Raw genomic sequence first — 45,920 nt, 5'->3', positions numbered from 1 at the left:
GTAAGCGCTTCGACTTCAAATGCCCAATCGAAGTTATGGGCGAGGTGATGCAGAAGGCCATGGCTATGCGGCATGATGCTCCAGCTTCAATTCAATGACCGTGTTGCACTCAGCTCCTGCAACCGCCCATGCTTTAATTTCACTGCCGCCAGACTCAACTTGTCCCTTTAATTCTTGGTCGTATGATTTTAAATAAATAAGGCGCTCAATATTTGTGCAAAGTATTTCCGACCTTGCTTCCAAGTCACTACCTATTTTTTCGGGGGGCGATTCTTTGAATGCAGGAGTCGACCAAAGATTAAACGAGTTAATTAGTTCGCAGGATGAAAGCACAAATAACACAACCTTTCTGGAAGCCTCAATAAGAAGTGCTCTCTGAGCGCTATCAATATCCCCTCTGCATGCTTGCTGCAATGCATTCGCTCTATGATGAATCTCAAGAAAGTTTTCTAAGTCTTCCGAATCCGTACCGAGACAAAAACTCAAGTCTCTCGCTAGTTTATCCTTCACAAATTGCCTTTTGCTAGGAATAACCAAGAGCTTTAACTGTCCATGCAGGTCCGACTCTAGGCTTTGATGGTTTGCATTGCAGTCATAATAATCAAATAGCAATTCCATTTGATTGAGTGTTATTGGACTGAGCGTTGCCAGCAACTCTGCCAGTCTTTCGTAACATCTAGAGAATGTAGGGCGTGCACTTGGTTCAGCGGAGAGCATGTCACCTAAAAGTTTTATTAGAGCTTCAGCTGCTGGCGACTGGGGTTCAGAGAAGTTTCTGATATCGCTGCCAGCCCACTTTTTCAACTTGGAACCCTTCCATGTTTTTCCAGGGTCAATCGTCGAAGATTGCACTGCTGGGTGATAGCCTTGATACAGTTCTGCAATAACTATCCCCACCGCAAAAACATCAGGGGCGAACGCTTTCGTCTTGTCCACTACATACTGCTCAGGCGCTTTGTATGAATTAGTGCCGCCTAAGTGATCATCGAACCATGCATTAGCCACACCGAAATCAGCAATTTTTACCGAATACCTCACAGAAGGATCGATATGTGACGGAGGGAAGTCACGAAGTTTTTTGCTCAAATCTGAATAAAGAATGTTTTCAGGCTTTATATCTTGGTGGTATTCCATTCCGCGACTATTCGCAACGATCATCCCTTTTACTATTTGGAGGCCAATATTTATGACGGCGACGAGATCAGGCTTTAACTCTATTAAGTCACGAAGATCCCCGTCACAGCATGGCATACATACCAAAGGTACCCCATTATAAAACTTTATAAAGTGCGGCGTGATTATGGAGTAATGACCGGAAAAATCCACCCAGTTGTGCGCTTCGCGAATAAAGCCATTAACTCGTTCAGCGGTGTTGTTTTCGAATTCTTTGATGGTTTTATATGCCACTCGGTTCGGAAAGCTATTTTCTTGATCTACAATATAAATCAACCCACCTCGCCCTTCACGGCGATCAACTATTTTCCCTCTAAACAAGCACGCCTCTAGAAATTCTTGCAAGTGTTTGTCCATATCCATACGACGCATCCTTATTAAATTTAGTAGTTGGCTGGGTTGCTTGGAAATCAATTTTCCGCAATAGAGAGCACAGCGATGGCGGAGTGAACATCAGTCAGCAGCACCTTTGAAGTAGAAATAGGCCACAATATTTTAACAGTACCACTGCGGGCCTCCGACCCTGGCTTCGCCTGGCGAGCGCCGAATACCATTTCCAACCCGTAACTTGAATTGCCTCTGTTTTCGTCAACTCCAACGACTGACCGCTTTTGGCCGAGGCTGTGTAAAAACGTTTTTGAGCGCGACAGGTACTCAAAACCGGACTGTAAATCGCGCTTCTACGCGAAATCCACATCTGCTGACGTGCCGATAAATTTTAGATTTAACGTAGACGTGCACACTTCAATTTTGGCGAAACGTTTTTACACACTCGGGGCCGAAAGCAGCCGGTCACAGGGTCACACCCGGATAAATCGATGCTACTTAGGTCCCCCGTCATAATGAGGCGCCGGTTACGCGGCCTTACGGCCGCGGCTACCGCCAGTTGTGTCGTAGAGAGCCTAAATCTCGATCGTCTTGATATCTGGATCGTAAAAGGCACCGATAAGCTCGCGCGCCCCAGCAAGTGGAGATTGCTTGGAAATGTCGACAATGGCGCCGATTGCACCGCTTATCAAAGTGCTATCGCCAGTTTGAATGCCCTTGTCGAGTACTTCGAAGAAATTATGAATCGTTGTCGCTCGCTCTTCGAAGGTTTTAGCCAGGTACTGCTCCAGAATAACTCTTTGGGCACCGATCTGTTCTAGTTTTACATCTTTGAATGCGGATATAGCTGCTCTTTTGGTGCCTTCAACTTCGGCAACCTTTTTGTATTCCAGCCAAGCTGACATCAGCTCATCAAGGGAAGACTGGGCCGCTTGCAACGGAATGGTGGGCGCTTTCTGAATGATAGTTTGGATGTGCTTTTTCATGTTTTAGCTCAAGGACAAAATTCCGGAAATCGTGCTTTTGATATTTTTTGCCGCCGAACCGTCTGGCGTGATGATTGGTATATCAAGTACTTGTTTAAGCCCTGTACCAAGCACCACCATCTTCTCGAATGCGCTGGGATCGCTGTCGTCTTTTACTTTGATCAGCTCGAAGCGCGCTACGATCTCGTTAATGGTTTTGGCCATCTCGGCCGCATTCGTTCTTATCGCCTTAAGTGCAGTTTTCAACACCTCCATCTCAGCAATGGCGGTTTCGACTTTGGCTTGGTAATCATGAGCTTTAGTCAATGCTTCTTCAGCCTTGCTTGCCATCATGAACCCGCCGATAGCGAGCGCTGGGCCAAGCACAATTCCGCCTAAGGCGATCATGCCTCCGGCCATTCCAAAGCCGCCGGCGCTCAATGCGCCTCCGCCAAGCCAAGCCAAGGTGGCATTAGTGGCCGCTGCGCCAGAAAGCCCGGAAATAGCCGCGCCTGTGGAGGCGCTGGCTAATGCCCCTACTGAACCATAGGCCCCAATAGCCGCCAACGCTCCGCCGCCCGCTCCCGATGCAAGGCCTCTCTCAATTTCCAGAGAGTTCAGCACCAGCTTTTCATAAGACTTCAATTCCTCGACGGTAAAGTTTTCATTGAACCCTTTCAGGGTACTCTTAGTGTCTTTTCGCTTCTTGAACGCTTCAACGAGGTATTTAATTTGATGGCTAAATGTATGAATTTTTAACTTGCCGAGTGCCGCCAGCGCGGCTTGGGTCTCTTCGCGTGCACCGTCAAGTACTTTAGATGCCTTTTTAAATTCAAGCTCTGCATCTTCGCCGATGCCTTTGGCTTTATCAAAGTTGTTGGATGCCTCAACGCCTTTGAATACACCCGTTGCCGCCAAAGCAGCAGCAGCACCCCATAAAATAAACGGAAGTGGCATTTTAAGATCCCTCTTTATGTGTAGGATAATTGTCGATTCTGTGTGCTTGCTGTGCATCTGCACATGCTTGAAAGTTGGCCGCTATGTATTCGTTTTTGCTTACGTGCGCGGACAGATTTTGTTCATAAAAGTCGTCCACTCGACAGATCAATGGGCGGCTACTATAGATTTTGCAAATATGACTGTGGCTGTCAAAATTTATACAAGTACCATCACCGCGGTCCAAATGTGCATAAACCATAGATTTATCTAGGTTTTTGCAGCACAGCCCACATTTTGTACAAGTAAATACAATTGAAGTGCTTGATGCGTGTTGCACGACAAGCGTTTGTACTGGTTGCGGTCCTTCGCCCATGGCTCATCCTCCTCCGACAACTGTAGCTGTGATAACGCATTGACGGCCATCATGCCTGTCATACGGTATCTGCCATTTGCTGAAAAGCTTTAATGAATCTTGCACGCAAGCGAGATGGAGGGGCAGCATTCATTAGTAGGACTGAAAGACCGCTTCTGGCCGGCAGCTTCCCGCGATGATAGGCGGCAGATGGACAGACGCTGACGCTCGCCGGTAAGCGCTATTACTCGACTATCGGCATTGAGACGTTTGGCAAATACTATGGGAATCCGCGTAATTTCATGGTGTCGGTGAAGGCGAGTATTTAGTCGTGGGTCCGGGCGCTAACCGCCAGAAGACTCGCAAGGCAATTGGAATCTGGAGTCCAGGGGGTGGTCTCGATGACCAAGTCAGTGCGTCGCGTCCGACTTATCCAGTGGCGAGTGATAAGAGGTTTGTCGTTCAGCAGCCAACTCAACCCTATTCAGATCTTCCAGTACGGATGGCAGAGTTAATCGGCCAATACACCCAGCTCACGCGATGTTGGCAGTTTGCCAAGCCTGCTGGCATGCTCTCGACGATTTGTCGGTAGACAGCGTTGAGGCAGGGAGAGCGACTGTGGGTTTAGAGAGCAAGGCAAAGGCAGCTCAACTGAGTGTTCTGAGCAAATATGGTGTATTGGCAGACTTTACCGACGTGGAAGAGGTGGTGCTTGACCGTGCCCTGAAGGGCCGCTTGTCTGCGATCGCGTCGAAGGACCTGACCTTCGCTCACTGGTGTGACCAGCTACTGGGGCCGGGCGAGCGGCTTCCGGTTGCGCGTTTTGATAATCCAGTTCCGGGGCAAATCCGACTGGGCAAGCTCGCGGTGGGGCAGGACCTCGCCGCCAGCCTCAAGTCTCGCGACCGGCAGTTTCAAGCTAGGCTCAAGGCGTCCGAGCAGGAAGTCATACGGTTGCAAGGCGAATTGCAGGAACTGAGGCAAACCAAACCTCCTTTGGCATTGATGGAGCCGGTTGGCGAGGACGCGCGGAGGTTGAAATACTGGTATCACGAAACAACCGGTTATCTGCATAACATCCTGTGGGAGATCAAGGAAGTTGACGGTCACATCTTCGACCATCAAGGCCAACTCAACCGGGATTACCGTCAGCAACTGGTCGAGATCATTCTGCGGGCACTGAACGGCTTGGCCGCACTAGGCTTTTTTATCAAGGCCGAGTTGTGTGACGCGTCATCCAAAGAGCCTGTTTTGCCATCGGTGATGTTGCATCACAACCGGGCAGATCCTGATGAAGCACATCTACTGGAGGGCTTTGCCTTTGTCGTCGAGGACGTACAGCCTGACGTGCTGGTGGCAGCCAGCGAGTGTCTTTTTCTGGGACGGGCTCTACCCGAAATCGACAAACGGCACCGCTTCAATTGTCACGTCAAAGTCTCCTGGCGCCACGTGCTTGAGTTGGACGAAGACGAACTGTTTCACCTGTCTTGCTTCCTGCATAAGTTGTTTGAGGCATTGGCCAGATCGAATGACGGTCGGCCGAGGGGGGCATTGCGAGAGGCGGCGATTCTTTGCCTGGTGCTTTCCAGCACCGCACCCTGCATGCCCACGCGATTACAGCAAGTGCAAGCGCTGAGCTTGCAGGATACGTTTTACCCGGGGTACAGGCCGTTCACGACCGCCCCCTTGAAGCCTGACACAGATGCATCCGCTGGAAAAATTCTCGAGCACCTGTTCCATACCTTGCATGCACTTGTCATGCGCTGACGTAAGCTTTGATTTGCAATGGAATATGCCGGATCTGTGACCGGTAGCTACGGGATGAATAGCGGCAACGGCGCACTGAGACTGATACACCCTTACCCTCCAGCAACATGGAGGACACCACCATGAACACGCACTCTTGGGTGCCTCTTTGTGCTCAGAACTTGGGAGTGACCTTTGGAAAGACTTGAAGCGGCTTTGAAGCAACTGGTAAGGGCTCATTCAAAACTGACTGAACATGCGCCAATTACTGCACTTGCCCAACACTTGCGAGAAACCCAAAAAGCGCTTGATCTCGGTGAGGATGATGAGCTTCCTGTCCTGCCTCAAAAGCCTGGGATTTATTACTTCGAAGCGAAATTTAAGTTCTCCACAGCAGCGGAACTTGGCGAATTTGGTGAGCGATGGGGAACAATACGGGCCAAAGCGCATGACGGAAAAATCCCTCGTTATTACCCGAGTCGGGTGAAGCATCACTTAGCGGCATTGGCAGCAGGCAAACCGATTCCATTTTATTTAGGGAAGCGAGAGTCGATAGCTGATCGAATCAAAAATCACGTCGAATCGCTCTTGGCGTCCGGAACGTATGCACTTAAGCTTCGGGCAAGACCGCACTTAATTCGTGATGTGGAAATTACATATAGTTATCAGAGTTTCGAGGCGCCGCCGACATCTTACTTCGGGGTTGGGTTAATCGAGTCTGAACTACGAAAAATACTGAATCCGATTCTGGGGAAACAGTGAGCATGGAGAAAGTACAACTGTTGTTGAATCAGGCCGGCAGCCTCGTGAGGGAGACGAACGCCAAACTCGCAGCAAGCGGTGAGCTGTTCAACCTCTTCTCCATCACCCGAATCGAGCGGGCCGAGGTCAACACTCACTCGGCCATGATCGCAGAACTCTTGAGCCCCGAGGGCCGTCACGGTCAAGGTGTGTACTTCCTTGAACTGTTCCTGTCGACAATGGGTTTCGAACACGAATGCAGCCTCAGCGACGCCAGGGTGCAAAAGGAGCAGATTTTCGCGGGGTACGGTCGTGTGGATGTTGTGATTCACCTGATGGATCACCTCATCCTGATCGAAAACAAGATCGACGCCCTCGACGGCAACCAACAACTCAAGCGTTATGACGATATTGGAAAGGCCTCAGGCAAGCAGTGGCAGTTGTGGTACCTGACAAAGAAAGGTACGGAGGCGCACGCAAGCAGTCATTGCGGCGTGAGCTACCGTCGACTGTCGTACCAGGAACACATCCTCGACTGGCTTGAGCGGTGCGTCAGCACCTCAAGCGCGACGCCGGCACTTCAGCATGCATTGATCCAGTACAAGAATCTGGTCCAGAAAATCACCGGGCGAGCCATGACCCATACCACACGAAATGCACTGATCGAACTTCTCATTGCCGACGACAATTTGCAGGCTGCCGAGGCCATCGCCCAGGCACTGCCCCATGCGAAGGGGACAGTATTGTTCGGCTTCTTTGATGCTGTGCGACACGCATTGTCAGAGCGTTGTACGCCCGTGTCATCGCCGATTGACTTTACCGGGCATGACAGTAGCGAGGCGAATTGCCGCAAGTGGTTCTTGCCCAAGGCATTGAGGTTGAAGCACGTGGGGCAGTTTTTCGACATTGGTGTCGAGGGAATGCTGCTACGAATCGAGGTTGCCACTGATGCGCTGCATTATGGCGTGGTGCCGGTCAGTAGCGGGAAACTGGCGAGCGATCGAGGGTTGTTGGCGCAAACGCCTCAATTGCCTTTGTACCTGATGTGGCGGAATTGGAATGCGTTCAAATGGTACTCATGCCTTTACCAGGACAACGTGGCCAGCAAAATTGACTGTTTGTCTGACCCCATGGCATTGGTAACGGAGGTGCTGCGCACTGTCGAGCTGATCAAATCTGAGCTGTCTGGCCAGCCTGAGTTGCAGTGTGCAAGTGTCAGTGCGACGCAACCACAAGCAATGCCAGTCAGTTGACTAGCCAATTTGTCGGTTGAAAGCTGGCAATGTACCGTGCCGTTTTATGTGGGCCGTCAGTAGATAGACCTCAATGAGAGATACCATCACCGGGTCAGAGACCGTAATGACTGCAATCCGTGCTTCACCGTCTTGAACTTGAGGCACTAGATTTTTGTCGTTCGCAAACCCTGTGAACCGATGGTTGGGAAAGGTTCGCCAACCGTCTTCTCGGATGCTGGGCGTCTTAACATGGTCCCAGACCCTATGGTGCAGGTTGTTCCGGGTTGCCTTGCCGATATAGAAGATTTGCCCTTCAGGGGTACCAAAAAAATACACGCCGCTCTTGCACCCAACACCATCGCCCGTGACCAGCATTCCCGAGTTGGTTGGGTCCGACCAGTCGCCGATGGCGGGACTGGCGTCACCAAAGGCGAGTTCTATTGTGACCCTGTCCAATATAGCAGGCATGGCCTGGGCAAGATCATTTACCAGGGTGAATGCTTCTTTAAAGTCCACTTTTCCCCACCGTTCGCTATCCGTTTAGGCCAGCATTGGCATAATTCTTTTGGGGGCAGACTTCTCCCCCCAGAAACGTCCGCTACTGGCTGGTTACCGCCTTTTGCTAGGCCCAGACTACCTTATCTTTGGCTCACTTCGCGTATCGGTCTAAGACTCTCGGACCGTGCTACGCGGAATTCGTCCAAGGGGGCTTGAGGCCTGCGCCCTGATAACTGACGCCATATGTGGGTAGATGATCAAGTATTTACCGCGCTGCTGGTTATTTTCGCGAAGCGGTATAGGCCTGGTTGAACGCTTTACGCTGATTGCGACCAGAGGTCGCTATTCGATCTATCTCGATAGAGGATCGTGGGTACTCCTCTTCGCACCGGTTTGAACGAATCGTGGCGGTACCAAGCCTAGCCCGCGCTTTTTTAGGTTTTCAGCAAGGTATCAAAAATAAATTCGTCCTCCAGCTACTGTAAGTGTTTGAAAAATAAAGCATGTCAATACCATTGACATTTGAAAATAAATGTGAGTTGACTGATCTTTCGGTCGTTCCTATGATGATTGAAATTCCCGTGTTTCAGGCCATCCATGAGCACACCCTCTATTTACCTGACTTGTCTCGATTGAAACCTATGGCCCCGCAGGGAAAATACGAACCCACCCATTACGCGCTGCGCATTCAGCGATTAAGCCGATTGCGACGGTGCAGGTATTGAGTGTCCACATCTGATGCGAGCACGTGGAATAAGTAGGTAGAAGCGCCAACCTAACGCGAGGCCTTTTAGTTTTCGGCGGAAGCTTTGACCTCTGTAGGCGCGTCTCTGATTTCAACCTGATGGCGGCGGAGACAAGTCCGGATTCGTGAGAAGTAAGTCATGAAATCATGTTCAAGCTGTTCGTCGCTGATAGCCATACGTTGCTTGGGAATTTAATAATTAGGAGTGAAAATTTAATGTTTGAAACTTACCCGTCGCCGCAACAGAACATGCATTTGTTAAGCGTAGGGGATGATACCCTCGTCTGGAAAATCGTGATGCATTCAGACGCGACAAGGTGGTTCTATCTGACTCAAATCTTCTTTGAGCCGGAGAGCGGTGAACCACTTCACAGTCGGATGATAATGATATCGGATTTGCATGAATTTCTTGCTTTCGCAAATGCTCCATGGCGGAACTCTAGTATTGGCAGTGTTTACCTGATAAGCCCTATGGGAGGCGATACGCCGACCAATGATTGGGATTTTGACCTGTTGACAGGTGTTACTGAATTTTCACGAGATGAAGATGGCGAGGCGCGTTATGTCTTCGATACCCGGTGGGGTAAAGGATACTCGGTTGAACCGGACGGTATCTGGGATCAAAAACAAGATGGCAGAATCGTTTACACTTCGCTAAGGAAGATGTCTCCGAAGGATTACTCGCTGGAGGCTATAAAGTTAGCGTGCGAGAAATTCAAGGGTGACTTAAAAAGCGCGCTACTGTGGCTTCTTGCGCCTCAGCCTGCTCTTGGTGGTAAATCGCCCTGTGAGATTACGGAACAGCGAATCTTAAAGGAGCTTGGAGGGCAAAGGTTATAAATCTAGGGAGGAATACGCAGTGTTTGACTGTCCGCAGTTGGTAATGGCAAATACACAGGATCTAATAGCCCGAGTGAAAGTCCATCTTGGACTGGAATGCCTTAACTCCATGGCCGACCTGCGCTCGGTTCTATCAAGCCCCAGGCTCGCGGACTTTTTCGTCCGAAAGCTGAACTCGACTCAGCTTGCCGTTGTTGGGGATAGTTTCTTGTCAAAGCATACGTTACTCGGGGATTGGCGGTATAAGACATACGGCATGAGTTTACGGGAATGGGAAGAAGTCCAAAGAACGGTTGAAGTAGTCGAGAGTTTTCCGTTCGGCGATTTATCGATTAGTCGTCTCCAGATCTGGCCTTTCGACCCCCGAGAATTGTCGCTGGAGGCAATGAAGTTGGCGGTTGCAGTCTCATACCATGATATGGAGCTTATATATGAGCCAAGAATCTTCGGTGCGATCAACGAGTTACTTGCGGAATATAACATTGAAGCGGATCCAGAGGCGTAACGTAAAGTTGTAGATGCCGATGGTACAAGTTGATGCATAATTTATCTAGGTAAAAACATAATTATGAGTCCGAGTTTGGAAATTCTACTGCATAACAAATATCCTGAGCTTTTGGGCGAGCAGGAGGATGGTGAATACCGGCCAAGAGTCTGGGGATTTGAACATCACGATGGGTGGAATGTTATCGTCGACACGCTCTGTCAGAGCATTCAACACCGGATTAAACATGCGCCTGGGCTTGTCTTAAAGGTCACACAGGTTAAAGAAAAGTTCGGAGAGCTACGTTTTTACTATTCTGGCGGGGATGACTACATCGAAGGTGCGGTGCTTTTCGCTGAGCTTCTCTCTTCTCGTATCTGCGAGCAGTGCGGTCAGCTTGGCCAAAAGATGAAAATTAAAGGATGGGTGATCACGCGGTGTCCAATACATACACCGGAGTGACTGTAGCCACTGAGAATTGTGATTGGTAAGGTTCTATCTGAAGCGGTTTACCGCTTCAGAAAGCAGCGTTAGCGAAGCTTGCTTAGGCGAGGTTCCTGTGTGATACCAATGTGTAAAGGTTCTGTAGTGGGGGGCGATGGTTCTTCTTTCGTTATTTCTGTTAAAAGTATTTCAAGATCTGCTTTAAATTTATCCTGGTTAAATAGTGCCATTGCATTACTTAATATTTCGGGCGTTCGACTTTTGCTGACGTCGGGCACGGAAATTAAGGTGGTAGCGAGACCGGTATCCCCAGTAATATCGTGAACTTTGAAATTTGTATCACGAAAGCAAGTTTTCAGTAGTTTCAGCATCTGACGAGTAATGAAATTTACCAAGTCTGCCCACAAATATCTGTTGCTATGCCCGCTATTTGCTGCCGCAGGATAGAGGTTAAGTGTGATTTTTAGGCCTCCAAGATAGTTTGCCCCACGTTTTGCCAGATAAAGTCCAGGATATGCTTTGAAAATCTTTTTTGCTGAGGGGCTTAGCGATTCAACGTTTGCTAAAATTCCGAAGCTAACTTGTTTCGCTCTTCTAAACGCAGCTACTGTAGGCGGTTTCGGTAGCAGGCCCAGGCCGAGTGTAGGGTTGTCTCTCGAAGGAATATAGCCAAGAGCTTTTCTCAATGCCCCAAAGGTCATTTTTGTTCCCATTACCGTGCTACCACTAATCCATCTCCCATCATCAAAGTTAAGGCGGTAGCTCAGTCCGGCAATCCTTCCATCGGTTTTCAAACTTGCTTTGATCTCAACGCCACGCTTTGCCATCGCGTGTGCAAACTCACTGAGATTGCTTAGCTCTGTAGATAAAACGCTTTTTCCGATCGCTCGTATAATTGACGCTTGGTTCCTGTTGTTCTCGTTTTCGCCTGGAAACCTCACCGACGTGAGTCCGTATTTCTGCTCTACGATTCGGACTGCCTCCATACCACGTTCGAAATCATTTCTGTCACTTAATAAACCATAGTAACTGGGGTTGCCGTCACTGCCATATTTTTGTTGCACCCGACAGAGCGCGATGTGGGCATGACAGCAGTCGGTATCGCTGTGTCTGGCAGCAACCCAGGTCATTGAAGCATCGACGCCTATTTCGATTAGGAAATCCTTAACGATTTTTTTGAAAATGGTGTCATCTACTTCGTCCTGTGTTGGCAGGCTCAAAATGTGGTGCTCGACGAGTTTTTCTCCGGGGCCGTGATATAGCGATATTTTTGCGTCGAATTCGGCTTCAATCGCTCTTGTATCAACAGATCGTATGTTTTGACTATTGTTGGGGCCGAAAGGTGTTTTGCTAAGAATGTTGCCGCCGATAAATTCTATCTTTGGTCTCTTTTTAGTATCTTTTATGTGCGCTCCAAACATGTATCGGATTATCGGGGTGCTAGTTGGTGATGTGAAACATTTCTTATGTATCATATGCGTGCCTATTATTTTTATTGTAGGGCAGGGGTTAGTGGTTAACGCTGGTTTGTTAGTCTGCTTTCGAATTGCTGTGTGGTCCTTAGTAGCCTTTTAAGAGTGCTCTTTATCTCAATTGGCACCTCTAGATTTTGAAGGTGTATCTCAATATCCTCCACGTCGCTAATGATTGCTGCTGCGTACGATTTGTATGCTTCTGCTTCTATGTCGACGGATCGTTGTATTTCTATGTTTTGTTTTTTTTGTGCTGATGCCATTTCTTTCATGTAGCGTGAAAGGCTTTTATAACGCAGTGCACAGGCTTGGCGTTTTATGTCGTCGTAAGCGATTTTAGTGAAGTAACTAGTTATCGAGTATGTTTCTTTATCTAGTTCGTGCTTTTTTGGTCTGCCATCTTTTCTGATTTTTTGGTCTGGCATTAGGTTTTCCTTTTTTGTTTTTATAATGCGCAGAAACCGAAGGTTTTGAGCACTTGGAGTTTCATACCCTGGAAAAGCTTTTCTAGGGGGATGAAACATAGCTTGCTTATATTTGATCTTATTATTCTATCAGCTTTTTTATTATTATTTGTTGCGAGGTGTTTTTTTATCTTGATGATGATGGTTATTAATGTCTGATATTTTAGTTGTTTTGGTCTTCTTGTATGTACGCATTGGGTGGGCTTGTTGTAGTTGTTAAGGTTTTTTGTGATGCGTATTGTTTTTCTATGCACATATTGTTTGTTTTTGGTGTAGTATGTGTATATAACAATAAGAGTGGAGTTTTTATGAGCAAGTTGCCGCTGTTTGAGAAGGGGTCATTGTCATTTAGGGTTGGGAAGAAATCTGTGTCTATTATTCTTTCAAGATATAATAGTCCACACCAAGTCCTAAAGTGTATTGCCCTTAAAGATATTGGATTTCCTGATGAAGAGATTCTTTCGATGCTTGCTCGCTACCGCAATGGGCAAGCTAAGTGGAGAAAATTTCTGGACAACATTTTGCCCGTGACTCTTCGACGGCGTTCCGATGAGCAGAGGATGCTCAGTTATCCCGAGATCAAGAGCATATTAGGGGATGTAGTTTGGTCGCTGGAGCGGCATAAGATTGAAGATGGCAGTGGGGCGCGAGGCGGGAAGGATTTAAGTGTTGCGATCTGGCTGGCCTGGCAGTCCATCAGACCTATAATTAGTTCAAAGACCTATTGGCATGTTTCCGAAACGGCTGCTGTAAAGTCTTCTGACAAAAAATAATATGTCTGAATGGAGACTACCTTACACCACTCGGATTATGGTGTAGGTATTCGGTATGTAGACGCCATTGCTATAATTTGAAAAGCTCAGCAAATAGCCATCCCTTCTCGGCGCAAGAACTGCAAGCCTTGTTAAATCTTGTATTATAACCTGTGCCTTGGCATGGCTGGCACTCGAACCAAGTGTTTGGGCGAACCTCATTTCTTACAGTGGAGTTGCACACGACGCATGTACTTCCGGGAGCGATCTCTAAATAAAATTCATCACAGTTAAGGCATTTTGCCCATGGATGAGGCTTTTTAGCGATAGATACGTACTGCTCATCACAGGGGGGTTGTGGTGATTGGGTTATTGAGGTCAGAAAATCCTCAGCAATTTTTTGGTTCTCAGCGTGAGAAATTATTTTTCGTGCTATCTTTTGCAGCTGATATACATCTGAACGTATAGAGTCTTTTCGTGAATCTATATATTTTTTAATTAAGGAATTTTTTGTGAGATTGTCATCACCTTCCGTTTCTCTCTCGAGAAGCTCCGTTAGCTGTTCTCGCGTTATTCTCGGTTTTTTAAGAAAGTTTGGACGAATGCTTCTACCAGGTTCGCCGTGCAAGCCAAGCACTCGGGCCCCTTCGTGATCTACCGTGAGGTCGATTTTCCCGCTGCGCTCTATCAAAATTACTGTTAAATGATCTTTTGCTTTCATGAGTAGTTTGTCATTGAGATAGTATCTATCGGTTTGTTGAATACTAACAAAAATTGGGTTGGAGAGATCTATGATCATGCACTCAACCCAAATTGTCATTTTACTGTTATCAGTATATCGCTATTCGTCATCTCCTAGAGCTTTAAGCTGAGCTGAATCGGCTTTTTCAAAAGTTCGATACCGTTTCGAAGCTACAATGCAATTACCTTCAGAATAGAAAAGTCTTGAATATGTCATTCTTCCGCCAAACCCATCTGTAGCAGTTCGTCCGTATACATTTTTTTCCCCGCCTATAGCCCAGATTGCCACAAGCTTTTCTTTTGCTAGGTGAGATAAGAATGCGTCACGATCGATAAGGGCGGCGCTGCGGCCGTTCAGACTCACTGATGGGTCCATAAAACGTACAGTATCGTTTTCATCAATGTATTTGATGGTTTTGCCGTCACTTAGGCGCATGCTCAGCGCTTCCATTAGCCAAGCAGCAGGCAAGTTGAGGTTTACATTTGACTGAATGGACGCGTCGTAACCTGATGATTCTGCTAGATAACTAGCGATAGTGGGACGAACTGAAACCCCTTTTTTTTGCACTCCATGTGGGCGCCAACCCTCCAACCAGCCCTCGTCTGGCGAAGGATCGCTGTAAAGTTGGGACCAAGGGTGTTCGCCAAGGTATGAATACAGCCCCCCGCTCGATGCAGAAGGTATATCTCCGCTACCTTGAAAGTGAATTCCGTGCATCAGTGCGAGTAGATCGTCGAGATCTTTCTCACGGACGACGAGGCACGCAACTCGTCGCCAGGCTTCCCGTTCTACCCTCCCAGCTTTGGGGCGCCAGAGTTGAAAGCCATTGAGAACTAACCAATTGGTTTTGTCGGAGGGGTTTACTACCTCAACGTTCTCAAGTGCATCATAAATGTCCTGATCGCCGTTGATCCATTCCAAGGCTTGGTCCACTGATGCCTGCTTCAGATCAGGACCCTCGGGAGTCCAAAAACACGGGTCTTCCAAATGACTCCAACCATCGTCTGCCGTCTGGTCGACCAACAGTGATGGATCTATGTTACGAAGCCGCATGATTGCATCTTGATGATCTTCGCCTGGCAGCGGAAGTTGATTATCGGCCAGCTTTGCCGCGAGTTCATAAAGCGCTATCCACTGATATTTCTTTCCAATACGTTCGAGGGTGTGTTCATTCCTCTCTGAGTGGATTGAGCTATCGAAATCACCGTGCAATGACTCGGACCATCCAAGCTCATGCGCGCGCTTGCAGACCCAGCGTCGCGCCCAGGCTAGATTGAACTCGGCTGGTTTATCGCTTCCTCCGCCATAACTTTGATACATCCCCCCTTGTCGCCATTCCGATGCCTCAGCACTCCATTGTGCGTACAGATCTTCACCAACTGCGGTACGAAACGCATTTTTCGCTTTATCAATCTTGTCGCGATTTTCCCAATAGGGGCCGTCTTTTGTCGCCGACATTACCGTAGCTAGCCTTTCGTAAGCCGCGAGCATTTCCTCTGATGCTTGTGCGCGGAAGCCTTCTCGCCATTTCTTAGCTAGTTCATTTGCTGTGGGTATGACCTCAAATTTCCGATTACCCATGCTCCAGCAGCGCGCTACGTAATCAAGCTGATATCGCGCAAAGTCACCATCGTTGACCGTAGAGCTTACGATCTCATCCGAGTGTCTTGATCCTCCACTGTACGTTCGCTTATAGCTCTCAATCTCCGCTTCGGTGACATATTCGATCGGCCAATCATTGTTGGTAAGTTGCGGGGAGTGTGAGGGCGCAAATCCCTCAGGAAGGGCACCCAAGTGATCTGCATATGCAACCAGTATGCGTGCATGATCACGCGAGAGTGCATTGGCCGGAAGGTCTACGTCGCAGAGGACATCTGCGTGAATCTCACGAACCACGTCGACCAAGTGCTCTCTGCTCCAGCCTCCTTGCAATGCAGCACCAAGAATCGATGCAAGCAAGCGCTCTGTGACGTAGCCATCGTCCACTTGCTTGAAGTGTGACCACAACTCTTTCGCCAATTCCGAGCGAGAGGCTAGGAGTGTCACCAAGGCTTTGGTAGCAGTATCGCGCACGTTTCGATTTGATGTGGTGAGTAGCCAACAAAGCTGGATACCTGTGAGTGTTGCCCGTTCTCTGTGGATGAGATCTTGGTCAGCTCCTCGCACCCATTCTATTAATCGCTTCGTATTTTCGCTATTTCGAGCTATATGCGAAGACCACGTTGCATCCCGTTGCGGTAGGGGGGAGGAGTGCAATTCGTTATCGAGGAATCGGGCGTTATGCGTCACACTTGGATCGGTAGATCCGGCGATGATCGTCTCATAGCGTAGGCGAGCGCCCCCTACTGCCTCGACCAATGTCCACGTTCGGGCGCTGAAGCTTCGTGGATTCCGAGTGACCAGGCTTGTTTCAAATGCTTTGTCCGCGAACCACAAGCGTGCGATATCTGGCATGTCGAGAGCCTCAGTTCCGAATTTTTCGGGTAGCTGCACTGCAAGGGCTTCTAGCAAGCCCACCGCGATATCGGAAAAGTCATCATGAAGAACGCGTCTAAGGAGAGTGTCGTTCGAGAATGCCGAAGCTGGATCACTATTGGTCACACTTTTTTGGAGGAGACTGCTCGCGATTGCGTGATCACTCATTCGTTGGAATGTGAAACGATACTCGTCTTGTGCTTCTCCATCTTGAGAAGGCTCAACAGCTAGCAAGCCCTCATTTTCCAGCTGGAAGAGCAGGTCTAAATCGGCGTCACCGGCTTTGAATAAGCCATCAATGAGTTCATAAGCACGGTCGGCAGGTATCTCTTCCCTTGCTGTTAACGCCATTTCGTCCGCTAGCAAATCGATCGCCTGTTCAGCTAAACGCCTGCGTGGCTGGAACCCCATGTGTTTAGTGACCTGCTTTGCAACAGCACCTGTGTAGAGTTTGAAGACGGCTGTGACGCCCCCCAAGCTGCTCGTTAGTACCTCTTCGCCTTCCAAAAGCAAGGCATCACAGCAAGTCTTCAAAAACAGAGGTGTTCGCAGCTCCTCAATTGAGTGGGGTTCCTCGGCGAGGGTGATTCCGCGGCTCTTCAAATATTGACGTGCTTGGTGCTCTGAGAAACCTTCGTGCGTAATCCTTGGCAGCCTCTTGTGATCAAGGTCTGTTGGCACTACTAGTGATTCGTAGCTGGACCTGCAAGACAGCACCAGCGTTACCCACTCAAACTGACTCACGTCATGGATCAATCCAGTCAAGCGCTCTGGCCAAATTGCTCGCCCATTTCGTTCGTTGATTGCGTCGATCATCAACAGTGCTCGGGTACCTGCGGCTTCTCCGGCTGCGTTCAAGGCCCCTAAAAAGAGGTTGGGTTGGCGGGGCTCCGACATCGCTAAGTCTTTAAGGATTTCTTCCCAGGGTTCCCCGTCAGGTAGCTTACCGCCTAGTATCAGGACTGCTGGGCGGCCAGCGTTGATAGCTCCCTCACACACATCTGCGAGTAGGTGCGATTTGCCTTTACCTGCATCTCCGATCACCAGCAGCGCGCGGGTGTGTACGTGATCCCAGTGCTCCTTTGCCAGGTTGTGTGCAATGTTGTTGAGCACGGATAACAGGTTTGAGGACTCTTCCTCAGCAGATGTAGATTTTCCGGAAGGATTCGAGCTTCTGAGTTCGTGATGCCACCGGAAAGTAACTTCGAGTGCCGACTGAACCGAATCTCGAAGTTTCTCAACTTCGAATGTTTTTCCTCGTGCAGATGCCTCTTCGTTCAGCGTGTGGGCCGCCACGTCACATGCTGAAAACACGTCAGGTATAGCTGTAGACGTTTGAGTGAGCATCCGCTTGATGGCGTTGCTGTATGCAGCAAGCTCTTCATACAGGCGTGGATCCAGAGCGGTAGCTTCGAGTACCCGGCGGATTGGTAGGTCTACATGATTTTCCGGGCTGTAACGCGGCCCCAGCCCGGCTTTGCTGCGCGCGAATTTTTCAATGAACCAGTCATGTGTAAATAGGACCTGATGAAACCAGTAAAGCACTCGTCCCGCCGAAGCTGGATTGGAGGTGGTCAGTCGCTTTTTGATTTCGAAGGCATCCCATCGCTCGATCTCGATACTCCGGCCTGTTAATGCAGCGGTAGCTATGCGTTTTGTGCGCCAGCTCTCCCATCGGCTGAGAGCTGTAGTTACATTAGGCTTGCGAGAGTCGGCCAGGTCGATAGGAAAGCATGCGATGAAGCGAGACATGTTTGGATGCGTGATCAGGGCTTTGTTTAACGATTCATCAAGCGAGGTGATCGCTGAAGCCATGTCTCGATAGTATTTGACTTGCCAGCCGGTCTCAGTCCCGTCCAAGTGCTGCGCGAAGCATTCAATGCCTCCGTCAGCACCTGGTCCTTTCCGATTGAAGCTCACAACCTCTTCGGTGAGCTGATCATCACCAGCTAGCTGGCAGCACAATTCTTCAAATGCGCTACTTTGCGAATTCCGGTACGGACGTATAGTAAAAAAATCAATTTCGGGGAGCATCATTCAGTTCCATTGACGGCGTGACCGATAAGGCAGTCATATTAGGGGCAGTGGTGGCTATGCCGACAGACCTGGCCACTACATTTGCATAGACATTCTGACTGGGTGAGACCGGCTGAACCTGTACCTCGCTTTCGATTCGCTTTGTGACTGCTCGCGGTGGATTTGGCGGACAGGCTTGAAAAGGCGAACCGTAGCGGCTTTTACTGCACTCGTTGGAGCGAGTGGCACGGATCTGGGCACACGCTCCATTCCGCTATATTGGCCTGACAGACTGAGAGGCTAGTGGTCGATGTGGCCAGTGGTGCTCTGATTTAGGTGCGAGAAAAACTGTGAGGGAAAACACGAAATGATCGGTTCAAGGACTCTTCACTCGCTTGCCCAATTCCTAGAGCTTCAACCTGTGCAAAACACGGAGGTGCTGTTTGGTAAGCACGGAGTGCCCAACCCAGGCTTGTATCAAGCGCAGTTGCTCAGAGGGATTCTTGGCTTGCTTCAGTCATCACCACAAGACAAGGTTATGCGAATTGTCGCAGAAGTGATTGCTACAAGCGGAGACCTGCGCGTTAAGGTAAATCCGAAGTATCGCTTCGACGAGCGTGAGCTAGATTTCAAGCAGTGCCTGGTCCTCGACGGCTATGCAGTGGACAACAAAAGGCTTATCCAAACGGACCCATCGTTGTCCGACTCCCCGGTGGAGGATGACCTGATCGCGGCATTGAAAGTCTGTGGGGCTCCTAGGCACGAAGACATCATCACCAAGATCAACGACTCGGCAGCTGCATTCAGGGCCGCTCCACCCGACTACAATGCTGCTCTCACGAATGCGCGGGTAGCGCTCGAAACATTAGCTGTTGATGTCGCAGACGACATTGCATCCAGGGGGAACGCTCATGGAAGCTACAACCCTGCGAAGTGGGGAGAGGTGCTTGCATATTTGCGCATCAACGGCGAGATCAGCGTGGAGGGGGAGAGGGGGCTAGCTGGAGTGTTCGGCTTTCTTAGTCCAGGCGCTCATCGGCCCGTCGGTATTCCTGAGGACCAGATGACTCGCTTAGGTCGCTCATTTGCGCTCAACATGTGCTGGTTCCTTCTAAAAAACCACGGAGTGTGACCCTGTCAGTACGGTCACAGTGCTGGGCAGTTAAGAGGGGCAGGGCCGTCCATTTGGGAGCGGCGGCAGGTTGGGAATGGCTTCGGTTCCTAGATTCGCAATTCGAAGCCGTATCGTTCTAAGCCAAGCCGGGATTCTCGGAATATTGGTCACGGTGGTTCAACCGGCTATGCCCTTTGATACTGGCATACGGCCTTTACTGAGCGCATTATGCTGGTCCGGTAGAAAGCTTCTAAAAACGTGGATAGGGAGATCAACATGCGACTCAGGACAGTCAAGCTCACTAATTTTCGTGGTTACCAAGCCACAACTATCATTCCCATCGACAGTGCAATGACTGGCATCGTCGGCCGCAATGACTACGGCAAATCCACCATCCTCGAAGCCTTGGCCATCTTCTTTGAAACCGAGGGCGCCAAGGCTGACAAAAGTGACATGAACTGCTTCACCCTTGCCGGCGGTGCTGAGCAGTTCGAAATCGCATGTGAGTTCGATGGTCTGCCTGATGCGCTTGTGTTGGATGAAAATGCCGAGACTTCGCTAGCGCAGGAGTATTTGCTTAACGCAGACGGAGCGTTGGAGATAGTCAAAACCTTTAACAGCACCGCAGGGAAGCTGATCCGTACCGCAATCCGCTGTCAGCACCCTTCGGATGCCGAACTGGCAACACTGCTGAGCCTCAAGATCGCCGATGTCAAGAAGCTTGGAGAAAAGCGTGGTATTGCCGATCAGGTTGCGGACAAGCGTGTCGCGTCACAGTGGCGTCAGACGATTCGAATCAATGCACAGCCATTCGAATGCAAAGAGACCCTGCTGGATGTCAGCAAAGGGCTTTCTACGGACAGCAAGTCGGTTTGGGAACGGATCGAAGCACAATTGCCTACTTTTGCCCTCTTCAAGTCGGATCGAGAAAGTAGTGATGGTGATGCTGAGGCCAAAAACCCACTTCAGCAGGCCGTCAAGGAGGCGCAAGCAACTCTACAGCAGCAGATCAGCGCACTGGAACAGCAAATTGAGGCCAGTGTGTTGGATGTGGCCACACGAACGCTCGATAAGCTTAGAGAGATGGCTCCTGAACTCGCCAACGAGTTGACCCCGCGTTTCAAGGAAAAACCTAAGTGGACTTTTAGCTTTACCCTAGATGGTGAAAATGGCATTCCCATCAACAAACGCGGAAGCGGCGTACGTCGACTGATCCTACTCAACTTCTTCCGCGCCGAGGCGGAAAAAGCTGCTGGAGGTGCCCAGCGTAACGTTATTTATGCGATCGAAGAGCCAGAGACCTCTCAACATCCCAATTACCAAATGATGCTGATGAAAGCGTTGCTGGATCTTTCAAATCAGCCAAATCGACAGATTGTCGTGACCACGCATACACCGGCTTTGGCTGGCTTGATGCCTATTGATGGCATCCGCTACGTCTCCAGAGATGAGCAGGGAACGCCCATTGTCAAAATGCCGAGCAACGAAGTGCTCAGGCAAGCTGCCGAAAGCCTCGGTGTTCTGCCCGAATCCGGCATGGAGAGGGCCAAGGGTGTCGTCCTAGTTGAGGGTAAGTCGGACGTCATCTTCCTTCGCCATGCCTCGAATACCTTGAAAGCCGCCGGGTACATTGAGTCGAGCCTTGCGGACGTCGGGGTCGTGCCGATACTAATAGGAGGCTGCGGCAGCGTTAAACATTGGGTCACTCTCAACCTCGCGGACGACTTGGGCGTACCCTGGTGCGTATTCCTCGACTCGGACATAGGTGGCAGCCCAGAGCAGATCGTGTCTCTAGCTAAGCGTAAGCAAGAGGTCGAAGGCAGGAATCGCCTTTTTTACTCGACGCGTAAACGTGAAATTGAGAACTACCTTTGCCCGGACATGATTGAGGCGAAAACCGGGGTGAAGGTGAGTTTCACTGAAACCTGTGACGCCAAGAAGATCATAGGACGAGCAGTGGGGGTCAAGCCGGACGATGTGATTGACAAATTCTGGCCGCTGATGACAGCTGAGCAGATTCTTCAGTGCTCGATGTACCAAGAAGATGGCGAGGAAAAATCCGAGCTTGGGCTACTGTTAAAGAGCTTGGCAGCTTTGGTGGCGTGAGATCGTCCGGTGAAGCTCCTATCAAGGAGTGCGAAGACCTTCCCGCACTTCTGCTTGCGCAGATCCAGCATTTCTTTGAGAACTACAAGGCGTTGGAACCGGGTAAGTGGGTGAAGATGGGGCGCTGGGGTAGCGCAGATGAGGCTAGGGAAGAAATCCGCAGGTCAGTAGCAGCCTACGTTCCAAAAAGCCTGGTTTCTCACTAGAAAATCTGGACTGTTACACGGGGTTGTCCGGAGTCGGTGCAGCGACTCGGGGAAACTCGAATTCAAGCGAGTCTCACGGGGTTGTCCGGAGTCGGTGCAGCGACTCGGGGAAACTCGATTTCAAGCGAGTCTCACGGGGTTGTCCGGAGTCGGTGCAGCGACTCGGGGAAACTCGATTCAAGCGAGTCTCGCGTGGTTGTCCGGAGTCGGTGCAGCGACTCGGGGAAACTCGATTTCAAGCGAGTCTCACGGGGTTGTCCGGAGTCGGTGCAGCGACTCGGGGAAACTCGATTTCAAGCGAGTCTCACGGGGTTGTCCGGAGTCGGTGCAGCGACTCGGGGAAACTCGATTTCAAATCAGTCTCACACGTTTTGTCGGAGCCGGCGCACCGACTCGGAGAATCTCGATGTCAAACCGGCCTCGCGCAGTTGTCCGCACTTGGTGCAACGACTCAGTAGTTCAATCAAAGAGTGAGCATAGGAAACGGCTTGGATAAGCAATATGCAAATTTTGCACATTGCTTCCTCGGCCAGTCTTCTTTCGGTGACCTCTAAACTCGCGGAGTTCGGGCAGCAGTGAGAGTGCACCTGATCTGGCACGTGGGGCTAAATCAGGGTTTCGCACTGGCGGCAGGCCAACTTTCCTGACTATCTATACCAGTCCCGTTGGCGTTTAGTACTAACCATCGCTCTACCAATCCAGCCTGTCAGCACTGTCGTCATGGTGCTTGGCTTCTATCTCGTAATCAGCTGCAATGACGCTCAAAATGGCTGAAGTCCTGTGCCAGTCGAATGCTGTTGCTGTGGCATATGCCTTAAACTTAGCTGCCAGCTCTCGTTCTTGGTTGCCCCCTTCACGGAATAGGCGGGTTGTGACGCCGCGCAGATTTCGTAGCCCGATTGCAAACCCAATCTCCAGATGCTCGCTACGTACGGTCTCGATTAGCTCTCGAATCTCCAAGGCTGGCCATAGTCCGTCATCGCCAACTGGCGAGTGCGCTAGTACTTCACCAATCTTTTGGTCGGCGATCAATGCACGACCTCTAGCTTTGGCAAGCTTTCGCGCTTCCTTGACCCACTGGTCCAGCGCTCTTTGAGCGATCTTCCCATCAGATCCTGTGCCAGGGATCACGTCCCATATCCGAAGAATATTAAACGCCTGCGTAGCGGCATGGCGCGTCCTCGCTGGCTCTTCGATAGGATCTTCGTCAATACCGCTCTCCGGAGAGGGCTTGAATATTGCGCAGATGATCTGGACAAAAAGCTCTGGGCTTCGAGCCATTGCTTTGGGAATTATTTTGGGCGGCCTTTTCGAATGTTCTAGGATGGGGAGGTAGGCCACTTCGATACCTAGCATTTCGCTTTCGTCGACATCCGATGCCGCATCCAAATAACTCAGCATTTGCTCAAGGTAATACTGAAACATCACCCCAGCGTTACGATCGTCGTTTGCTGGGTATGGCTGAGTAGCCGCTGCGCGTAGCATTTGAATCAGATCCCCAGTGGGAAGTTGAGCAAATCGTTTTCTGCCACTCACGAATTGGATAGCGTCGTGAGCACGTCCCGCGCTGAGTAGCTTGGCAACAACTAATCCTACTTCGTCCTCTGTTGAGTCAATGCCAAGAGCATGAACAGTCCGCCAATATTCACTATCAACGTCTCCACCGGCTTGCGCAGCGAGCGACCAAGTCCAGCTGCAAGGGCGAAGTGAGTGCAAAATTTGAACGACGGTTTTGTAGCCCCAGTTGTTTTCAACAGCAATCTTAACCAAGGACTCAAGCCACTGGTCTTGGGGTTGCGCTTTAGCACCAATGGCGCCTTGCGCCATCTGTTGATGTTTGAGGTCGTCGCTACGTAAGCCTCTTTCAATCAATGATGTAAGCTGCTCTTGTGCTTGATCCCCCTGGGCAACCGCCCAGCCAAGTGCCATAGCGTTGACAGCGTAGTGTGCCAGCTTGAATACCGCGTCGACGCCATGATCCCTTAATAGCATCGCAGATTCTGTAGTCCGCAGTTCAGCGAGAAGCTGCTCGTTTTTTTCCCAGTCAGACATCGGGCGGACAAGTGACACCCCATTGCTGAACAGCCACCCCAACTTCTGGATAGGATCGTGAGGAGCTAACAGGTTGTACACCTCCTCCAACTCTACTATTTTGTCTTCTTCTAACGACCATTCGGCGTCGGGAAACTCCCTGTGGTTATTCATTACCGTCCTCAAACGGTTCCACAAGCATGCCCTATCGGCTTCGTCAGTAAGGTTCCGTTCACAGTGGCGTAACTGATCAAGCAAACCTTGGAGATCCTCTTCGGGGATGTCTGAGAGGCGTCCAAGCAGTTGCTCCCATCGCCCAACGTCTGTGCCTACATCTTCAAGCAGCCTGTGGGTGATTTCTCGGGCGCCCTGTCGGATGAGGGGATAGGAGATCGTCTCTCTTTCCGTAGCGTCAAAGTCGCGCCATCTTGTTCTGCCAGATGGGCTGACAGAATCATGTCCGCTTGGAAGAATGGAGTTCATGAGCTTCCAAGCTTGTTCGGAGTGACTGTTTCTTAAACGGTCCAACACCTTGAGTCGCTGGGATAGAGGGGTGTTCGTTTGTGGCTCCCACAGAAGAAAAATGTCGCGAAGGCTGCTTCCTGGACGATTACTGTAGCGGCCTCCTGGATCAGCTGCGTCGAGCCTTGCCAATATGTGCGCCACTGGGGCTATGTAGTCCTGCGACCAAGCCAACGCTTCAAGCGCCCACAGAAGATCTGATAGATGTTCGGCATCAAAAATGCCATGCCCATCACTGCCAAACAGCGCATAGATTGCTGGTTCGTCGTCATCCAAGCTGCGCTCTAATTCTCGGAGGAATTGGCGCGGCGCGGCCTCCGCAAGAAGTTGAAACTCCGTACTCAGTGACCACCAGCGCTGACCGTCGGCACCATTCAGTACCTTTTCAACAATTCGGGCAGCTCGGTGTTCAGCCTGTGGATCTGCGTGGGCACGACTTCCGAACAGCGCCAACATGATCAACGTTTCACCTACGCCTCGGCGAAGAACCTCAGAATACTCAGGCTTGACGTCTTTTACCGCTGCCAGCCATCGTTCCTCGGGCTTCATGGCGTAGCGTGGATCAGCTGAGGAGAGCACTTCGATTGCGACGGCTTCAAAGTTCGAGAGATCGTTGCTGGAAACATGGCTGGCGAGTAGCAGCCAAGCATCTTGAGGAGATGCTATTTTCCAGGCCGAACCTACTTTTCTAAGCGGGCTATCGAGATCACCTGCGTATCGGGGCAAGTCTCTAATCAGATCATCATAAGGATCGCCGCCCAGTCGAGAAAGCACACTTTGGTCAGTATCTGATTTCTCGTCCCAACCACCGGCTAGCATTCCAGCTATTAGCCCTCGTGGTGGAGGAGTTCTCGCCCACATAGGAACACTTCCTGTCTCGCCAGCCATCAGTCGGCGAAGAATAGCCAAGCTTCTTGAGGACTCTCTAGCGAATCGCTCGGCGTCCTTTAATGGAACTCCGATATTCGACAATGCCTCTCGAATGCCTTCTCGCGAAGGCCTTTGGAGCCTTCTGGCATTCGAAACTGGGGAACCGGAGCCATAGGCTGACAAAACATGGTGGCCCTTCCTGGTGATAACTTGGGCTAAGCCTGGCTGAGGATCAATCAGGACGATGATCATCGGGCTTGCGCTGTCTGCAAGTTTGCGTGCCTGCTCGGCGTCCGTTGCTACCAAGCAGCGAGCAAGATAATGCTCAGATACGCTTTCTGGTAGTTGAGTAATGGCCGCGTACAGCAACGCGCAGACCTCCTCAGCCGTTTCTCCTTGGAAATCTCTTTGGGAGGCTGAAGACCTGAGCCAGGTTAAAATTTCTACAGCGGATTCATCACGATCACTCAGAATCAGATCAGTGCTAAGCGGCCACTGTGTCGCAAGTGACCACTCTTGCCATACTTCTTCCAATTGCAAAGTTCCAGCAGGACGTTTCCCTAGGTGGCCGGCGAGCCAGTGACCCACCGCAGGGTATGTTTCGATCCAATGGACAAGGTCGCTACCGTCGTAGGCGCGGACGTCCGCCCATACGTTTTCGTTACGTTTTGCGTCAGCCCATTGCTCCTTTTTGGACCATGGCCGCGGCGTTACAAAAATAAACGTGGAGACATTTCTGACTAAGTGTTCTGGATCATCTGTTCGCTTGAGATAGTCATCGTTGGCTTTGCCCAGGATATTGTCTCGTTGGGTGCCAATTTCCCAGCCAGCCGTTCCCTTTGGCACATAAAGTGTTTTTTCAATTGCGATGGACAGCCCATCCCATCCTGGGTGCTGCACTGCTTCATCGGATGGAAAATGCACGCTGGAGCATCCAGAAGCTTTTATCAGTTTGGATAAAAGCTCAGGCAGTCCACTTTGGCCGCCTCGGCGCTCGGCCCATTGAGCTATGTCATTTTGAGTTGTCCAGCGGATTGGGTTGCCCGATTTTGTCGTAGGGCCAAGCTGGGGCAGAAAGATGCCCGCTACTGCGCCCCCTGCGGGGAATGTGATGCCTGCATTTTCCAATGCTGCCCTAATTGCTTGAGCGTTATTGGGGACGGGTTTGCGTTGTCCTCGCTCGAAATCTGCCAAAGTTGACGCCGCGATGCCCGCTTTTTTTGCTAGGTCTTGTTGGGACCATGCCAGAAGTGCACGGCCAGCTCGTACCTGCTTAGCGGAAAGCATTGAGGGATCAGTCATGACAAAATCTCCGATGGGGTCATATTATTTCTATGACCTCACTGAAAATTTGTCAAGCTCTTGTGGCTTGATATTTGTTAAACGCGTGGAGGGGAGCGGTGATTACCGCTGGCAGGCCATTTACGATCGTGGAGGCAGGCTTGGATGGTTCACTCTACGAGAGGGTGTATGTACCAGTGGAGGAGGTCGGTTTCAAAACTAGCTCTTTAGGCGTCCCTGATTACAAATTACCTAAACTCCCACCCGCTTTGCGGAATGTAACCAGCGGTTGGACGCTCAAATCCAAGGATCCTTGTAGAGTTAGGCGCGATAGTATCCCCGATAGTCAGCGCAATTGTATTTTCCAGTTTTTGCTGTACAGCTGTGAGTAACGCTCATCCAGCTCTTCACACCCCCGTCGCTGTGAATGCAACGGGGGCTGGACAGCAATATGTATATTTTGCACGTTGCACCTATTTGTCGGAGGAGGACTAATTATCAAGTTTTCTTAATATTCTCACTATCCGTCAAAGGTGATTTTTAGCCAGGCTTTTAGGACAGACTTTGCCGAAGAGGCTGAGTCGCGTCAGAGGTCGCGAGTGCCTGCTTATTCCGTCATTAGAAATGAATGGTACCTTAGTTTAAATAAGCCGCACTCATCGCAAAGTGATTTGTATCGCGCATGGTCAGGTTTGCCGCAGCTAAGTTTTCGTATTGAAAGGATAAGAGTATTTAGTAGCTGAGCTTTTGATTCTTAATCCAGTCATTGATCTCTGACTCCAGCCACCTGCTGCGACTTCCAATCTTACGGTGTCGCGGGAATCTTCCTTCTCTCATTTCCTTGTAAACAAAAGTATGGGAAAAGCCTATTTTCTTACATAGGTTTTTTCTATCTAATAGTACTTCTGACATTTTCAAGCTACCTTATTGTTGTTGGTAGCATTAGTTTATGCTTGGCCGGAGCTATCTGTAAATGGTCGAAAGGATACAGCTTGTTAGAATAACTTGACGTTCAATAAATCTCAGATATTGAATTATGTTGTGCTCAAAGTTCGAGGCCTTTTACCGCTCGTCGAGTTTATGAGTTGCGCTCTCAATGAGATCCGACCAGCGTTGCCACAACACATGTTGTTCGGCAGATTCGTCGGAGATCACGTAAATAAGATCGAGGGTTTTATCGTACTCGATCTCATCCTCATCATCTGATCCATGTGCGATCATTGAATGAATCATGCCCTTGGCGGCTTTGAAATGTGATCTCACGCCACTTGAAAAAGATCTCCTGAGATCGTGCGGTGTAAATGCCGGTATGGATAATATGTAATCCATGGGACGAGCAGTTTTTCGTTTTCCAAAGATTGAAAGTATTCCGTTATTTAGAGTATTTTTCGTTATCACTCTCGCTTCATAATCAGCACTAGTTCGCGGCGACTGAAATACCCGATCTGAAGTTTTTGGCAGTCCAGCAATCAGCGACATTGCAAAATCACTCAAATACACGGAATGCTTGACCCCTCCTTTCATGCGCTCTGGGGGGATATGGTAAATTGTAGCGCCATTGGGAAGTCGCTCTAGTTCGCTAAATCGCATCCCCACGACCTCCTGCCGACGCATGCCGGTGAGTAGCGCTATCTGCAATGCGACGGTAGTTACCGAGAATAGATAACCTGCTGCTCGGTGTTTATTCAGCATCACCCAAGTTTTACTTAGCTCTTCAAGATCTAGGCATCTGCGTAACTTACCCGTATGCTTCTGCTTTATATCAAGCATCGAATCAGTGATCCCGAGCATCGGGTTCTTGGTGATCTCTACGTATCCCAAAAAAACCGCATGACTAAGAATTTGATTCAGGATCGTTCGGCAGATACTTGCTGTCCGCTTCCCGTCGCCTTTATTTCCTATACCGTTCCCTGAATCTTTCTTGATTTTTTGTAGTAGCCGGATGCATGCCTTGCCGTCGATATTTTTAAGCTTAAGCTGTCCAAAACTGGGTTCCAGCCAACGTGCGTATCGATTGCGGTAGTCGTTCAGTGTGGAATCACGGAGCTTTTTTTCAGCACTAATATATGCAAAGTACTCTTTCGCAATTTCGACGAAAGTCGGTTCTGACCATTCTGCCAGCGCAGCCTCATGCTGCTCCTGTCTCGGATCTATTCCTAGGCTGATTTTTTCCTTGAGTGCAAAGTGTTTTTTGAAGGCCTCCGTGAGGGTTAGCTCGGGATGCGGAGGTTCGTGAGCGAAGTCGATGGCAGAGGTGCCGTTGAAAAGCCGCAGGCGGCTCACAAATTTTTTCGTACCCCCTTTGTTAATCACAGCGCTAAGGCCGTCGCCGCACGCAATCCTGATTTTCTTTTGAGGATCAGGCTTGGTGTTTCGGATCTGTCTCTCCAACTCTGCTCTGCTTGCCATATTTTTGTATTCGTCTAGGTGTGGGATCGCTTTGGTATAATCCCACCATGATCCCACAAAAATGGTTTACAGGCAATTCCGGACCATGACACCTGCTTAATGTCAATGCTATAAACGCTTGATTTTATGGGATTTGTAGAGGCTATTTCAGTCGTAGCGGGGTTGGGTGAACGGATTCGAAATCCGTTGTACCTTCACCGGTACCTAGGGTTCGAATCCCTATCTCTCCGCCATTACATAGAAAAAGCCCCGTAGCTGAAAAGTTACGGGGCTTTTTCGTTTTCCGAGGCTGCAGTTCTAATGCGCGCCTACAAATCAAGGATGATGCTAACGCACAGTGCCTGACGCAAAAAATCAGGCAAGCCCCATACTTGAACACTCAAAAAGCTCGCGCAATTAACGGAGTAGTTGTCACGATGATTTTGGTTGTTGAGGGTATCAGCGCCAGCGGGAAAACCACTTGGTGCGCCAAGCATGGAGGGCAGCAGGTTGTTCCTGAAAACGGCCGTTTTGAAGATGTGCCGGATCGAAAAAGGGATCCCGTAGGAACTGCCACTTTTTGGGCAGCGCGAAACGTGGAGCGCTGGCAAAAAGCGCTGGTCATGGAGGACATTTCTTCGTGGGCTTTGTGCGACAGCGACCCCCTCAAGCTCCACTACATCTGGTGTCTTTGGCAGATCGGCGAGGCGAGCGAACGCGACTGGCAATGCGAGTTGAACGCCACGAGAGAAACGATCGTGCAAGGACGTATTGGCTTTGCTGACTGTTACATTGTTGGCAGCATCGATCCTCAGCTCGCGCGCGAACGGGCCAAAGCCGACACCACACGCCGCCGGAGTGGATTCGAGTTACACGTGCGCCTCCAACAAGCGCTGTTGACCTGGTACTCAGCGATGGATGCAGTACTTCCCGGCAGAGTGCGATTCGGTTTTCCTGCAGAAATACCAGCTTTGAAGAACCTTGATGGACGGTACGCGGTGGAGGCTTTTGATCAAATGATCGCATTGCTTCAACGACCTGCTTACGCCTAACAGCCGTACGAAAGAGTCAGCGTGTTCCAAGGAAAACATACGTCGCCACGCTTCTCGATTTACCTTCCTTCGTAGCCTTTGTTTCCAACAGCGGTGAACCGTCACCTCACGAAATATCCCCTGACACTGAAACCCGCTACCCGGAAAAATCTTCATCTACTCTGGTTTCGCAGATCACACATCTGTCTTCACCAGCAATCGCAAGGAGCGAGCAATGTATTTTGAGATTTACAGGCAAACCCGGGGCACCGAAAAAACTGGCATGGGTCAGTGGCGGTGGCGTTTGAGGGCGGGTAACCATGAAACGATTGCCAGCGGGGAGTCCTATATCAATAAGGCTGACTGCGTGCATGCCATCAACTTGATCATCGGGACTCACGGTCAGACCCCGGTGAAGGAAATCTAGAATCCACAGGGTGAAGCTGCTCAATCCCGGGCAGCTCCACCTGAAACTTGTGGCTTACGGCTGCAAGTATCCCAATTTCCTCTTGATCAGCTCGTACACTTCTTTATGGGTGGAATTATGCAGGGAGTTATCCTTGCAAGCAGAAGCCAGGAACGTTTTGACCTCTTCCTTGGCGTGAGGGTAAAGACTCGCCACGTAGTCGGCCTCGTGGGTCTGAGTGCAGTTGAAGTGCTTGTCGTCTTTCGCTTTGTCTCTAGCCATGATGAAACTCCTTTCGAGTTCAAATAAGTGTCGATGCCAGGGCCTTTTTGCCCCAAACGTTGCTGAGCTTAGGGGCACCGCAAGTCCTTGTCTGGCCTTCGGGAAAATCAGGAAGAGGACGTAGGAAAGAACATGTGTTCACCGAAGAGTTAAACGAAAAAGCCCCATAACCAAACACGTTACGGGGCTTTTTCGCTTTCAGTGCCAGCCATGTTTACCGATAACAAGCGACTAAAACGTAGGCGGCGTAATCACCCAAATCACCACCGCATCCACGTCCCCAGGATTGCCGTACCGATGGGGCTCCTGACTGGAAAAACTGAAACTGTCTCCCTCACTTAACTGAAAATGCCGTTCCCCCACCCACAACTCAAAAATCCCCGACAGCAAATACCCAGCTTCTTCACCTTCATGGCTGTAACTTTGCTGGCTGTAAGTGCCGGGCGGAAAACGTGAGTGCAGCATCTCCAATTGCCGGTTCGGTTGCGGCGTCAGTAGTTGATCAACAATCCCGTCTTCGTAATGCACGCTCATTCGCGTGTTCTTGCGCACCACGACGCCGTTGTCCTCCGGCGCGGTGTTGGCCTCGCTGGCGAAGAACCACTGGATGGTCACGCCCAGGCTGCGGGCAATGTTGAACAGGGCAGGGATGGAGGGGTACGCCAGATTGCGTTCAAGCTGGCTGATGTACCCCGCCGTCAGTTCGCTCATCTGCGCCAGTTCGGCCAGGGTCATGCCCCGGCGTTTGCGCAGGCCGCGAATGCGCGTACCCAGGAACTGCGGCTCTGCCGGGGAGCTGTCCTGTGTGGGCGCGCTGCGGGCAGGCGGCATCTTGCTGCTGTTGCTCATGGCGTGCTCCGAACCGGGGGGAGGCTCGCGCGCGAGCCTGCGTGTAAAAGCCCCGGAGTATAAAACAGGCTCAAAGCTCCCAGGCGACTTTCAAACCTTCGTAAATCGCCTCTTCGGCGGTGCGCGGTGCAAGGCAGTCGCCGATGCGCCGAAACTCCACCAGGCCTTGCAGTTCTGCGCCCAGGGTATCGACGGGTTGATGGCCCTGACAGAGCACCAGTGTGTCGACGTTTTCGAACAGCATCGGCTCGCCGCTGGCGGTGTGCTGCAGGTAAACGGTGTTGTCGTCGCAACCATACAGCCGGGCGTACGGCGTAATCGGAATGCCCAGTTTGTGCAGTTCGCCAGCCAGTTGATCGCGCACATACAGCGGCAGGTTTTCCCCGCAGTGCGTGCCGTTCACCGCGAGTTGCACCTGATGCCCCGCGCGCACCAATCGTTCGGCGATGCCGGGGCCGATCCAGTCGCAACGCCAATCGACCACCACCACCGAACGCCCGATCTGCACCTCATCGCGTAGCACTTGCCAGGCGTCCACCACCTGCAACTCGCCGCCGCGTTCGAAGGCCGGCCAATACGGCTCGGCGCCTGTCGCGACGATCACCATGTCGGGTCGTTCACGCTCCACCAATGCCCGGTCGACACGGGTATTGCGCACGACGCGCACGCCAGCCAGTTCCATCTCCCGTTGCAGGTTGGTGCTGGCGCCGCCGAATTCACTGCGCCGGGGTAGAAGCTGCGCGAGCAGAACCTGGCCACCCAGCTGCGAATTGGCCTCGTAGAGGGTGACGTCGTGCCCACGCTGAGCGGCGACCGCAGCGGCTTTCATTCCGGCAGGCCCGCCGCCGGCAATCATGATGCGTTTACGCTGTCCCGTAGGTTGCCGCTGGCCAAAGATCAGCTCGCGCCCGGTCTCCGGGGCTTGAATGCAGGAGATCGGCAGACCTTTATGGAAGTGGCCGATGCACGCCTGATTGCAGGCGATGCACGCCCGTACATCCTCGACATGTCCAGTGTCGGTCTTGTTGGGCATTTGCGGGTCGCAGATGAGTGCGCGGGTCATGCCGCAGACGTCGGCCTGACCGCGCGCCAGGATCAACTCGGCTTCCTGAGGTTGATTGATGCGTCCGGTGACGAACAGCGGGATCGACAGGCCGGCCTTGAACGTCCCTGCCTCCTTGGCCAGGTACGCAGCTTCGATGGCCATGGGCGGCACGATGTGCACCGCACCACCCAGCGAGGCCGATGTTCCCGCGACGATGTGCACGTAATCCAGCAGCGGTTGCAGCGACTGGACGGCCGCGAGGGATTCGTCTTCGGTCAGCCCTTCGGGATCCCGCTCATCGGCGGAGATGCGCAGGCCGATGATGAACTGTTCGTCGGTGCTGGCGCGCACCGACGCAATCACTTCACGCAGGAAACGCAGGCGCTGTTCCAGCTCGCCGTTGTAGCCGTCGGTGCGACGATTGACCCGCGGGTTGATGAATTGCGCCGGCAGATATCCATGGCTGGCAACCACTTCCACGCCATCGATCCCGGCCTGATACAGGCGTTTCGCTGCTGCACCGTAACCGGCAACGATCTCGTCGATCATCACTTGATCCAGCGCCCGCGGCATCACCCGAAACCGCTCGTTGGGCACCGCGGAAGCGGAGTAGGCAACCGCCAGCAGGCCATCACTGGACTCCATGATTTCACGCCCCGGATGGAACACCTGCGACAGCACCACCGTGCCGTGTTCATGGCAGGTTTGTGCCAGTTTGCGGTAACCCTCGATGCACGCGTCATCGGTGGCCATCAGCACGTGGGAGGTGTAACGGGCGCTGTCATGCACACCGGCCACCTGCAGCACGATCAGCCCGGCACCGCCTTCAGCTCGTGCTTTGTGGTAGGCGATCAATTGATCATTCACCAGGTTGTCGGTGGGCATCGAGGTGTCGTGACCGCTCGACATGATGCGGTTTTTCAGGCGTTTTCCACGCAACTGCAACGGTTCGAAAAGGTGCGCAAAAGCGCTGGACGAGGTCGGCATGGTGCAGGTACTCCAGGCAGGCTGAAGCCGAAAGGCCGTTTTTCGGCGATTATTATTTTTCTATAAGAATTTACCATCAGTAAAAAATCAACAGAATTCTTTACTAGCGTTTGTTTGGCAGATCAACGGACAGAAATCCTCGAAGAGATGTAATAAGGGTGTTACATGCCGTTACTTGACTTACACAGGACGATCAAATCTCAACATCTTAGTGCTATTCATGACAAGAACAGCCTGCTTAACATTGGAGGGTAGAGGCGTGACAGAAAACAATAATAAACAAAGCCCTGAGGTCTACAATGAAGCTGCGTTCCTTATTTGGTGTCGTTGTTTTTTCAGTGTCCGGAAGTTATTTGAAAGTGCAGGCGGAAGAATCCTCGGGTGGTTTTGTTGAGGACAGTACGGCAAAGATTATCGCAAGAAACATGTATTTTAATCGGAACTCGCTGTCCCATTATCCCGATGATCGAGGATGGGGGCAGGGTTTCCAGATGGACTATCAATCCGGATTTACCCAAGGGCAGGTCGGATTCGGTATTGATGCAAGTGCCTACACCGCTTACAAACTGGACGGTGGTCGCGGTACGGTTGGAACAGGGATGTTTCCTGCTGACGGTGACGGTGAAAGAACCGAGTCATCGACACTCAACGCGTCGGTGAAAATGAAAGTGTCGAACACGGTATTAAAGTATGGCGACCTGCGCCCCTATAACCCGGTGTTCGCTACGCCCGACTTGCGACTGATGCCCATGACCACCCGGGGCATACAGTTGTTAAGTGATGATATCGACAAGGTCAGCATCGATATCGGGCATTTCTACTCTACAATGGGCTATACCAGCACTGGCCACGACGGTGGTTTCATGGCCGGTTACGCCGCAGTGGAAGCTGGCGATGTGGACTACGCCGGCCTAACCTACACGCCGGTGGAGGAAGGCAGTGTCGGCTTCTACGCCTCCCGCGCGCAAGACCTGTGGCGTCAGTACTACGTCAACGGGAATTACAGCCTGGCGTTAGGTACTGAACAATCCCTGAGCTTCGACTTCAACCTCTACCGCTCTCTGGACGAGGGCCAGGCCCGTGCCGGGGATATCAACGTCACCGCCTGGTCGTTAGCCAATGCCTATGCCAACGGTCCACACACTGTCACGTTGTCCTATCAGAAAATCCAGGGAAGTCAGCCGTTCGATTATTTGATGGCCTCGGACGGTACTTACATGGACTCCATTTATTTGGCTAACTCTTCACAGTACGGGGACTTCAACGGCCCCGGCGAACAATCAGTCGGATTGGCGTATGAATATGATTTTGGCTCAACGGGCGTCTTGCATACGACGTTGTCTTTCAAATACATCTACGGGTTCGATATCGATAATGAAAAAGTCGATCCTGATGGTTTGTATGCCTACTTCGCTCATTCGGATAAGCAAATAGAACGAGATGTTGACCTTAAAACAGTTGTTGAAAGTGGTCCGTTGAAGGATCTTTCGGTTCGAGTGCGGTATGCCGAACACGCTTTTACCGGAGATAGCGTCAAACAACTAAGAATCATCACCCAATACCCGTTCGATCTTTTCTAATAAATTTCGCGACGCCCAATAACAATAAAAGAGGTATTACATGAAGCTTAAGTGCATAGCGTTGGCAGTATCACTCTCGACCATGGCGTTGTCCGCCCAGGCCGACACTTTGTACATCCATGCGGGTCGCCTGGTGGATGTCGAGCGCGGCAAAGTGCTCACAGACCACCGCATCAAGGTGGATGGCGATCGCATCGTGGCTGTCGAGCCCTGGAGCGCTCCACCGGCCGACAGCAAGGTCATTGACTGGTCGACCAAGACTGTCCTGCCGGGCCTTATCGATATGCATACGCACATCGCCGATTGGGACATGACAAACAACGTGGCCGAACCGCTCCTGCATTCACCTCAGGACTACGCGTTGTTAGGTGCCAAACACGCCTATCAAACCTTGCGTGCAGGTTTTACCACCGTCCACGACGTGGGCACCTATCGAGCCTTTACCGATGTTTCGCTGCGGGATGCGATCAACGCCCATCAGGTGCTGGGGCCGCGTATGAACGTTGTCGGTGCTTATATCGGGGTCGCCGGCGGCGGCGGGGAAGTCACGGGATTTGCTCCCGGAGTTTCCATTCCAGACGATATGCGGGTCGGCGTGTACCGCGATGCCAATGACGCGAAACTCAAGACCCGCTACCTGTTCCAGCATGGCGTGGACACCATCAAGATGGTCGGTACAGGCGCGGTACTGGCCGAAGGGACCGAACCCGGTCAGATGGAAATGAGCGAAGACGAAATGCGGGCGGTGGTGCAGGAAGCCAAGGTTCATAAAAGCTATGCCACTGTTCACGCCCATGGCGCCGACGGCATCAAAGCTGCCATTCGTGCAGGGGTGAAATCCGTGGAACATGCTTCGTTACTCGACGACGAAGGCGTCAAGTTGGCCAAGGACAACGGGACCTATCTGGTCATGGACATCTACAACGGTGACTACATCGATAAAGTGGGGCGCGAGGAAAAGTGGCCGGAAGACTACTTGCGTAAAAATACTGAAACCACTGAAGTCCAGCGCGAAGGTTTCCGCAAAGCGGTGAAGGCCGGGGTTAAAATCGCCTATGGCACGGATGCGGGCATTTACCCTCATGGCAAAAATGCCCGACAGTTTGCCTACATGGTGAAGTACGGCATGACCCCCATGCAGGCGATCCAGTCCGCTACCTTGGTTGCCGCCGACTTGCTGAATTGGCAGCAGGACGTAGGCGCCGTGAGTGCCGGTCGATTTGCCGACATGATCGCCGTCGATGGCGATCCGATCGCCGACATCTCAATCCTCGAGAAAACACCGGTGGTCATGAAGGGCGGCGCGATTGTTCCTTCCGATGTATTCCCCGAGATGTAAACGGGATCTACGTCTGGAGTCGGCGAGGGTAGTTGCTGTACAGTCGTTCAGTTCGTGAACGGCTCGCTCAGGGCTCAACTCTCGCCTCCAGGAACGTCCTCCAATGACACAGGAAGTCCGATTCTCCAGAATGGCGCCAGAACTGCGCAAAACCAATCTCATCGAGGCAACGCTTGTTTGCCTCAAGCGCCATGGCTTTCAGGGCGCCTCCATCCGCAAGATCTCCGCCGAGGCCGGTGTCTCCGTCGGCCTCATCAGTCATCACTATTCCGGCAAAGACGAACTGGTCGCAGAAGCCTATCTGGCGGTGACCGGCCGTGTGATGGGCTTGTTACGCGCCGCGATGGAGCAGGCAGCACCCAATGCCCGCGAGCGTTTTTCGGCCTTCTTCCGGGGCTCGTTTTCCGCTGAGCTGCTGGACCCGCAACTGCTCGATGCCTGGCTGGCGTTCTGGGGCGCGGTGAAAACGGCGGAAGCGATCAACCTTGCGCACGAACATTCCTACGGCGAGTACCGCGGCATCCTGCGCAAGGTGCTGAATGAGCTGGCACAGGAGGAGGGCTGGGAAAACTTTGATTCCGACCTGGCGGCCATCAGCCTCAGTGCATTGCTCGACGGCTTGTGGCTGGAATCCGGATTGAACCCCGGCACCTTCACCCCGGAACAGGGCATCCAGATTTGTGAAGCCTGGGTCGATGGATTGCAAGCCGGCGGTCGACAGAGATTTTGCGTCCAGACGACGGGCTGTTGATCGATCGTTCAGCAGTGGATACTCTCTGGCGCCAGTGCAGGAAAAAACTCTAATAAGAAACACGCCTTCGGGCACACGCGGGAACCTAGCGATGACTCCTCGGGTATTGATCGTCGATGACGATCCGCTGATTCGCGAACTGCTGCAGGCCTACCTGTCCCAGGAAGGTTATGAAGTGCATTGCGCCGCCACCGCGGAACTGGCCGAAACCTTTCTGGCGAGCCATTCCGTCGACCTGGTGATGCTCGATATCCGCTTGCCGGGCAAGGACGGCCTGACCCTTACCCGAGAACTGCGGGTCCGCTCCGAGGTCGGGATCATTCTGATCACCGGCCGCAACGATGAAATCGATCGTATCGTCGGCCTTGAGTGCGGCGCCGATGATTACGTGATCAAACCCCTCAATCCACGCGAACTGGTCTCCCGGGCTAAGAACCTCATCCGCCGGGTTCGTCATGCCCATACCCCGCAACCGGTTGCGAGTATTTCCCGGCCCGTCAAACAGTTCGCGGCCTGGGCGCTGGACACCGATCGCAGGCGTTTGATCGACCAGAGTGGCTGCGAAACCCTGCTGACCCACGGCGAGTACCAGCTGCTCAGCGTGTTCCTGCGTAACAGCGGCCATACCCTGAGTCGCGATCAATTGATGGACCAGATCCGCAACCGTGAATGGGTGCCTAACGACCGCTCCATCGACGTGCTGGTCGGGCGCTTGCGTCGCAAGTTGCACGACGATCCGGCCGAGCCGCAGTTGATCATTACCATCCATGGTGCCGGCTATCTATTCACCGCCAGCGCGGCGGCCTGAGCACGATGCGGCAGTGGCTCGTTTGTATTTTGATGCTGTTGGCCACGGGTGTGATGGCTGCGGAAAAGGTCCGCTACTGCGACTACCCGGTCTACCCACCCATCTCCTGGAGCGACGGCAAATACATGCGTGGCCTGGCCCCCAGTGTGGTGAATGAACTGTTTGCGCGATTGGGCTATGAAGTCGAAATGGTCGAGTTGGACAACTGGAATCGCTGCGTTCTGGACGCCGCCGAGGGTCGGGTAGATGTGGTACTGGCTTACCGGACCGCGGAGCGTGAACACGGTCTGGTGTTCTCGACGGTGCCGGTGTTGCGCGAAGAGGTGGCCGTGTTCATCAACCGTCAGCACCCGGTAAAAATCGATCGTCTCGAAGACCTGGCCAATTACCGGGGCGGCTTTTTGTTCGGCGAAAGTTACGGCGAAGTGTTCGACCGCTTCGTCGCCGAACATCAGAACTTTGAAAGGGTATCGGACAGCCGTCAGAACTTCGGAAAACTGATGCGTGGACGCATCGATTTCATCGTCTCGGAACGGCGCACAGGACAAATGCAAGTCGATACGCTGGCGGGTGCACAGGACATCGTCGCCTTGCGCAATTCTTTTGGCGTGGACTCTCTGCGCGTGGCCGTCTCTCGGCGTTCGTCCCTGGCCAGGCGGATGCCGGAGATCAATGAACAGTTGCAGCACATGATTGACTCGGGACAGGTCGACCGCCTGCTGGCTGAAAGTGAAGCCATTTACCGCGACCTCCTGAAACCGCCCACGAGTTCACCATGATTCATGCGCGCCCGGTCGGGCTGCTGCGTCGGCTCCTGTTGTACATTCTGTTCTTCAGTCTGTGTTTCACGGTGCTGGCGAGCAGCGTGCAGTTGTACTTCGAATACCAACGCGAAATGCGCGACATCGACTCGCGCATGGAGCTGATTCGCGCCGGCTATCTCGCGAGTCTGGAACGCAGTCTCTGGGACTTGAACCAGGACCAGCTCAATGTGCAACTCCGCGGCCTGGTGGACTTCTCAGACGTGGCGCGTGTTCGTTTGATCAGCCCCGATTTCAATCTGCTGCAAGGTAATCCCGACCCGGCAGGGGCATTGCGCATCGAGCGTTTTGAACTGGACTATCAACCGCCGTCAGGACCGTTGCGGCATCTGGGTCAATTGGAAGTCAGCACCGATCTCGGCGCGGTGCATGAACGTCTATACACCACGGGATTGACCAGCCTGTTGTGGATGAGTGTGTTCCTGTGCGGGTTGGCGGTCGTGCTCTCGGCGTTGTTTTACCGCTTGGTCACGCGTCATCTGCAAGTGATGGCCGACTTTGCCCGACGCATCGCTGCGGGCGACTGGCACGAGCCGCTGCACCTGGACAAAAGATCGCACCCTGACGAAGACGAAATCGACACCGTGGCCTATGCGCTCGACGACATGCGTCGAGCGATACTCAGCGATATTGCCCGGCGCGAAACCGATCGATTGGCCCTGCAGACCAACCGCGATGAACTGCAGCGCAGGGTCGAGCGCCGCACCGCCAGCCTGATGCGCGCCAAGGACGAAGCTGAAGCGGCCAACCTCGCCAAGTCGCGTTTTCTCGCGACCATGAGCCACGAACTGCGCACACCGCTCAACGGCATTCTTGGTATGGCCGAATTGCTGCGCGACGCCCGTCTGGATGAGCGCGACGGCAAACGTCTGGATGCGTTGTACAAGGCTGGCGAAGGGTTGCTGTCGATCCTCAACGAGGTGCTGTATTTCGCCCGGCTGGAAGAGGGCGAAAGTCATCCCGAGCCGGTCAATTTTTCCCTGCGACAATTGCTCGATGAAGTGTTGACGCTGCTTGAGCCACGGGCATCGAGCAACGACACGATGCTGCAATGCCGGGTCGATCCACAGGTGGCGGACCGACATCTTGGGGCCGAGCAATTCCTGCGTCAGGTGCTCAGTAACTTGCTGGCGAATGCGATCAAGTTCACCGAAGGCGGCGAGGTCACGGTGGAGGTCATCCTGCTGCCTGCCGTTTCTGATCACGCTGCTCATTGGCTACGCGTGAGCGTGACCGACAACGGCATTGGCATCGCGCCGGCGATGCAGGAAAAGATCTTCGAACGCTTCACCCAGGCCAGTGAAGAAGTCGCGCAACGCTTCGGCGGCACCGGGCTCGGGCTGGCGATCAGCAAGCACCTGGTGGAACAGTTGGGCGGGCGGATCGGCGTTGACAGTGAAGTCGGGCGGGGCAGCTGTTTCTGGTTTGAACTGGCGTTGCAACCGACCGCTGCGGCGGCCAGTGTGAAGTTGAGCAGCGTCCCGGGCTGCGCGCTGAACATTCTGGTGGTCGAGGACGTGGCGCTGAACCGCGAAGTGGTCAACGGATTGTTGCAGCGGGACGGGCATCAGGTCTGGTTCGCCGAAGAAGCCCGGCAGGCACTGACGCTATGCACCGCGCAGAGATTCGATTTGATCCTGCTCGACGTGCATTTGCCTGGCATCAGTGGCGTCGAGTTGTGCAAACAGCTGCGCAGTGAAGACGGGCCCAATCGTCACAGCCGAATCTTCGCCCTGACCGCCAGCGTGCAGCCGGCTCTGGTGCGCGGCTACCTGGATGCCGGCATGGACGCCATCCTCGCCAAACCGCTGAAGCTCGACAATCTGCGTCAGGCATTGTCCGGCCAATCGCCGGTGCCGGTGCCGCAACGTGATGACGACGCGATGGATTGGCCGCTGCTGGACACGCATCGCACCTTGCTCGGAGAACAGAAACTCCTGGGCTTGCTGGAGGTGTTGCGCGACTCGATCAAACAGCACAGCGAAGCACTGACGGAAGCCATTGATGCCGGCGATTGCACCGAAGTCGCGCACCTGGCGCACCGGTTAGCCGGCAGCAGCGATTCGCTTGGATTCCGCGCATTGGCCAACGTACTGCGAGCGCTGGAGGAGGCCGCGATAATCAATGACGAAGCGGCGTTGCGAGTGCTGGCACCGCAGGTTCATGAGCAACTGCGGCACTCCCGCCAGACTTTGGGCGATCTGTTACACGCCTGACGTACAAGTTTGTTACGACTTTTTACATCTTTGATCCTTGCGTACAACTCCAGCTTACATGGTCTTCCAATAATCGATGGCAACCGCCGCAAGCGCGGTCTTCGAAGCTTATTGGAGATAATAATAATGAAACGCCGTAATGCTGACTCTTCCCCGCGCCGTGACGTCCTGTCATTCGCCATGCACCTCGTCAAATACTGAGGTGCCGATATGAGCAAACCTATCGAACGCGAAGGCATCCACCTCACTCGAGCCCTGAAAAGCCGGCACATTTTCATGTTGTCGCTGGGCGGCGTCATCGGCACCGGATTGTTCATGGGGTCCGGCGTCATCATCAATCAAAGCGGCCCGGTGGGCGCGATTCTGGCTTACCTGGTCGCTGGTTTCCTGATGTACCTGGTGATGGTTTGCCTGGGCGAGCTGTCCGTGCAAATGCCGGTGTCGGGCTCCTTCCAGACCCACGCCACCAAATTCATCGGACCGGCCACAGGCTTCATGATCGGCTGGGTGTACTGGATGAGCTGGGCCACCACCGTCGGCCTGGAATTCACCGCCGCTGGCATGTTGATGCAGCGCTGGTTTCCGGACATCCCGATCTGGTACTGGTCAGCATTGTTCGTGGCAGTGTTGTTCGGCCTGAACGCGCTGGCGACCCGTGCCTTCGGTGAGGCGGAGTACTGGTTCTCCGGCATCAAGGTTGCGGCGATTCTCGGGTTCATCGTGGTCGGTATCCTGGTGATCTTCGGCGCTATTCCGTTGACCAGCGGCGCACCGGCGCCTCTGTTGACCAACCTGGTGGGTGACTCGCTGTTCCCCCACGGCCTGTCGGCGGTGTTCGCGGTGATGATGACCGTGGTCTACGCGTTCCAGGGGTGCGAAATCATGGGCGTGGCGGCTGGCGAAACCGATCAGCCGGAAAAAAGCATTCCCCGCGCGGTCCGCAATGTCGTGTTTCGTGTGTTGATTTTCTATGTGCTGGCCATCGTAGTGCTCTCGGCCATTGTGCCGTGGGAGCAGGCGGGGCTGATGGAGAGTCCGTTCGTGCAGGTGTTCGACATGGTCGGCATTCCGTACGCCGCCGACTTGATGAACTTCGTGATCCTTACCGCGATTCTGTCGGTCGGTAACTCGGGTCTGTATGCCTCGACGCGCATTTTGTGGGCCATGTCGAAAACCGGCATGGCGCCAAGAGGCCTGTCGACGTTGAGCAAACGTGGCGTGCCATTGCGGGCGCTGAGCATCACCCTGTGCTTCGCGCTCGTGTCACTGATGACCAGCTTCATCGCGGCGGACACGTTGTTCATGGTGTTGATGGCGGTCAGTGGCATGTCGGGCACCGTGACCTGGATCGTTATCGCGCTGGCGCAGTACAAGTTCCGCAAGGCCTTCCTGCGTGATGGCGGCAAACTCAGCGACCTGAAATACCGTGCGCCATTGTTCCCGCTGATTCCGCTGACGTGTATTGCACTGTGCTGCTCGCTGTTTGTGTTCCTGGCACTGGATGAGACGCAACGCCCTTCGCTGTATTGGGGCTTTGGTTTCATCATGGTCTGCTACAGCGCTTACTTCCTGATCTACCGTAAACGCCAGGGCGTGCTGGCGCCGAGCTTGCCGTCCGTGTAACTGCGCGGGGCAAACTGAAAACGCGATGGGTGACCGTCGCGTTTTTTTATGCCCGCCAATCGCCCCCGGCGCTCCAGGGGTATTGGGGTATCGGGATGAATTGTGGAGTTCGGAAAAGCCCTCGGTGTACCCAGTTGTTCAAAGTTGTAACAAACCCATCCCTGTCTTCGCGTCAAGAAACAAAAAAGCCTTAAAAAACAGAAAGATAAGTGGTTTTCGCGTCTGTTACAGCCATTCATCCCCCCAATTGCCGCCTTACTGAACACTCGTTTAGTATGACCCCAAGTCGCATCACCTCATTCCAATCAAAATAATTCGAGGACTCGCAATGACTACTCAACCTTCTCTGCTCAGCCAGGTCGAAGCAGGCGTTGCCTGGATCACCCTCAATCGCACCGCTCAGCGCAACGCGCTGGATATTCCGACCCTGAAAAACCTCCACGCCCTGCTCGATGAATTCAACGCCGATCCCGCCGTGCGTGTCGTCGTATTGACCGGCAGTGGCCGCAGTTTCTGTGCCGGTGCCGACCTCGCTGAATGGGCCGAAGCCGAGGCCCGTGGCGCGCTCGAAAGCTACGGCTGGACCGAAACCGCCCACGCCCTGATGAGCCGCCTGTACAGCCTGGAAAAACCGACCATCGCCGCAATCAATGGCACTGCTGTGGGCGCCGGCATGGACCTGACGCTGTGCTGCGACCTGCGCATCGCTGCGCAATCGGCACGCTTCAAGGCCGGCTACACCAGCATGGCGTATTCCCCGGACGCCGGTGCCAGCTGGCACCTGCCTCGGTTGATCGGCACTGAGCAAGCCAAGCGCCTGCTGTTTCTCGATGAGTTGTGGGGGGCAGACCGTGCCCTGGCGACCGGACTCGTAGGTGAAGTGTGCGCCGACGAGCAACTGCTCGACGTCACCGGTGAGTTGGCAACCCGCCTGGCCAACGGCCCAACCTTCGCCTTCGTCCAGACCAAAAAACTCATGCGCGAAGGCGCCCAGCGCAGCCTGCCGGAACAACTGCAAGCCGAGCTCGCCGCCGGCCTGCTCTGCGGTCGCAGCGAGGACGGTGCCGAGGCCTTGCGCGCTTCCGTGGAAAAACGCCCGGCCCGGTTTGTCGGTCGATAAAACCGCTTCTGCCTTGCACCTCTAACCCGCACACGAACAACAGGTAGCACCCATGAATTTCCAACTGACCCAAGAACAAGAAATGTTGGTGGACGCAGTACGCAGCTTCGTCGCCAAGGAACTGCTGCCTCACGAAGATGCGGTTGATCGTGCCGACGAAGTCTCCCCGGAATTGGCGGCCGAGATCCGCGGCAAGGCCATCGCCGCCGGATTCTATGCCTTCAACATGCCGGAAGAAGTCGGCGGTGGCGGTCTCGATTACCTGTCCCAGGCGCTGATCGAGCGGGAGCTGTCCAAGGTGTCATGGGCGCTGCACGTGTTCGTCGCACGTCCTTCAAAAATCCTCATGGCGTGCACCGGCAGCCAGATTGGCGACTACCTGCTGCCGTGTATTCAAGGCGAGAAAATCGACTGCTTCGCGCTCACCGAGCCGGGTGCCGGTTCCGATGCGAATGCGATCAAAACCCGTGCCGTGCGCGACGGTGATGACTTCGTTTTGAACGGTAGCAAGCATTTCATCAGCCACGCTGGCCACGCCGATTTCGCCATCGTTTTCGCGGTCACCGACACCTACGAACACAACGGCAAAAAGCGCAACGCCGTGACCTCGTTCCTGGTGGATCGCGACACGCCGGGCATGACCATTCGCCGTGGCCCCAAGTGCGTGAGCAACCGCGGTTACCACACCTTCGAAATGTTCTTCGACGACTGCCGCGTACCCGCGAGCAAAGTCCTGGGTGAAGTCGGCAAGGGCTGGGAAGTGGCCAATGCCTGGCTGACGGCAGGGCGCGTGATGGTCGCCGCCAACTGCGTCGGCCAGGCCCAACGGGCACTCGACGTGTCGCTGCAATGGGCGGCGGACCGCAAGCAGTTCGGCCAGCCGATCGGTACCTACCAGGGCATCTCGTTCAAGCTCGCGGACATGGCCACGCAGATTCGTGCGGCTGAGCTTCTGACCCTGCACACCGCCTGGAAAATGGACCAGGGCACGATGACCGACGGCGAGGCCGGCATGGCCAAATTGTTCGCCAGTGAAGTGCTCGGCCGCGCGGCTGATGAGGCGGTGCAGATCTTCGGCGGCATGGGCCTGATGGATGAAGGACCGGTGGAACGCATCTGGCGTAACGCGCGGATCGAGCGGATCTGGGAAGGCACCTCGGAAATCCAGCGTCACATCATTTCCCGCGAGCTACTGCGGCCGCTGCTGCGCTGATCGGCCTGGAGAACAAGCATGTCGCAGACTATTCGTGAAAACCTCAAACGCCTGCTCGCGCCGCGCCACCTGGCGTTCGTCGGTGGCCGCAGCATGGCGCGCGCGCTCAAGCGTTGCGCCGAAGGTGGCTACCAGGGGCAAATGTGGCTGGTGAATCCGCAGCATGAAAGCCTCGAAGGTGTGCCCTGTGTGCCCGGCATCGACGCGCTGCCCTGGGGCCCGGACGCTGTGTTCATCGCCACCAATCGCGAGCTGACCCTGACCGCCGTGGCGCAGCTGGCGGCAAGAGGCGCTGGCGGTGTGATCTGCTACGCCTCTGGGTTTGCCGAGACCGGAGCAGAAGGCCAGGCCCTGCAGCAACAGTTGCTCGAGGCGGCCGGCGACATGGCCCTGCTCGGTCCCAATTGCTACGGCTTGCTCGACTACCTGCACAGCTCGGCGTTATGGCCGGTGGCCCACGGCGGCAAGCCGGTGGAGAAGGGTGTCGCCGTGCTGACCCAGAGCGGCAACTTTGCCTACAACCTGTCCATGAGCGACCGCTCGCTGCCGGTTGCGTACATGGCATCGGTCGGTAATCAAGCACAACTGGGCGTCGCTGAATTGATGGACGTGCTGCTCGACGAACCTCGGGTCACCGCCATCGGCCTGCACATGGAAGGACTGAAAAACGTTCCGGGATTTGCCCGGGCCGCGCACAAGGCGCTGGAAAAGGGCATTCCGATTATTGCCCTGAAAACCGGTGTGTCGCAGATCGGCGCCGAACTCGCCCTCAGTCACACCAGTTCGCTCTCCGGATCCGATGCGCTGTACGACAGCCTTTTCGCACGTCTTGGCGTGATCCGCGTCAGTGGTCCGGTGAGCTTTGTCGAAACGCTCAAGGCCGCTGCTTGCGGAAAATTGCCCTCGGGCAATAGCCTGATT

Annotated in this window: 36 protein-coding genes and 1 pseudogene (1 of these 37 only partly in view); 22 read left to right on the top strand and 15 right to left on the bottom strand. The window is 53.0% G+C overall.

Annotation, left to right across the window (positions count from 1 at the left end):
- Positions 1-63: 63 nt before the first annotated feature.
- From H7698_RS05060 to H7698_RS05045, 4 genes are all read right to left on the bottom strand, one after another.
- Positions 64-1,536 (bottom strand): protein kinase domain-containing protein, encoded by a 1,473-nt coding sequence (locus tag H7698_RS05060; RefSeq protein WP_194690759.1) that lies wholly within the window; start codon positions 1,534-1,536, stop codon positions 64-66.
- 539 nt (positions 1,537-2,075) lie between these two features.
- Complete coding sequence (locus tag H7698_RS05055) at positions 2,076-2,486, bottom strand: hypothetical protein (RefSeq protein ID WP_153336590.1); 411 nt, start codon at positions 2,484-2,486, stop codon at positions 2,076-2,078.
- 3 nt (positions 2,487-2,489) lie between these two features.
- On the bottom strand, positions 2,490-3,422 hold the full coding sequence (locus H7698_RS05050) for a hypothetical protein (RefSeq protein ID WP_153336589.1): 933 nt from the start codon (positions 3,420-3,422) through the stop codon (positions 2,490-2,492).
- 1 nt (position 3,423) lies between these two features.
- Positions 3,424-3,777 carry a YkgJ family cysteine cluster protein gene (locus H7698_RS05045; RefSeq protein WP_153336588.1) on the bottom strand — a complete coding sequence of 118 codons (354 nt, stop codon included), beginning with the start codon at positions 3,775-3,777 and terminating at the stop codon, positions 3,424-3,426.
- 597 nt (positions 3,778-4,374) lie between these two features.
- Here H7698_RS05045 and H7698_RS05040 point away from each other — a divergent pair.
- The 3 genes from H7698_RS05040 to H7698_RS05030 all read left to right on the top strand — a co-directional run bounded on the left by H7698_RS05040 (position 4,375) and on the right by H7698_RS05030 (position 7,496).
- Positions 4,375-5,523 (top strand): hypothetical protein, encoded by a 1,149-nt coding sequence (locus H7698_RS05040; RefSeq protein ID WP_178128618.1) that lies wholly within the window; start codon positions 4,375-4,377, stop codon positions 5,521-5,523.
- Positions 5,524-5,697: 174 nt separating this feature from the next.
- Positions 5,698-6,264, top strand: coding sequence for a hypothetical protein (locus H7698_RS05035; RefSeq protein WP_153336587.1), 567 nt, complete (start codon positions 5,698-5,700; stop codon positions 6,262-6,264).
- Positions 6,265-6,284: 20 nt separating this feature from the next.
- A complete protein-coding gene (locus H7698_RS05030; protein WP_194690758.1) occupies positions 6,285-7,496 on the top strand; it encodes a PDDEXK-like family protein in 1,212 nt (403 codons plus the stop codon).
- On the opposite strand, the gene H7698_RS05025 is transcribed toward H7698_RS05030, so the two are convergent.
- Positions 7,497-7,994, bottom strand: a complete 498-nt coding sequence (locus H7698_RS05025) for a hypothetical protein (protein ID WP_178128616.1) — start codon at positions 7,992-7,994, stop codon at positions 7,497-7,499. It abuts the gene before it with no gap.
- Positions 7,995-8,868: 874 nt separating this feature from the next.
- Between H7698_RS05025 and H7698_RS05020 the strand changes: the two genes are divergently transcribed.
- The 3 genes from H7698_RS05020 to H7698_RS05010 all read left to right on the top strand — a co-directional run bounded on the left by H7698_RS05020 (position 8,869) and on the right by H7698_RS05010 (position 10,507).
- Positions 8,869-9,561: a hypothetical protein gene (locus H7698_RS05020; RefSeq protein WP_178128614.1), complete on the top strand. Its 693-nt coding sequence runs from the start codon at positions 8,869-8,871 to the stop codon at positions 9,559-9,561.
- 109 nt (positions 9,562-9,670) lie between these two features.
- A complete protein-coding gene (locus H7698_RS05015; RefSeq protein ID WP_235992689.1) occupies positions 9,671-10,066 on the top strand; it encodes a hypothetical protein in 396 nt (131 codons plus the stop codon).
- A 75-nt stretch (positions 10,067-10,141) separates the two neighbouring features.
- On the top strand, positions 10,142-10,507 hold the full coding sequence (locus H7698_RS05010) for a hypothetical protein (RefSeq protein ID WP_153336959.1): 366 nt from the start codon (positions 10,142-10,144) through the stop codon (positions 10,505-10,507).
- A 68-nt stretch (positions 10,508-10,575) separates the two neighbouring features.
- Here H7698_RS05010 and H7698_RS05005 read toward each other — a convergent pair whose 3' ends face one another.
- Together H7698_RS05005 and H7698_RS05000 are read right to left on the bottom strand one after the other, a co-directional pair.
- Positions 10,576-11,910, bottom strand: a complete 1,335-nt coding sequence (locus tag H7698_RS05005) for a relaxase/mobilization nuclease domain-containing protein (RefSeq protein WP_178128647.1) — start codon at positions 11,908-11,910, stop codon at positions 10,576-10,578.
- A 95-nt stretch (positions 11,911-12,005) separates the two neighbouring features.
- A complete protein-coding gene (locus H7698_RS05000) occupies positions 12,006-12,386 on the bottom strand; it encodes a hypothetical protein (protein ID WP_153336961.1) in 381 nt (126 codons plus the stop codon).
- Positions 12,387-12,733: 347 nt separating this feature from the next.
- On the opposite strand from H7698_RS05000, the gene H7698_RS04995 reads away from it, so the two are divergent.
- Positions 12,734-13,198 carry a hypothetical protein gene (locus H7698_RS04995; protein ID WP_153336962.1) on the top strand — a complete coding sequence of 155 codons (465 nt, stop codon included), beginning with the start codon at positions 12,734-12,736 and terminating at the stop codon, positions 13,196-13,198.
- 70 nt (positions 13,199-13,268) lie between these two features.
- Here H7698_RS04995 and H7698_RS04990 read toward each other — a convergent pair whose 3' ends face one another.
- Together H7698_RS04990 and H7698_RS04985 are read right to left on the bottom strand one after the other, a co-directional pair.
- Positions 13,269-13,976, bottom strand: a complete 708-nt coding sequence (locus H7698_RS04990) for a hypothetical protein (RefSeq protein WP_194690757.1) — start codon at positions 13,974-13,976, stop codon at positions 13,269-13,271.
- Between the two features lie 42 nt (positions 13,977-14,018).
- Positions 14,019-18,431: an AAA family ATPase gene (locus H7698_RS04985; RefSeq protein ID WP_194690756.1), complete on the bottom strand. Its 4,413-nt coding sequence runs from the start codon at positions 18,429-18,431 to the stop codon at positions 14,019-14,021.
- A 346-nt stretch (positions 18,432-18,777) separates the two neighbouring features.
- On the opposite strand from H7698_RS04985, the gene H7698_RS04980 reads away from it, so the two are divergent.
- From H7698_RS04980 to H7698_RS04970, 3 genes and pseudogenes are all read left to right on the top strand, one after another.
- Positions 18,778-19,542 carry a hypothetical protein gene (locus H7698_RS04980; protein WP_194690755.1) on the top strand — a complete coding sequence of 255 codons (765 nt, stop codon included), beginning with the start codon at positions 18,778-18,780 and terminating at the stop codon, positions 19,540-19,542.
- Between the two features lie 258 nt (positions 19,543-19,800).
- Complete coding sequence (locus H7698_RS04975) at positions 19,801-21,630, top strand: AAA family ATPase (protein WP_194690754.1); 1,830 nt, start codon at positions 19,801-19,803, stop codon at positions 21,628-21,630.
- Between the two features lie 20 nt (positions 21,631-21,650).
- A pseudogene (locus tag H7698_RS04970) lies at positions 21,651-21,836 on the top strand (inorganic diphosphatase); the annotation flags it as partial.
- 690 nt (positions 21,837-22,526) lie between these two features.
- Here the strand turns inward: H7698_RS04970 and H7698_RS04965 are convergent.
- The 3 genes from H7698_RS04965 to H7698_RS04955 form a co-directional block, all read right to left on the bottom strand.
- Positions 22,527-26,561: a helix-turn-helix domain-containing protein gene (locus H7698_RS04965; protein ID WP_153336847.1), complete on the bottom strand. Its 4,035-nt coding sequence runs from the start codon at positions 26,559-26,561 to the stop codon at positions 22,527-22,529.
- 711 nt (positions 26,562-27,272) lie between these two features.
- Positions 27,273-27,452, bottom strand: coding sequence for a helix-turn-helix transcriptional regulator (locus tag H7698_RS31610; protein WP_122557635.1), 180 nt, complete (start codon positions 27,450-27,452; stop codon positions 27,273-27,275).
- Between the two features lie 150 nt (positions 27,453-27,602).
- Positions 27,603-28,949, bottom strand: a complete 1,347-nt coding sequence (locus H7698_RS04955) for a tyrosine-type recombinase/integrase (RefSeq protein ID WP_153336848.1) — start codon at positions 28,947-28,949, stop codon at positions 27,603-27,605.
- A gap of 416 nt (positions 28,950-29,365) precedes the next feature.
- Between H7698_RS04955 and H7698_RS04950 the strand changes: the two genes are divergently transcribed.
- Positions 29,366-29,980, top strand: coding sequence for a hypothetical protein (locus tag H7698_RS04950; RefSeq protein ID WP_194690785.1), 615 nt, complete (start codon positions 29,366-29,368; stop codon positions 29,978-29,980).
- Positions 29,981-30,194: 214 nt separating this feature from the next.
- Entirely contained in the window at positions 30,195-30,386 is a 192-nt protein-coding gene (locus H7698_RS04945) for a YegP family protein (protein ID WP_162439472.1), read from the top strand.
- Between the two features lie 54 nt (positions 30,387-30,440).
- Here H7698_RS04945 and H7698_RS04940 read toward each other — a convergent pair whose 3' ends face one another.
- From H7698_RS04940 to H7698_RS04930, 3 genes are all read right to left on the bottom strand, one after another.
- The gene (locus tag H7698_RS04940) at positions 30,441-30,647 is read right to left on the bottom strand and encodes a hypothetical protein (protein ID WP_194690753.1); all 207 of its coding nucleotides are present in this window, start codon (positions 30,645-30,647) and stop codon (positions 30,441-30,443) included.
- Positions 30,648-30,878: 231 nt separating this feature from the next.
- The gene (locus H7698_RS04935; RefSeq protein ID WP_194690784.1) at positions 30,879-31,478 is read right to left on the bottom strand and encodes a cupin domain-containing protein; all 600 of its coding nucleotides are present in this window, start codon (positions 31,476-31,478) and stop codon (positions 30,879-30,881) included.
- An 88-nt stretch (positions 31,479-31,566) separates the two neighbouring features.
- Positions 31,567-33,528 carry an oxidoreductase gene (locus tag H7698_RS04930; protein ID WP_194690752.1) on the bottom strand — a complete coding sequence of 654 codons (1,962 nt, stop codon included), beginning with the start codon at positions 33,526-33,528 and terminating at the stop codon, positions 31,567-31,569.
- A 299-nt stretch (positions 33,529-33,827) separates the two neighbouring features.
- Between H7698_RS04930 and H7698_RS04925 the strand changes: the two genes are divergently transcribed.
- The 10 genes from H7698_RS04925 to H7698_RS04880 all read left to right on the top strand — a co-directional run.
- Positions 33,828-35,108 carry an OprD family outer membrane porin gene (locus tag H7698_RS04925; RefSeq protein ID WP_194690751.1) on the top strand — a complete coding sequence of 427 codons (1,281 nt, stop codon included), beginning with the start codon at positions 33,828-33,830 and terminating at the stop codon, positions 35,106-35,108.
- 40 nt (positions 35,109-35,148) lie between these two features.
- Entirely contained in the window at positions 35,149-36,447 is a 1,299-nt protein-coding gene (locus H7698_RS04920) for a Xaa-Pro dipeptidase (RefSeq protein WP_194690750.1), read from the top strand.
- Between the two features lie 103 nt (positions 36,448-36,550).
- Complete coding sequence (locus H7698_RS04915; RefSeq protein ID WP_162439479.1) at positions 36,551-37,198, top strand: TetR family transcriptional regulator C-terminal domain-containing protein; 648 nt, start codon at positions 36,551-36,553, stop codon at positions 37,196-37,198.
- A gap of 91 nt (positions 37,199-37,289) precedes the next feature.
- On the top strand, positions 37,290-38,006 hold the full coding sequence (locus H7698_RS04910) for a response regulator (protein ID WP_162439480.1): 717 nt from the start codon (positions 37,290-37,292) through the stop codon (positions 38,004-38,006).
- Between the two features lie 5 nt (positions 38,007-38,011).
- The gene (locus H7698_RS04905) at positions 38,012-38,785 is read left to right on the top strand and encodes a substrate-binding periplasmic protein (RefSeq protein WP_194690749.1); all 774 of its coding nucleotides are present in this window, start codon (positions 38,012-38,014) and stop codon (positions 38,783-38,785) included.
- Positions 38,782-41,043, top strand: coding sequence for an ATP-binding protein (locus H7698_RS04900; protein WP_194690748.1), 2,262 nt, complete (start codon positions 38,782-38,784; stop codon positions 41,041-41,043). Before H7698_RS04905 ends, H7698_RS04900 begins: the two co-directional genes overlap by 4 nt.
- 210 nt (positions 41,044-41,253) lie before the next feature.
- Positions 41,254-42,666: an amino acid permease gene (locus H7698_RS04895; protein WP_162439483.1), complete on the top strand. Its 1,413-nt coding sequence runs from the start codon at positions 41,254-41,256 to the stop codon at positions 42,664-42,666.
- Positions 42,667-42,994: 328 nt separating this feature from the next.
- The gene (locus tag H7698_RS04890) at positions 42,995-43,786 is read left to right on the top strand and encodes an enoyl-CoA hydratase/isomerase family protein (RefSeq protein WP_194690747.1); all 792 of its coding nucleotides are present in this window, start codon (positions 42,995-42,997) and stop codon (positions 43,784-43,786) included.
- Between the two features lie 52 nt (positions 43,787-43,838).
- Positions 43,839-44,999, top strand: coding sequence for an acyl-CoA dehydrogenase family protein (locus H7698_RS04885; RefSeq protein ID WP_194690746.1), 1,161 nt, complete (start codon positions 43,839-43,841; stop codon positions 44,997-44,999).
- An 18-nt stretch (positions 45,000-45,017) separates the two neighbouring features.
- Positions 45,018-45,920, top strand: the 5' end (the start) of a protein-coding gene (locus tag H7698_RS04880; RefSeq protein WP_194690745.1) for an acetate--CoA ligase family protein. Its footprint extends 1,197 nt past the window's final position; 903 of the gene's 2,100 nt are visible here — the first part of the coding sequence; the start codon lies at positions 45,018-45,020; its stop codon lies off the right edge, out of view.

This window comes from Pseudomonas sp. p50(2008), from assembly GCF_015351605.1.
GTDB lineage: Bacteria > Pseudomonadota > Gammaproteobacteria > Pseudomonadales > Pseudomonadaceae > Aquipseudomonas.
The sequence above is the reverse complement of the archived record's forward strand: the minus strand, read 5'-3'. Positions and strand labels throughout refer to the sequence as shown.

Bases quoted from the DNA above. Each gene is read 5' to 3' on its own strand.
- H7698_RS04935 (WP_194690784.1), bottom strand. From the start codon at position 31,478: ATGCCGCCTGCCCGCAGCGCGCCCACACAGGACAGCTCCCCGGCAGAG.
- H7698_RS04885 (WP_194690746.1), top strand. From the start codon at position 43,839: ATGAATTTCCAACTGACCCAAGAACAAGAAATGTTGGTGGACGCAGTA.
- H7698_RS31610 (WP_122557635.1), bottom strand. From the start codon at position 27,452: ATGTCAGAAGTACTATTAGATAGAAAAAACCTATGTAAGAAAATAGGC.
- H7698_RS04985 (WP_194690756.1), bottom strand. From the start codon at position 18,431: ATGATGCTCCCCGAAATTGATTTTTTTACTATACGTCCGTACCGGAAT.
- H7698_RS04990 (WP_194690757.1), bottom strand. From the start codon at position 13,976: ATGATCATAGATCTCTCCAACCCAATTTTTGTTAGTATTCAACAAACC.
- H7698_RS04950 (WP_194690785.1), top strand. From the start codon at position 29,366: ATGATTTTGGTTGTTGAGGGTATCAGCGCCAGCGGGAAAACCACTTGG.
- H7698_RS05060 (WP_194690759.1), bottom strand. From the start codon at position 1,536: ATGGATATGGACAAACACTTGCAAGAATTTCTAGAGGCGTGCTTGTTT.
- H7698_RS04925 (WP_194690751.1), top strand. From the start codon at position 33,828: ATGAAGCTGCGTTCCTTATTTGGTGTCGTTGTTTTTTCAGTGTCCGGA.
- H7698_RS04995 (WP_153336962.1), top strand. From the start codon at position 12,734: ATGAGCAAGTTGCCGCTGTTTGAGAAGGGGTCATTGTCATTTAGGGTT.
- H7698_RS04945 (WP_162439472.1), top strand. From the start codon at position 30,195: ATGTATTTTGAGATTTACAGGCAAACCCGGGGCACCGAAAAAACTGGC.
- H7698_RS04975 (WP_194690754.1), top strand. From the start codon at position 19,801: ATGCGACTCAGGACAGTCAAGCTCACTAATTTTCGTGGTTACCAAGCC.
- H7698_RS05015 (WP_235992689.1), top strand. From the start codon at position 9,671: ATGGCCGACCTGCGCTCGGTTCTATCAAGCCCCAGGCTCGCGGACTTT.
- H7698_RS04915 (WP_162439479.1), top strand. From the start codon at position 36,551: ATGACACAGGAAGTCCGATTCTCCAGAATGGCGCCAGAACTGCGCAAA.
- H7698_RS04895 (WP_162439483.1), top strand. From the start codon at position 41,254: ATGAGCAAACCTATCGAACGCGAAGGCATCCACCTCACTCGAGCCCTG.
- H7698_RS05045 (WP_153336588.1), bottom strand. From the start codon at position 3,777: ATGGGCGAAGGACCGCAACCAGTACAAACGCTTGTCGTGCAACACGCA.
- H7698_RS04910 (WP_162439480.1), top strand. From the start codon at position 37,290: ATGACTCCTCGGGTATTGATCGTCGATGACGATCCGCTGATTCGCGAA.
- H7698_RS05020 (WP_178128614.1), top strand. From the start codon at position 8,869: ATGTTCAAGCTGTTCGTCGCTGATAGCCATACGTTGCTTGGGAATTTA.
- H7698_RS04980 (WP_194690755.1), top strand. From the start codon at position 18,778: ATGATCGGTTCAAGGACTCTTCACTCGCTTGCCCAATTCCTAGAGCTT.
- H7698_RS04890 (WP_194690747.1), top strand. From the start codon at position 42,995: ATGACTACTCAACCTTCTCTGCTCAGCCAGGTCGAAGCAGGCGTTGCC.
- H7698_RS04940 (WP_194690753.1), bottom strand. From the start codon at position 30,647: ATGGCTAGAGACAAAGCGAAAGACGACAAGCACTTCAACTGCACTCAG.
- H7698_RS04920 (WP_194690750.1), top strand. From the start codon at position 35,149: ATGAAGCTTAAGTGCATAGCGTTGGCAGTATCACTCTCGACCATGGCG.
- H7698_RS04930 (WP_194690752.1), bottom strand. From the start codon at position 33,528: ATGCCGACCTCGTCCAGCGCTTTTGCGCACCTTTTCGAACCGTTGCAG.
- H7698_RS05005 (WP_178128647.1), bottom strand. From the start codon at position 11,910: ATGTTTGGAGCGCACATAAAAGATACTAAAAAGAGACCAAAGATAGAA.
- H7698_RS04905 (WP_194690749.1), top strand. From the start codon at position 38,012: ATGCGGCAGTGGCTCGTTTGTATTTTGATGCTGTTGGCCACGGGTGTG.
- H7698_RS04955 (WP_153336848.1), bottom strand. From the start codon at position 28,949: ATGGCAAGCAGAGCAGAGTTGGAGAGACAGATCCGAAACACCAAGCCT.
- H7698_RS05050 (WP_153336589.1), bottom strand. From the start codon at position 3,422: ATGCCACTTCCGTTTATTTTATGGGGTGCTGCTGCTGCTTTGGCGGCA.
- H7698_RS05055 (WP_153336590.1), bottom strand. From the start codon at position 2,486: ATGAAAAAGCACATCCAAACTATCATTCAGAAAGCGCCCACCATTCCG.
- H7698_RS04900 (WP_194690748.1), top strand. From the start codon at position 38,782: ATGATTCATGCGCGCCCGGTCGGGCTGCTGCGTCGGCTCCTGTTGTAC.
- H7698_RS05000 (WP_153336961.1), bottom strand. From the start codon at position 12,386: ATGCCAGACCAAAAAATCAGAAAAGATGGCAGACCAAAAAAGCACGAA.
- H7698_RS04965 (WP_153336847.1), bottom strand. From the start codon at position 26,561: ATGACTGATCCCTCAATGCTTTCCGCTAAGCAGGTACGAGCTGGCCGT.